This is a genomic window from Bacillus cereus group sp. MG16, from assembly GCF_040459875.1.
GTDB classification, from domain to species: domain Bacteria; phylum Bacillota; class Bacilli; order Bacillales; family Bacillaceae_G; genus Bacillus_A; species Bacillus_A paranthracis.
In genome coordinates this window covers 288358-346028 of record NZ_JARVHE010000002.1, presented here as the reverse complement: position 1 = coordinate 346028, position 57671 = coordinate 288358, and the positions used below count along the sequence as shown (strand labels likewise).

Sequence of the window (57671 nt, the reverse complement as noted above, 5' to 3'; positions counted from 1 at the left end):
TACTAATTGAAGTTTAAATTCTGGTGTAAAAGTTCGACGTTGACGTGACATAGTAGCACGCTCCCTTAGGTTAGTATGTTAAGTCTACTAGCCCTTATAGTATCTGTCCAACTTAGTGTAGCCGATTCAAAGTGAAGAATCTGACTATAGTTCTGTAAAAGGTGGCTTTTCAAATAGTTTAAAAAGAGCTGCTGTGCTTTGGGGCGTAGGAAGATACCTTGTGTGAACTGTTCTCGCACAAAAAGTTGTGGAAACACACTATATAAAAGCGAGGGAACTATAAAATGTTCTAACTGCATGTTTGACTATCAAGACTCGGAAGTAAGTCTTGCAAGAACATCGTAAACTCTTGAAAAGGTCTAATACTACGGATAGCAATAATAGAGAACCCTATCATTGTTATGAGCCCGTTGAAGGCGGTGAAAATCGAACCTAAATTCCTCAGGGAACATGGTAAGAAAAGTAATCGGGACGCCATAAAATAGCTATGGATAGAATGAATCATAGATTCTGGCGAATCACTGAATGTACGTGTCGATACTATCCGTTCCTTAGAAATATGGAGGAGGTAAAACCATACCTTTTCAGTTGTGGAAATGATAATAAGGTATATCAAATCTGCGGATAGGGACTATACCCTATTCATCTAATGAATCAAATTACGATTAGTTCATTAGTAACTGACGGCATAAAGGTGAGTCCTAAGGCTATATGTAAGGCTAAAACATGTGGAACAGTTGAAGTTGGTGAGAACGTCATACGATGGTTAATTATCGGTTCGTGGATATAAGGTATTACACATACAATACTGAAGTTCCTTAACACCAATGGCAGTAGGGTCATAGTACCAAAGAAGGTTATGTAATATAACTAGAGGGAAGGGCCCAAGTCTAATAATCATGCAAAGGCAAAATTATTCTAGGAATGTGTAACAGTAACCGACTAAACCTTAGAGCAAAATCTCAGCAAAAGAGGTGATGCAATTTGGTGCGAAAACTAGAAAATACTCTTGAATCAGAAACAGAATTAAAGAGAACATTAGACAAGCTGTACTCAAAAACAAAAGAGCATATGGAAAAAAAGACGAGAATCAAACACACATCTCTCCTTGAAATTGCGATGTCAAAACCTAATATTGTCACTGCGATACACTCGCTAAAAAGCAATAAAGGCTCCATGACTCCAGGGGTAGACGGAAAAACAATCCAAGACTACCTCAGACTATCCGAAGAAAAACTTATCGAGTTAATTCGTGGTAGACTCACAAATTTCAAGGCGCACCTAATAAAACGTGTGTTTATTCCAAAGGCTAATGGCGGACAACGACCTCTCGGTATTCCAACCATAGAAGACCGGATAATTCAACAAATGATGAAGCAAGTCTTAGAGCCTGTACTCGAAGCACAATTCTTCAAATACAGCTTTGGGTTTCGACCAGAAAGAACTACCTATCATGCGTTGGAAAGAGTAAAAGTCCTTGTTCATAACACTGGGTATCACTGGATCGTAGAAGGTGATATTCGTCAATTCTTCGACAAAGTAAACCATAGGATTCTTATAAAAAAACTATGGAGCATGGGAATCAAAGATAGACGAATATTGTGCCTAATAACGGAATTCCTCAAAGCTGGAATCTTCAAAAATATCATTAGAAATGACAATGGTACACCCCAAGGTGGCATATTAAGCCCCCTCTTAGCAAATGTATACTTACATTCCTTCGACAAATGGGTTGCCAAGCAATTTGAAGAATTTACAACCAGACATGAGTATTCGAAACACGATCATAAATTACGAGGTTTAAAATCTTCTAACCTTAAGCCAGGCTATCTAATCAGATATGCTGATGACTGGGTTCTAGTCACTAATAACAAATCCCATGCTTATAGATGGAAGACTGTTATCAAGAATTTTCTTCAGAAAGAACTTAAACTTGAACTATCCGAAGAGAAAACAAGAATAACCAACATCAGGCATAAGCCAATAGAATTTCTTGGCTTCAAATACAAGGTAGTCTTAAAAGGTGTAAAAGGAAAAAAGAAGAAGGATAAAAAGACAAGATATATCAGCCAAATAACTCCTTCTGATAAGAAGATTAAAAGAAAAGTAAAAGAACTCAGAGCCACACTCACTTCTCTCGGCAAAAGATTAAGCCACGATAAACTGAGTAATGCACAGCTAATCTTAGCCTATAACTCAAAGGTTAGAGGATTAATAAATTATTATTCATATGCCACCGAATCTCCCATAATGGATAGAGAAGGTTATAAGTTAAGAAAAAAGACTTTTAATCTTCTATCTAGGCGTGGTGGGGTCTTACATCCTATCAACAAGTGTATTAACCTTGCGGACAAATACCCTAAACGGACACAAAAGACTTTAGCTATTAAAACCGAAGTTGGCTACATTGGCATTATGCATTTAAACCTAACCAAGATGAACGAAAACCTATATAAACAAAAGGTTCAAAATGAAACTCCATACTCTCCTTCGGGACGTAAATTAATCGAGCGAAGAAAGGGAACAAAGGAGTTCAGTGTCAGACTAGATGAAATTACAAGCCTCTCTCTCCTTGAGAAAGTCAGGAAAAAACTTGTGAATTCACCCCGATACAATTTTGAGTACTTTATGAATAGAGGATATGCGTTCAACAGAGATAGAGGAAAATGTAGAATTACAGGAGTCCCACTTGGGAAGCACAACCTGCATGTTCATCACATTAATCCTAATCTCCCGTTAGAAGAAGTCAATAAGCTGCCAAATCTAGCCTGTGTAGATAAGGAAATTCACAAGGCAATACACAATGAAGTTGATATGAGCAGCATCTTGAATAATAAGGAAATTAATAAACTGAAACGATTCAGGAACAAAATTCATGCTATTTGATTATTAGATGGAGCGCCGTATGAGGTGAAAGTCTCACGTACGGTGTGGACCGGGGGAAAAGCCACTCTTAACAGGTAATGCTGAAGAATTGGCTTACCTATCGGTATTATAATGTAAAACCTACTAAAGTAGAACTTTCTACATGTAGTAATGGCCCAAATAGTATCTATATTTCTTATCAAAAGAAAGGATATTATTTTATACCACCTACTATGTTACAGCAAAAACATAAACAAGGAAGTTCAATGAAGGAACCATCGAATGGCCAAGTAAGTCTAGGTGTACTAATTCAAAACATACAAGAGCTTGCAAAACCATTAAGTATTACATCCAAGGAAATTCTACTTGCCTATAATCACAATTATAATGCGCAAGCGAGAACATTTGAGGATACGACGATTGGTGGTTTAGAAGGAATTCTAACTAGTTTACAGTTGATTCACGAAGCGAAGAATATTCGTCCTGGAAATGAGAAACAGCTTAACCGGTGGTTATCAGCTCTTATTCCTGGTGATGTTACGTCCTTTAGAGAATGGTTACTTCATGATCATACAGAAGCCATTCATCAACTTATAGAACAGTTAAAAAAACAACAAAGCGCGTAAACCTTTGTTTTATAGCAGGAAAACGAATGAACAGGATATGAGGTCTGTTCTTTTTTTATTACTTTTTGGAGGGATTTATTATGCAATTTACTATTAACCGTACATTATTTATCGAAAAATTAGAGAAAGCTAGTGCTACTGTAGACGTTAAAAACCCAATGCCGGCATTACAAGGTGTTTTATTGGATTGTAATTCAAAGGGAATGATTCTAATGGGTTCAGACGGTACAGAAACTGTAACATTAGTAACTCGCTTTAATGTAAACAGTGGGGATTGTACTGAACCGGGGAAGGTGCTTTTTGCAGCTGCTCCGGTACTTAAAACGATTAAGAAATTCAAAAGTGAATTCATCGGTCTTGAACATAAAAACAATGAGCTAAAAATTGTAGAAAGTAAGAAGAAACAATTTAGCTTTTGTACCATGGATCACGAAGAATATCCTGAAATTAAAATTGAAGCAGGGGAAGATTGGATTTCACTTTCACAAGACCAATTTGTATCAATGGCCAACGGAACATTACATGCTATTCCTGCAATGGATACACGTAAGATCCTAACAGGTGTGAACTTAAAATCAGTTGATAATAAGTTCTTTAGTATAGCAACTGATGCTCACCGTTTAGCCCGTTTACATTTTGATTGTACAAAGATCACTATCGCAAAAGATGGTGAAGTCGTGTTACCAATTAAGTCTCTTAAAACAGCTCTTAAGCTCTTTAATCGTGAAACAAATTTACAATTAAAGCTCATTAGTGATACACAGCTGTTGATCCGTGGCGAAAGTATTATCTATCAGTCTAGATTACTAGCTGGTACATATCCCGATACGGCACGTATGGTACCCGACGAATTTAAAAGTGAAATACAACTATCACGTGAAGAATTTAAAAATACGTTGGAGCAGCTTTCAGCATTTTCTTCCTTAATCGTACTTACGTCAGAAGGAAAAGAAAGCATCCATCTTAAACCACAAAATTCTCAAGTAGGTACTGCAAGTGTAGAAATTCCATGTAATCAAGTAGAAGCATTTACATTGGCTTGTAATGTGGAATATCTGCTACAAGCACTACAAACGATAACTTCTGAAACAATCGCGATAAAAATGATTAGTAATCAGAGACCTATCGTGGTAGTGGGAGCAGAGGATACAACTCACTCTAATCTGCAGTTAATTCTACCGGTTCGCGTGTAAGGGGGCATCCAAATGAGTATGAATCACAGTGACTTCTTTGACTTTTTACAGTCAAAAGAAGTCCTTCCTAATAATCAAGAACTTCGTCAATCCTTTGAATTGATTATAAATGGATTTATTGCGAACGAAATGCCTGATTTAGAAAACATACCATTAGAACATATAGATGAATTTGAAAAGCAATTTGAGCAGCTACGACATTATGTCACGTTTTATAGTGATAATTCATTTCGTATATATGGTCCAGATTGTGAATTAAAAGAAATGCTACATTTACATCTTTTCACTGAACAACTAGAAGATGTAGAAAAGCAGGGGCTAGAAGATGAGATATTTATTTAATCAAGGAAATGAGATGAAAGTATACATACGGATACTACGCATACAAAAATTAATTCGTAAATATAACATCCCATTCTTAATCAATATCAATGATTTTCACAGGGACAAGTTGCATATCACAAGTGAACTATTATTCGAGTCGCTTGCGCGTTTTAACGAGCAAACAAGTATATTTTGTCACTTTGCCTTTGGAACTGAAGAAGACCTGTTAGATGGGACGTTATTTAGCTCAGAAGACATGTATTCGAATTTCGCTTCGGATATTAGTTCTATGGCTGCGGAAGGATGTTACTTCGATACAGCTGGTTACTATTTATGTATAGGCTCGGAACATATAACACAATCTGATTTTCAATTCGTGTTACATGAATTTTCGTTTAACACCTATCAAAGTGAAGCGTATCCCAGTCATATTTTGATTGAATTTCTAGAGGATGGTTTTGAACAGTACTCATTTGATGAATGGGTACTTTCTTATTATGAAATTATAATCCGTCTTGCGGCAATGATTCGAGAAAAGACGAAGGGGAACCAGGTATGAAATTATTATTTACATACAATCACCAGAAAGTAAGAAAGTATCTACTTTCGTTAAAAATGCAAAAGAATGCTCACTTACTTCATGAATTACTTGAAGATAAGAAACATGAAGAAGAAATCTACATATTAGATTGTTTGGAGCACTCAAGAGAAATAGACTTCAGTAAGATTTCAGAACGATCCATTCAACAAGTAATGGCTTCTGTTTCTTATTTAGAGGAAGACTCCAATTTCCCAATTGGTTTAATTGATTCGAAAACTTTACTTGAAATAATCATGATTGCGGAAAAATCTTTAGATACTGATCTTTCCTGCTTCTATACATCGCAATTGTATCTTATGGAGATATTTATGCGTATGTATAGATTAGGTATTCCGGTAAAAGATTATTACCCAACTTATTTAGAACAAGATAATTTCGAAGAATACGATTGTGAGGAGTCATTTAAAAGCTGGGGTGATGACTTAATTCAAGATATGAAATTACATCACGAAGAGGTAGATAGCGACGATCAAGATACTCTAATCAAATATTCGGATCTATTTCATATATCCATGGATGAGATAAACCGCATTATTGAGAATGCATGGAGTCCAATTGGTGAAATGCTCTCTAATATCAAGATAGAGGATCAAAGTTTCTTTCATTCAATCCAGAATCAGTTTGATATACGTATGCTTTACCAAGCTGAAGAGGAAAAACTTTACCTTTTCTATGATGATGATACATATTTTCCAGCAATTAAACGAATTGAGATGTTACTTCGTATCTTTGAAGAGATACAGTTAACAAAAAATATAGCAAGTTAGTACAGAGGGACTAAAAATGAAAAAATTATTTGGATATTCATCTAATATAGCGATGTCAAACTATTTACTATCACTTAAGTTAAACAAAACTTATAGCATCGTAAATTGGGAGCAAATTAAACAAAGATATCAGGAGGAAATATATATATTAGAAAGCCTTTCTAAAGATATAGAGATAGATTTTAGTAAAATCTCTCATGGAGCAATTGGTAAAATCCTAACTTGTGTGGATTTTCTAGATGAAAACCAATCACTAAGGTGGGAGGACATAGAAACAACAGATACGATTGTCATCTTCTTACTTTCCATGAACCTATTAAACATAAATCTATCTAAATTTTATTCATGTCAATTTCATTTCTTACATTACTTTAAAAGGCTGCATGCGCTTTCGATTGATGTAACACAGTATTCTCCGTCGTATTTAGAGCGAGAGAATATCTATGAATTAGACCATGAAGAAGGATTTAAAGAATTGGGTACGGACATGATCGAAGATATGGGCTTAGAAGCTTTTTCAATTGATGAAGAAGAGCATGAAAAGCTCTCCACATTATTCGACATACCATTAAAAGAAATACAGGAAGCAGCAGAGGACATATGGGGTGCTATAGCTGAAACGATAGATGGCATATCACCAAAGCATAAAGAAAAAATTTCAATATTACTAGATTGTTATCCAGTAAGGTATTCTTACCAAATTAATGAAGAATCTCTTTATCTCTATTATGGCGAGGAACCATTATACGGGCCATATAAATTTGAAATGTTACTAGATTTATTGGAAGCAATCTATACGCAGGGGGAAACAACAAATGAAGACAGTAGCAATATTTGATGCTTTAGAGCCAAAAGGAATTGTAACCATACAGCAATTTAACAACAAAATATCTCGTGGAGAAACTGCCGTTACTTTTAAGGACTTTTATTTAGCTTTAAAAGAAGTTATGGAGCAGGGTACACAAGATAATACTCATTACTCTAGTGGCGTACTCCCAAAAGGTTGTATAAAACACGAGGTGTTATCTAAGAGTGGAGATAAACAAGCTGTTTGGATTGAAGTACCAAAGGCTCAGTGGGATATTCATTTTTTTGAACGACCGTTTCAACAAGTAGGCTTTCCACGTCTATTATTTCGTTATACGGTGTACCAAAAACGAGTTACGAATATCTCTGTCTTTGCTGTAAAAGAAGATATGGAGTTAGAAGAAGGAATGAAATTATATCAATTTCCATATTCTAATGTTCATCCTAGTGGCTCTGTATGTACAGGTAGAGTTGTGATACCTGAATTCCGGACTTTAAAAGATTTAGAAACATTTCATGTTTTATTCTTTGCAAGTTCTTTTAATCACGACCTTACACATACTCATATGGAACCAGTTGGAGAGCTATTTAAACGATTTGAAAACCAAAGTTTTGATGATTCTATTTTAATGGAATCGGAAATGACTTTTTAATACACGCTCTTTAGAGTGATTGTTTATTAGAAGCAGGGGAGTATTTATTAAGAATAATAATTTTGTTGGAGTTTAGATTATAAACATTGGATCCAACATGCTTAGGAGGAAATACGGTGTATTTAGATTATGAAACACGAATGAGAATTGAGAGAGAAAGACAACGAATTATTAAGTTTTTAAACGAGAAGGGTATTACACAAAATTCAGATGGCAAAAGAGTCAATGATTTACCACTTTGGCCATTAACTTTAATGGAAAATAAGTTAATGGCAGACAGTAATTAGGTACATCGAATTTTTGAAAATAGCAGGACTATATAAAAGCAAACATACTAGGAGGATTTTTATAATGACTAACTTATTCGGATTATTTGACATGGAAAAACAAGTAGAGGAAACAACGGTACCAGTAACAAAACCTGCTTCAGAGCAAGCTGCTGCTAAAAAAGAAGAAAAAAAGGAAAAAGCAAAGAATAAGACAAAGGCTAGTAAGAAAGCTACTGGTTCAAAATCTACAGATTGTCTAGATAAAATCAATACAACAACGGTTGTTCGTCATGTAGTATTTGGAGATATACCGTTAGTAGATTGGTTTACAGAAGAAGAAATTACACATGGAATTGCTGTTCAAAATGGAGATTCCACAGATGTAAGAAAAATAGAAGCAGAGGACATTCGCGTAAAATTAGAGCAACGCTATCCCTCATTTGTAAAAGGCTTAACTGTCATTAAATTTGATGAGGATACAAATGCACTACTTCCGATTTTAACTGTCGGCGCAAAAGGAGCAAGTATTGTAGAAGGACAATCCATTTCAGATTGTCCTTTTTCTTTTCTTAGTACTTGGCTGAATCACTTTTTACCTGGGGATTTTATTCCAAGAACTTTATTAATGGACTTTATTATTATTGCACAGGCCATTTCTCGTAAATGTGATTGCGAAGTGCATGCCGATGTCTATTTCAATAAAGAGCGTGGTTATTTTATGGACTTTCCACGCCAGCAGATAGCAACTGAAATTGTAATCCCAGAAACGAATATAGAGATGCAGTCTATCGCTATGAAAGTTATGGAGATACACAGTCATCATCGTTTCTCTGCTGAACCAAGTGATTTAGATGATCAAAGTGAACGGGCTCCTATTCTTTATGCAATTGTTGGCAGAATAGAGGATGTTTTCCCTGAACTACGAGTACGCACTTGTATAGATGGAAAATTTCATTCTATTAATCCTAACTTTATATTTGCAGGAGAATATGCAACAAAAGGGATAAGCCAAGATTACGATTTAAGTAGGATCACACTTTTAAAATAAATACACAAGGGGGCGTAAAAGAGACATATTTTTATGTCTCTTTCTTTATTATGACAACATTAAAAACAATTCACGTTTCAATGTTTACAAAGATAAAGCAATACATGTTAGTTCTTACAAAGAATAAACAAGCAATAGAGGAATCGCATGATGACTATAAGCTATTTCAATTTATGTGCAAGTTAGAGATGAATCACATATATGAAGCATTAGAAGGACAGAGGAAGAATACTCATATTGATTTAGACACACATCAAGAATATGTAGACACGCTTGTTGTGCAGTTGAATTTACTTCAATATGTTGTAGGCATTGTGCAAGAGGTAGGAGTCATTTATGCTGCATCGATACTAGTGATGCATTCATTTGACTTGTATACCGTGCATAGGCTTACAAATTTATCGATTCCATTTCTACGAAATTTAGAGAATACACTATCAAAAGAAAAATAGGGGGCTATAAAAATGAGTATTGTTATTGATATTGCAGAAGGAAAGAAGATTGTACCACATATTGTATTAGTAGGTGCTGGAGGAAACGGAGGATTAATTTTACAACATATTGCTCAAATGATGAGTATTTTTCAATTGGATGGTGAAATTGTAGTTGCAGATCCAGACACGGTTGAAGAAAAAGTGCGCCCATAAGGGCCTTGTAAACTCTGATTTAGTAAATCAGCGGGTGAAGTGAAACAAGATAACAACCCGACACCGGTAGCCTTATCCGTAATCGAAAGTGAACGGGGAGTGTAGCATGGCTGCAACGGGATAAGTCACTCTAATGTCATGAGTGCGACTGAATTTCTAGGTGTACCGTGGTAAACAAGGTTGAATGCTAAACTGCGTGAAGGATAAATCAAGGGGTCTTATCGACGACCATATCGAAATAGACATTGAAACGATATGTCTCTAGTTCAGCTCATCTATTTTTTGTGGAGAGAGGTGTGTTTCACACTAGAGAACCAACTAAAGTACATTAGTAAAGATTGAAAGTCCCAACCGACATTACTACAAACTATTTACAAGGTACTAAATGGGGATTACCTAAGTGGAAGCGCCATTTATGGCTATAGAGGATGATTTCAAGGTAAAAACCAAGAAATGTGGCTCTTGAATATTCCATATGGTAACGGAGCCTTCGTAGTAGTCAGAGATAGGGAAAGCCTATCACACTAACGTATGACAAATTACGTTAGGTCATGGTTGTGAAATCAGGATGGCGAAGGAAGGTAGTCAATTAGTTCATGATGATAATAAACAGGAAGGAAGCGAGATGCTGATGAGAAATCCAGTTTATGTATTGAACACCTTGTCGAAGAATACTATTAAAGAAAACTATAAGTTCAAAAGATTATATAGAAATCTTTATAATCCAGAATTCTACTATAAAGGTTATCAAGAAATATATGCCAATCCAGGTAATATGACCAGAGGAACCATAAATAACACTGTTGATGGCTTCTCAAAAAATAGAGTATCTAAAATCATCAACAACATTAAAAATGGTAACTATAAACCTACTCCTGTTAAGCGAGTATATATTGATAAAAAAGGGAGTAAGAAAAAACGTCCTCTTGGGGTACCGACATTTGACGATAAACTTGTCCAATTAGTAATAAAGTATATCTTAGAAGCAATTTATGAACCAAACTTCTCTGAGAACTCACATGGATTCAGGAAAAATAGGGGTTGTCATACAGCTTTGAAACAAATTAAAAAGAGTGGTAATGGAACTAAATGGTTTATTGAAGGTGATATTCAAGGTTTCTTTGACAATATCGACCACCATATCCTAATTGACCTACTAAGAAAACGTATCAATGACGAAACACTCATCGGATTAATATGGAAGTTCCTAAGAGCTGGGTACATGGAGGATTGGCAATTCCACAAAACATTCAGTGGAACACCACAAGGAGGGATTCTCAGTCCTCTTCTTGCCAACATATATCTAAACGAACTAGATATATACATGGAAAAATACGCTGAAAAGTTCGGAAAAGGTCAACCAAAAGACAGAGAAGTTGATAAAAGATATCAATACTTACACCTCAAAATAAAAAGAGGGCGTAAGAAAGCAGACTTACTAAGAGAACAAGGTAAACACAATGAAGCTCAGGAATTAATCGAGCAAGTCAACGAATGGGTTAAGGAAAGGGGACAACGTCCCTACTACAATCCAATGTCGGATAAATTTAAGTCACTAAAATATGTTAGATATGCTGATGACTTTATTGTAATGATAATCGGCAGTAAAGATGATGCCAAAGCCATTAAATCTGATATAGCTCAATTTCTCAATGAAGAATTAAAATTAACTTTATCAGAAGAAAAAACACTTATCACCCACTCTAGCAAGAAAGCAACATTTCTTGGATACAACGTCAATATCACTAGAAACGAGTTATTTACCAAATACTCGGTGAAAGGTGCAAAAAGAAGACATCACAATCTAAAAGTAAGACTTGAAATCCCCCATGAAGCATGGCGAAATAAATTACTTGCCCTGAATGTTTTAGAAATGAAGTATGTGAATGGGAAAGAAACTTGGAAACCAAAGCATAGACCGGAAATGGCACACCTAGATGATTTGGAAATACTACATAATTATGTATTACAGATCAGAGGGATGTACAACTACTACCAATATGCAGTTAATTCAACGGTACTCCAAAAATTCAGTTACGTTCTAGAATACAGCATGTATAAAACATTCGCCAATAAATATAAAAGCTCAATCGGAAAAATTAAGGGGAAATATTGCAAAAACGGTGTATTCATAGTCAATTACAAAGATAAAAAAGGCAAACAACACTCTCATTCTTTCTACAGGGAAGGATTTAGAACGGTTGATATAACTAAGATGAAAACACAAGAAAATAACATCGACAACTTGTTAGCCTCAAGAGTTCATATGTCAACAACTAGTCTTATGGATAGGTTGTCAGCCAACAAATGTGAACATTGTGGTAAAACCGATTCTAACTTAGTAATGCACCATGTCCGAAAAATGAAAGATGTTGAGAAAGGCAAAGCCAAATGGCAAAAATTAATGATTGCCCGTAGACGCAAAACATTAGCCGTATGTGAGGATTGCCATAATGAAATTCACTATGATATGAGAGTAGAACTTATAGCGAAAAACAGAAAAAAATAACTTTGACAAGCAATTGATGGAGAGCCGTATACTCTGAGAGGAGTACGTACGGTTCGGTGAGGGGTTTTGAGAAACCTATCATAGCAATATGACAAGGCGCTCGCTTCCTACTCTACAACCTTGGAAATCAACTCTTTATTCGACCTGATGTTGGTAAATACAAAGCAGAAGTACTGGCTCGTCGATATAAAGCTGGCTATAACGTTCCTATCACTTCCTTTACGTCACAGTACATAGAAGACATAGAAACAATGCAGCAGTTGTTTGGTAATAAATATGATTTATTAAAAAAACAACATAAAGACGACTACTTGTATCTGCCAATTGTAATTGGGGCAGTAGATAATATGTTTTCTCGTGAAGTCTTTCATCAATTCTTCCATCAATCGGATAATCTTCTTTACATCGATGTAGGGAATACAGCTGTAACCGTTCCTGATAATTGGAGAGAAGTAAATAAAAGACATTGGACACCTCAACAAATAGCTGATTATAAAAACAGTGGTTATAACGGACAAGCAGTATGTGGAGTTAAATTGAATGGCGAGGTCATTCTTTCACCACTTGGTGATTTATTTCCGGATGCTTTTACGAAAAAAGAAACGGCTCCAAGTCAATTAAGTTGTTCCGAATTAGCTGCTTCAGAACCACAGCGCGTTATTACTAATAAGTTCGCTGCCATGACTGTTGCTCAATTCGTTAACGAACTCTTTGATGAAGGTACCGTATCGAATCACTATATCATTTTCCAGGCTCAAAAGGCTTTTATGAAAGCTGCACCAATTGAGGGGTAATGATATAGGAGGGGACAAGATGAGAGTGTATCAATTAGATTCCACTCAATTGCAACACAGTTTAACACCAACAAACATGTGTAATGGTATTCTACAATACTACCAATATAAACAGTATACCGTTGTATCTGTACTTGATTTATCAAAGCAAGATTCCGAAATGATACCATTGCTTCTGGCTTGTTTAGCAGAGGCTTTGATTCATTTCAATCCGGATTCTTTTTTAGCGAAGGATGAATCTAGCATTTTATATTGGTGTAGAAAGAACTTTAAAGGATTTCATAGTATCTCTGACGATGGATTTTTACAAGATTTCAAGCAGATATACGAATGTTATCAATCATTGCAGAACGTTGGGAAACAAGAGAAAAATATAAAAATAAATATGTAATAGCAGGGAGAAGTGAAATGTATGTATAATATAATCAAACGTCAATATAATTCAATTATCCAAGAGGTGATTCGGATTAACGAAGAAGTACAAAGGGAATTAAACCTATTAGTACAAAAAATTTGTGAAACCGTGTCTTCTGTCCAAAAAATAATCCTTTTTGGCTCTCATGCTTATGGCACACCAAATGAAGATAGCGATTTTGATCTTTGTATTGTTGTGGATGGTGTAGGAGCAAGAAAAAGGGAAGTCATTAACCGTATTAATTGGGGTATTTACGATATAATGGAAACACCAGTTGATATTTTAGTGTATGGACCAGAAGAGTTTCAAGAACGTGCTAATCGCAATGTAACCATGGAGCACAAAATTGCACTAGAAGGGAAGGTCCTATATGAGAAATACTGAGGATCTAAAAGAGTGGGTATTTATTGCAAAATCTGATTTAGATTCTGCTGGTTACTTAACTCACATGAAACCTTTCCCTACTGCAATTATTTGTTATCATAGTCAACAATGTGTGGAAAAACTTCTAAAAGGGTTTCTTGCACTAAACGGTAGACCAGTCCCTAAAACTCATAACCTTTTAATGCTGCACAAATTGTGTCGGAAATTAGATGAGGAGTTCTCATTGATTTTAGAACAGTGCGTGCAGCTAAATGGTTATGCTACAGACATTCGTTATCCGTATTTTGAAGCACTTACTGTTCAAGATGGATTAATCGCTATACAACATGCTCAAAAAGTAATGAGCTTTTATATGGAAAAGTTAAACAAGTTGAATATACATGAAATCACAGTTGATTAAAAATAGAGGATATACACAAAAGAGAGTGCCTATTAAATAGGGACTCTCTTTTTCTATCTAAAAACAGAGGAGGCATGCTCCATAGTAGTATGAAATGATACTTTGCTATGGGGATAACAATATAATGATGGATATATATAAAGAAATTAAAGAGGAAATGAAAAAAGTCTATTTATCTCGCGATTGTTGTTTTGTAGGTTACAGTGGGGGGAAAGATAGTTCTGCCATGTTGACGTTACTATGGGATGCAATTGCTGAGCTACCACTAGAGCAACGTACAAATCCAATTCATATCTTAACTTCCGAAGTTGGAGTAGAAACACCTGCTATGACGGCTTATATCTCAAGGACATTACAAAAGATCCAGGAGAATGCAAATGAGCAAAACCTACCATTTGTCGTTCATGGTGTGAAACCACTTATGAAAGAATCATATTGGTATAAGGTAATAGGCAGAGGCGTTTTACCACCGAGCGGAAACAGTAGATTGAGATGGTGTACTGACTCTCTCAAGGTCAAACCGATGCAGCGAAAGATGAAAGAAATCTTAATAGCTTCTCAAACTACTACTGCAGTAGAATGCTTTGATGAATATGATGGTGTACTTATGCTGGCCGTTCGTAATGAAGAGAGCGCTCGAAGAAGACATAGTATTCAAAAGCATGAGATAAGTAATGATTCCTTATTTTCACGTCATAATGATATGAAGAATATCCTCTGCTTTAATCCAGTTAAATTTTTAACCGGTGATGAAGTATGGATGTTACTTTTAGATAGAGGGATACTGCCTTTTGGTGTGGATGTGGAAGAAATGAGCATACAGTATGGACAAGCTATGTTTGAATATGGCATAAAAACAGGTGGGAAGCAGCAGGGAAATGCTTGTGGAGCTGCAAACTCACGTAGTGGATGTTGGACTTGCCTAATGATGAATGGTGAGGATAAAATGTTGACCCAGCTAATAAGTGAGGGGTATACGGACTATGCTTATCTACAATCCTGGAAAAGCTTCTTACGTTCGATTAGAAACGATATTCGGTATCGGAATGTAATGAATAGACGAAGCCTGCAAACGCTCCTTAGAAACGAAAATAAAAGGGATTCAGACTTGTTTTCCATATGTAATCATGTTGAATATGATTATATTATGTTTGATCGTACAGAAAAGGGAGACTATGCACCAGGAGGACTAACAGTAGAAGGTAGAAGAATGCTTTTAGAGTATCTACTTTATATTCAACAAGAAATGAATACGAGTCTTATATCTGAAGAAGAAATTGAGGCAGTACTACAAGGCTGGTATGACACAGATGGTATTCGCGTATATCGAGATGAATTGGAGCCAATACATCACGCATGTCTTGGTGAATTGGTGTTCAAACCTGATTGTACAATAAATGAAGAAAAAACGACGTCTCCATTCCCTGTGTTTTTCGTGGAAATTGATGTTCATTTAGGGAAGCAGGAGATATTTCGTTGGATGAAGGAACGACAGAAAGTTACGCAGCAGAGTTTTTTCTTTTTCCCTTCAAATTATTCTAATGATTCTACAAAGCTTACATGGAACAAACTAACCTTTGTTGTATCTAGATTTGATATAACAGAAGCAAGAGATGCTGAACGCATTATACGTCAATGGTTAGGTATGACGATGTACCATGAAAAGGCAGAAGCACAACATAAAAAGATGCTTGTACAGCTGTTCATTCATTCTATGAAGAATTAGCAATTATTTAATCCGGATGAATTAGAAAATACGAAGATCCTATATACTACAGAGTTTATAAGTAGGCTCTCTCGATTGCTAGAAACAGAGGAGTTGCTATCCGAGGAGACTAATCACCTCTTTGCAAAAATACTTAAAGAAATGGCTAACGAAACATTTCTTATAGCGTGATATATAAATAATAGATATATTTAGAGAGTACCTATTCAATAGGTGCTTTCTATATTACAAAGGCAAGAGGAGATTTTAATGGAATTTAAAAAACTTATGAAGTATATAGAAGAGAATAAGGAAGAACACTTTGATGAATTAATTAAAGAAAATGAAAACGCAATTAAAGAAATCGATAAAAAAAATGAGAAGAAAGCAGATTTTTAAAAATAGTTATGATATTTACCGAAGAACTATTAGAAACGTATAAATATAGGATTCAAGGAGGATACTTATGACTGAAATTAGTTTAAAAGACAGATGTATTCAAATTCTAGCCACAATTCCAACAATAGTATTTTTTATTTGGAGCATGTACTACTGCTTTCAGCTATTTGTAGGAAATGAAATACCTGGAGTAAATCCTATTACAAAGTTTATACTTGGGTTGATTACACTGTTTATGGGAATAGGCGGACTTATTAATTTAACTAAGCCTAATGTAGATGCTGTCGAGTTCTCCCTAAAGACACTTTGCGGGTTACTTGCAATTGGCTTTATATTAGGGTCAGGACAATTTATAGATATCGTAAAAGTAGTCATTAATTCATTGTAAAGAAATCATATATTTTTTAGTACCTTTTAAAAGCCCAATTATATTTTATATATAATTGGGCTTTTATTTTTCTGTAATAAATTGAAACTATAATTCGAACTTGTAGAAAGGAAGGCAGAATACCACTTCTAAGATACAAAATTAGAGTATTACACCAAATAATTAGTTATATAAATAATATAAATATTTCTCATTTTTTTACAAAATTTTCAGTTTTTTCTTACGAAACCGCATCACTATAGCATTCTATAGAAGTTTAATGTTAATTCAATTCTTTATATTCGGAATTTTCGGCAAAACGCGTATAGACCTGTTGTTATTTTTTCCCTATAATCAATCTGTAGTTTCAATATTCAATTTTCTGTAAATTCGCGCGAACCAGGAATTGTTTTAAAATATCTTTTACTAGGTAAAATAAAAACTACAAAAATCAATTATCATTTTATGGAAATAAGGTGATCTTTTGTTTGTTTGCAAAGAACATGTATTAAAAGTGATTCAAAATCTAAATGTACCGCATATTTGTGAAACAGACAAAAATATAAAATGTAGGTATTGTGACCATGCTTCTCAATATGAATTGTATATATTTGATTTCAGGAATATCTCAAAAAGATTAAGAATAATCAGTTGCCAATAATCTATATATTATTGGTCTATGTAAATAATCTTCCGATTTTTATTCTGAAAATAATACATAATCAGATGATTCGGTCACTTGTATTGCGATTTAGTAATGTTCACATTATAATTAAAGGGGAGAATAGTGAATATGGCATCTTATATCATTGGTAAATTAAACTTAAACGAGGAATTATTAAAGAAAGATTTAGCTACAATCGCGAGTTTTCCAGTTATTCCAGAAGAGTATGATGAATTTAGTTCAGGTTATTGGATGAACAACTCTTTATGGAATGCTTCAAATGATAAAAATGATACAATGTATCGTGATTTTGATCATGCAGCACAACAAACAGAGTATGGTAAGCAGTTACCTTACATTAACTCACTTCTTGAAGAATACTTCACTTTTGATAATTTAAAAATGGTTCGTACACGTAATTTAGTGGATGCAATGGTTATCCCACATAGAGATTTCGTTGAATTCTCTCATAGTACAAAGCAACGTTTCCGTGTCTTCTTAGCTTTAGAAGATAATAAAATGGCTTTCCATTCAGATGAGGAAGCAGTATTCCGTATCAGAAAAGGAGAAATTTGGTTCTTAGATGCAGCAATTGGACATGCAGCTGCTAATTTCTCTAAGGATAGCCGCGTTTTCCTTTGCCTGGACTATGTATTTGATAGTGATTTTGATCCATCTGATATCTTCAAAGATAAAAAGACATATAATCGTGATTTAGAAAGATTTATTGTCAAACGCGATAAATTAGATGAAACATTTGAAGAAGAGTTAATTACTTCACTATCTAAAGTAATTTCAAGAATTAATTTTAGAGATGTTGTATTCTTCTTATCGAAAATTCATTTTGAAAAAGATATCCCTGTTGCAAAATGCTATGATTGGCTAGATCAAATTGCAGAAAGAAGCGGTGATCAGGCAATTATTCAGAAAGCAAAACATTTACGTGAGTATATTATTGAACATCGTAATTTAGGTGAGCGCTTCAGTATGGATAACTGGAAAGAAGAAGTTACTGTTTGATTTTAGAACAAGTAAAGTAAGTTCTTTACATAAACAACCGATTTTATTTTAATAAAATCGGTTGTTTTACTATTTGTAATGTAGGAAAGGAAAATGGTTCATATGGAGATTTTAATCGGTATATTGTTTAGTATTTTATGGGCATCAGGTGCTATCGCCACAAAAATTGGTCTTTTATCTTCATCCCCTTTAATGTTTGCAACAACAAGGTTAATTAGTGCCGGTCTTATCATGTTTATCTTTACATATTTTATCAAATCTAACAGATGGCCTAAAGGAGTAGAGTGGAAACAGTTAGTTGTACTAGGTATATTGAATACCACTTTGTATGTAGGTTGCTGTTTCTTGTCACTAAAGTTGGTATCATCTAGTTTATTTAACTTATTTATCACAGTAAACCCATTTGTTGTTGCTTTGTTATCTTCTATGTTCTTAAGTAGAAAAGTAACAAAACAAGAATGGGCTGGTATGTGTATTGCCGCATTTGGCTTATTTATTGCCGTATATCCGTATTTAAAGGATACGCAAGCCACTGTATCAGGCATCATTATTCTTGCAATTGGCATGTTGTCTATGGGAATTGGGAGTGTATGTTTCACAAAATACGATATGAAGATTGATCGTCTAGTCATTAATACTTGGCAAATCATCTTTGGTAGTTTATTTGCAGTTCCTTTAAGTTTCTTATTAGATACAAATCCATATATTAATTTAGACATGAATTTTGCTATTGGTCTATTTTGGCAGGTTGTTATGACTTCGATAGTATCCATGTTACTATGGTTTTATTTATTAAAAAAAGATCCAATAAAAGCAAACAACTATCTATTCTTAACACCGATTTTTGGTTATTTACTAGCATGGTTAATACTTAAAGAAAGTATTACAATATACCATCTGTTTGGTGCAATTTTAGTAATTGGTGGTTTGTTAATCTCAGGAACCATGAATATTAAAGACTTACTACGGTCAAAAACAAGAAGTGAAAAACATAATTCTATTTAAAGTTGAAATATTTGACCGCTCAATTCAACTAAATATGTAGTGAATGCTCTTGGTAATTTCGACTGAAGTTATCTTGGGCATTTTTTTGAGTTTTCTTCCATTCTTTTTCAGAATGTATGTAAAAAAGCTACATACGTTATAAAAAAGGAGGGAACGGAATGAAAAGACTTTGGTTTGTCATTTTGTTTTTTATCACCATGCTTACAGGTTGTTCTGTAAAAGATGTAAATTGGTACCCGATATCACAAGAGGTCATGGCCACTACACCAAAAGAACTCCCATTTCCAATATCCTATCCTACTAAATTACCTTTCGAAGTAGATTCAATAACAGTTACAAATGAGAATGCAGAACATGTTACCGTTGTTTATTCAAGTAAAGACAATCAAAACTTAATTGTTGAAATAACAAGAGGAAAGGATGTTTTCCCACAAAAATCTTTACAAAAGATCAATGCATTTGATAAAACTCGTCAAGCATTTAATCATCAAAAAAATGAATCACATTATATATACTGGAATGAAAATGACGTACATTATCAAATTTATTCATCTAACGAAAATAAGAAACAATTAACAAATGATGAACTTTGTACAGTTCAAAAGTCTTTTTCGGTGAAATAGGAGTTACGTTTTTTTCATCGAGTTTTTTTAGATAACGTCAAGTATTGATAGTATCTTTTTAAAGATATTTTTGTTTTAAAACCTATTTTATTTACCAATTCATCTTCATTTATTCCTTGCTTAATTAGACGAAGAATAAACGTATTCCTCATCTGTTGTGCAGAAATACGTCTACCTAATTCTGCTCGTTTCACTTCCAGTCGAATCATCTTTTGTATAGCAACCTCAGACAAAGCCTTTGGTGCATCATTTTCGTAAACCCATCGATATGTACCTCGATTAAAATCAAATGCCACAAATAGGGGATTATCTGTGTGCTGTCGAGGTCTTACAGGTTCAGGGATAGTCGAATAATATTTGTAAAGCTGTTGTGTATCTTCAGCTGTTAAGAAGATGGATCTAGTAACTCCGTTTTCTCCTGGAACAATTAAAGTGTTCCTAGCAAACTGTATATGGTTCATATTAAGCGATACAAGCTCTTGTAAAGACAAACCATAGTTTACTATTAAATTAATTATACAAGCGTTTCTATCCATGATTAGAGGACGGTATTTAGCTTGTCTCTCTGTTAATCCCTTAGTTGATAGAACGGTTTGTTTTAAAAGTACTTCTTCCGATTCGGTAATAAAATCATTGTCATTTAGTGATTGATCCGGAATTAAAGAGAGATGAATATCATCTAATGGACTAACTATACCTAAAAACATGTGTAATTTCTTTAAAACCACCCATATCCTGTGCCTTGTTTTAAGCGAATATTCTCGTTTATTTTCTAACACTGAGAAATACGCTTGATAATCATCTACGGATATTTCATTCCATGATTTGATATGTAAAAGTAACTCATTTTCATTCAACCATCTATAAAAATCTTTAATATCGTATGCATAGCGTTGGATTGTAGAATGTTTTCGGCCTTTTTTACTTAAATATGTAGAGAAATCTTCTAAAGTTTTCTCTAAGCTAATTGTCTTGTTCAATATAATCACCTAATTTCTTTGGATATATTATAACAGAAAACAAGTGAAAGACCTGCTACCGCCCTTTGCTACGCACGGTTGCTGGCATATCCAAAAAGCAAACGGACAAACAACCCTTTGCTTTTTGGATATGTTGTTTATTAGTTATAAAGCCAGATAAATAGAGTTATCATAATACTCCAAAAAGGCACTACAAAAACTAATCCCCAAACAATCCCTTTAAAAAATCCAATCTCGTTATAGGTATTCATTTCTATGTAAGTTGTTTCTTTTAGTGTAGCCATGTGTAATCCTCCAATATAAATTGTTTATTAAAATGAAAAAAGGACAAACCTAGTCCTGGTAGGGATACGTAGGTTTGTCCTTTTGTATGAGGGTAATGATCTGTTTAATTACCATTATTATAACGCAATTTACAAATATTTTCAATTAGGTCGGACATCTTATTAATAATCATACTAGCTATATTAAAAATCTATTATAAATATATACCTTATATAAAAAAAGAAATAAAGATAAAACTATTATAGGTTATCAAAAACAGGGGAAATATCTACTCCCACAAGGGAAAATTTCATGTTAGAACCTAAAAAATCATAAATAGCAGAAAATGTATTCGTAAATTCAATGATTATTAGACGTTTAATTCTACAAAAAAACAGAAAGGAATTACTATATTTCTACATGAAATCAGAAAGAATTTGATACCAATCGCATTATATATATTCAACCCCGTAAATAAGAACTTTTTTACTTATTTTAGTAATCAGGTTAATTCTAACCGTCTAATTATCCACATTTTATTCAGATTAGGCTGCTATTTTTGAACATAACTCACTATTTACACATAACTCACATTTTTGTTGATGATTTTTATTAGATAAATACAACAACATTAGTAATAACAATGATTTTAGAAGGATTATATCCACATTGGATCATATTTGTCCTCATATCCACTATTTTTATAATTTTCCTTTTGATTTTTTGTAGGTATTATGGGATAGGTTTTAATACAGTAGAGGAATACACTCTAGTATTATGTGGAGAGTTATGCATTGATAGAATCAAAATTGTATAGAAGTGCATAAAAAAAGACTCCATTTTACATGAAGTTCTTTCGATTTAGTATTTATAAATAGAGTAGTAGGAAGGTGTTACTACTCAAATAAACACGAATAGCCCTCTACTTTTGTTTTTTTCAAAAATAGAGAGCTAGTTGCTATTATTTTATTTTCATTGCGGTTAGCACCTGATCAGGAGTGGTTATTGTTACACCAGCACGTACTAAACGTTCAAAGGTACGCATAAACTCTAGTAAATTAAACTGTTTTGGTAGCTCAATCACACGCAGCTGCTCTTGCGGTAGCTTATCAATTTCTTCAATAAACCATTCACGTACATCACTTGGAATTGTGCGTTCTTTATGGCCGCGTACTTTTAATTTTTCGCGCATTTCAATTTCTAAAGCAATATATGCATGGAGATTCACACCTTGATCATATGCATATTTTCTAAATAACGTTTCTTCCTGATATTTTAAATAATTACGGTGATAAGATTCTTCCGTCACAGGTACCGCAAATTTCTGCTTCAGTAGTGTATGCACATTCTTAAACATCTTCTTAATGTTGTGAAGAGAGTACATAGAATAATGTAAACCGAAATTAAAGACAGCTTGCTCACGGTCACTATTTCTCTCTTTTGGTATATGTTGCGCAATAAGAGGGTAGATACCTTCTTTCGCTGCAGCATCAAGGATTTGATATTGAGATGTTTGATGCAATAGTTTTTTCAATGTATATACAATTTTCGTTGGATATCCTTCTTTTCGATCAATCATGTCACGGAGTCCGCGAATTACACTGCGGATTTGACGATGACAAGTATGCTTTAATACATGAATGAACTTATTCATGTCTGCAGACAGTTCACCGATATTCATCTCCTGTAGAACTGCTTCTATAAACTTCGCCTTGCGAGCATAGGTAGTTTTTGGTGTAAATGGATCCCTGTGTTGCTCTTCTCCAGATTCTTTTGTACATAAAAAGTCCGAATGAATAGATAAATATAAGGTTGTATATCGTTTTGTATGCTTTACCCCTTTTTGCATTTTGCAAATTTTGAATAGGGGATTCCCCGTACATGGTAATGCCGTTGTTAATTCATCGATAACGGCACGGATTTGATGCGGATATTTTTTATGTAAGAAACGATACATCCCACCGAAGTGAGTTTTGTTGCCTCTTTCGTCCTGCTTGTCCAATGAACGCTTTAATGTTGTTTCCGTATGTTGTTGCATGGCAATGTCTAAGAATAGTTTCTTAGACGCTACAGATAGCTTAAAGAAAGCCTTTGTAAATACAACAGGACTAATATATACGTATGGATTTGCTTTTTCTGTTTCCTCATTCATAAAATGAGTCAGCTTGATTGTATATCGGCCATCTACTCCGTTTTCAATGGAGATAATGTTATGTAAGTTTAATTTCTTTAATGCAATATAGAATTGAGAGTGTTGGATATAAGCAAATTCTTCTTTATATTGCTTGTAATCTTCCCACATCATATGTATTGTTACATTTGGAATGACGCCGTTTGTATAGCATTTTTTATGTAGGTATAAGAACACTTCAAGATCTGCATTGGTAATACCGTATAATTTATGTTTTCTTCCTGTTTTTTCTGCAAGTGTAGACATTACGCGACGTGAAAAAGATGGCTTGGCTTTTTCGACAAAACCTTCTACATCCGCAATACGCTCTTCGTATGTCATGTGCTGCAGAATATCTTCTAAATATGTATCTTTGTAGCTGTAGTACTTCTCCTCAAATGTTTCCACAAACTTTTGCCAAGATTTTAGTGTTACTAAAACTGCGTTTGTTATTTTTCCATTTAGGCTACGTTGATTACGTATCACAAATGATTTCCCCATCTTTTTCACCTCCGTTCTACAAATTCAGAAATATATGTCAAAATACTATAAAATATACCAATTTTGATTATAGCAAAATGAAAAATGCTGAAACGTGCTCCTTTAAGAAGAAAAATAGCAACTTGCAACAGCTTATGAAGCTAGTCGTATCAAGGGTTAAGAGAATTTCTTAATTTTTTTTTGTGTTAAGGATACCGCAAACGTGTTGCAAGTTGATTATATGTATATGAATAAGCAGAAAAAGTATCTAACCCCTTGATATATAAGGGATTAGGGTGAAAATGATAGAGGAGTTAGGGAAAGGATACCGCAAACGTGTTGCAAGTTGATTAGCAGGATCATTAATAATGAATTGCAATGATTACCCTTGATATAGAAGGTTTTTGGGCACTTGTAGATTGAAAGTAGGGAAAGGATACCGCAAACAGTGTTGCATCTTGTGTAAAGAATAAGGGCATGAATACCGCAAACGTGTTGCAAGTTGGATGATATGTATATAAGTAAGTGGAAAAGTACCTAACCCCTTGGTATATAAGGGATTAGAGTGAAAATGGTAGGGGATTTAGGGAAAGGATACCGCAAACATGTTGCATTTTATGTATGTAACTTACTCAAAATATACGAAAAATAGCTTAAAAATTTTAAAATTACTAGGTTGAAAAATAAATTATACCGTTGCAAGTTGAAAGAAATAGGGAAAGGATACTGCAAACGTGTTGCAAGTTGATGAGTTAAGGAAAGCAAAGCGCAAAAGAAATGCAAGTAATGAAGAATAGGTAAAAGAAAGAGCAACCATGTTGCAAATTGAGGACTAAGGGAAAGCAAAGCGCAAAAGGAATGCAAGTAGAGAAGAAATAGGAAGAGAAAGAGCAACCATGTTGCAAATTGAGGACTAAAGGAAAGCAAAGCGCAAAAAAATGTAAGTAAAGAAGAATAGGTAAAAGAAAGAGCAACCATGTTGCAAATTGAGGACTAAGGGAAAGCAAAGCGCAAAAGGAATGCAAGTAGAGAAGAAATAGGAAGAGAAAGAGCAAATATGTTGCAAGATGACGAGTTAGGGGAAGAAAGACGCAAAATCTTGTAAATATCTGTTACAATAAATTAAATATAATAGTAGTAAGGAATTTTATGATGAAAACTACTTTGTTATGATCCATGGTTTAGGGAGGAATATAAAGTGGATAATTTATTACAAATGTTTCGAGATGCATTGTTAATCTCTGAGCCAATTTATAAAACAAATGAGCTAGTATGGAATAAGTGGAATGCATATTTTAAAGATGTTGAAAACAATAATAATAAAGTATTAACCTCATCTCATGCATCTCCATCATTTACTGCATTAGTGTCTTGGTTAGAAAAAAAGCAAGAATCCGGTATTACATTAGTACAAATTTATGCGAAAATTGATTCCTATAAGGAAGAAATATATAAAGAAATTGAAGGATTTATAGAAAAAGAATTTCAAGATATAGCACTTTCAAGTTCCATAGTAGTAGAAAATAATCAAAATATAGATAAGACAAATATAGTAAATCATGAGGATTATTATGAGGTAAATAACTCTGCTGTTTATTATAAGCTAAGAGATGGGATTGCAAAAAATCAATTTGAAGAAGATGAGTTAAGTAAGGTTTTACAATATCCTATTGAAACTAAATCTTCTAATGGTGTAGCTCAGCTTTCTTCACACAAAGATGAAGATTTAAGACTTACAAATATAGAAGAAGCTGCTCGGTGGAATACCCTTGTCGATGATGTAATGAGTAATATGGATGATTTAACGGCAGATTGTTTAGATGCAATTACAATACAATGGATAAACGAAGCAAAATCTCCAGACGAATTCATTGATTTTTCTTATGAGCAAGTTTTAGAAATGTGTAACATTCCAAAAACAGTAGTCAAAAATAAAGAATACTATAGAGCGGAAGATAAAATTAAAATAGCAAAGAGAATTGCGGCTTTAGCAAGCATTTTTATCTATTTAAATGATGATAATGAGGTAGTAGTATTAAATGACCGTGATGATGATGGAGAACGTTTAGAATTAAAACGTGAAGTAATCAAAAGGTTATTTGTATTAGATTCAGTTGTATTGTGGAGACATAGTGTTACTAATGAATACATGGGCATTGAGTCTTGTCGTATTAAGCCAGGCAGCTTTTTAACCAATTACTTATACGGATCAAATAATACAACAGCGTTATTATCTAAAAAAGCACTTGAATATAATAGTTATAGACACAAATATCATAAAAGGTTAATTCGATACTTAACATGGCAATGGAGAATTAGACAAATGTATTCATCATTGAAAAAGCCATATTCTATAGGTGGGGACAAAGGGCTGCTAGCAGTAATGGATATCCCAAAAGATTGGAAGCCGAATCGCATTAGAGAACAGTTGGAAAATGTTCTAATGGATTTAGAAAATGAAAAAGTAATCTCTCATTGGGAGTATAGTGATCCACTTGATGAACAACAAATTGGGAAACGTAATTGGTTTAAAAACTATTACGCTAATTTAGGAATAACGATTTTACCGCCTGAGGAAATGCTGCAATCAATGGATAGGGTAATCGGAAAGAAATGTATAGAAGAACTTCAAGAACAATTACCTGAAGTAACAGTTGTTAAAGAAGTAAAGAAGACTGTAGAATCAGTCGAACAAATAGAGAAGAAAATCCGTGAACAAATACTGAAAGTACACAATGAAAAAAAAGTAAGCATTCGTGAAATAGCAGATGAAATTAGTATTTCTCCGTCTACATTATCTAGATTTTGCAATTATAAAACAAAACGTTTATCTAAAAAAGCATTAGAAAAGCTAACGAAATGGTGCGAAAGACAAGAAATATTAGAAAAGATGTAACATAGACTAAACATTTCTTTTAATAATAGTCCAATTAAAAATACACATACATTATGTATGTGTATTTTACTTATTATCAATTGCAAGAGGCAAAATTTCTTTTATTAAAAGTAATTTTGGAGGGCGAAGGTCCTACTGAAAAATCAAAATAGTTATACTGTTTAATCCACTACAATTAAACTTCTTGTCTTATCGATATGGTTCAGTAACATACGATACTCTTCTTCATACATAGTTAAACGTTGTAGAAGGGATTGATTCTCAGCTTCTAAATCTTCAATTTGATTTTGTAAAATTGTCAATTCATTTATATCTTTATAATTTTGTAGAAAGAGAATAATGTCATCTAATGTAATAGACAAAGAGTTTGTTTCTTTTTCTGGTTGGGAGAGAGGAATGCTGTTTCCCACTTTTCGGTGTTGTTTGGCTTGTTGGATTTCGTCTTGGTATTGTTTTCTCACATATGAATTCCAACGAAATCCACAAGCTGCGGGTGTTCTAGCTAGTAGTTTTGCTACTTCTTTGAATGCAGCTAACTGTGTTCCACCGTTACGAATATACTGAAGTACTGTTGATGCGAGAAGTAAATCGTTATCATTAGTCCAAGAATCTTGTCTTGAAATTACCACGTTTTAACCCCCCATATATGTTTTATATTACATATATGCAGTTACTTAAAATGATAGAAGCTCAATCTCTCTTACAATAATTAAGGGTAAGTTTATAGAAGTATCTATGATTTTCAATGCAAAATTACATATAGGGTTGACTATTCACCAAATCTGTAACTATAATGGTTACAGGTTTGCAACTGAATTAATAGGATTGACATGAGTTAGTTCTATGAATGATGTATAAACAAATATTTAAGAATGAATGGAGTTGAAAATACAGACCTAAATATAAAATATATTTCTAGAAAGAAATTAGGTAATATACATTTTTTTATAATTATATATTAATAAAAAGAGGTGCGCGTTTTGAAAATTTTTAAGGGAATTCTAGTTTCTTCAATTGCATTAACAGCATTTAATGGAGTAGGTGGTATACTTCCAAGTGAAAAATCAGAAGTTGCCTACGCAGCTACTTACAATTATTCAAATAAGCAATTAAATTCTACTGTACATAAGCAAGCTACTAAACAATTAATTTTAAAATTTAAAAATGAAGCGAATTTACCATATCAGGATGGAATAGAAAAATTCATTAAAGAAGAAAAACAAGATCCTGAATTCATTGGAATTTTAGCTGAATATCCAAATGTAACTATAAATCGACTTTTTAATTCTTTAAATCCTAAAGAAATTAAAAATCTAGGTAAAGAAATAAAAGATTCTGATCATATTTCTTCTAATTTGCTAAACTACTATATTGTAGAAACTCAAGATGGTATTGATGTACAAGTGTTACTTACAAAAATTGAGAAATCATCTCTTGTTGAAACGGCGTATTTACAGGAAGAAGAGGCTTCACCAGCAGAGCGTTTACCAAATTTATCTGTTAACCCATATGATGAGCCTAGACTTACAAGACAAGGTTATCTTGAACCAGCACCATTAGGAATTAATGCACCTTATGCCTGGAGCATAAAAGGTGGGGATGGAAAAGGGACTACATTCGTAGATATGGAGTATGGATGGTTATTTAGTCATGAGGATTTAGTGAATCAAAAGATTGAATTGATATCTGGACAGAATAAAAGCGAGCACCATGATCATGGTACTTCAGTCTTAGGAATTGTTTCGGCAGAGGATAATAACATAGGCGGAATTGGAATCGCGCCCAAAGCTAAGGTAAAGGTTGTATCTCAAATTAGGGATAACGGAAATTATAATACAGCTGATGCTATTTTAAGTGCGGTTAACAATATGCAAGCTGGAGATATTCTTTTACTAGAGGCACAAGCAACTTACGATGGATATGGAGATAAGAACTATCTTCCTGTAGAAGTAAAACCGGATATATTTGATGCAATTCGTCTGGGAGCAAATAAAGGAATTATTATTATTGAAGCAGGTGCAAACGGCGGAAACGATTTAGATCAATTCAGAGACCGTAATGGTAAACAAGTTTTAAATCGTAATAGTCCTGATTTTAAAGATTCAGGGGCAATTATGGTTGGAGCAGCTTCTGCAAGGGTTCCTCATAAACGTTCATATTTCTCTAATTACGGTAGTAGAGTGGATGTGTATGGATGGGGGAATGCAGTTGATACTACAGATGCTAAACCAAGTGAATTTACAACAAATCTATATACTTCTAGCTTTAGTGGAACATCTAGCGCATCACCTATTATTGCTGGTGCTGCTGCATCAATTCAAGGAATTGCAAAAAATAATAAGGGAAAAGTATATACACCAAGCCAGCTTAGGAATATTTTAAGCGACCCTAGTACTGGAACGAAATCTAACGATCCAATCTCTGATAAAATTGGTGTTTTACCTGACTTAAAAGCCATTTTATCTAAACTGGGTTTTTTACCAAACTTAAGTAATGATTCTTCCATTGTATTTCCTGAGGAACAAGAGATAAATAAAGGGAATAAGGGAAATGAAGGATCAACTATTACATTCCCAAAAGAAGATTCCGCTAATAGTGAAGGGGACTCTAGCTTTATTTTCCCAGAATAATTGGTTAATTAGGAAGAGTTAAATAGATTTTTAAATGAATATATTGTTGTGTTCTTAGTGTAGTGAAGTATTTTACATCGAAAATCAAACAAGTATAACCCCTTCCTAAATTTAGGAAGGGGTTATACTTGTTTGAGCTTTTAAATTTAATCACTTTATTGTCGATTTATATTTAGTAGAAAAGATTCATAAACTAATTGCTTTTTAGTAAAACTTGGAGTAAAAGCTTCCCAGTTTCACGGCAAAAGTAATCTTTCGTCTTCCTGAGTCTTACTTCAAAGTAAGATGTTCAGTATGGCTATTCCGTTAATACTGTTGATATTTTAAACAGGAAACGAATGGATCAATTTTCCCAATCTATTTTCTTCCCCAACCTTATTATCAAGCTATCAAAAGTTTATGGCTCTACACCTACCGTGGCTATCGCTTTTCATACGCTTAAAAAGTAAAAAGCTAAGGAATAAAAATATATTTAATTATATAAAGGGAGGAAATGTCTTTGGGATAGTGTTTTATATTGAAAATTCCGTCTTTTATTTATAAAGTTATAAATTGTAAAATTATGGTAGAATTAGTTTTATATGGTTATATATTACATTTTTTACAGGGGGAAATTATGATTGAACATGTTGATGTACTTATCGTTGGTGCAGGACCAGCTGGATTATTTCTAGCAAAAGAATTACTAGGGATTTCTAATCAGACAGTAGCTTTAGTTGATAGTGGAAGATCTATTAAAAAGAGATATTGCCCTTTGGTTAATAAAGGGAATTGTACACAATGTAATATTTGTCATGTTGTTGAGGGGGTTGGTGGTGCTGGAATGTATTCAGATGGAAAATTATCATCTTTTCCAGCAGGTAGTGGTTTAGTTAAGCTTCTTGGAAGCGAAGAAAAAGTAATTGAATTAAATAATTATGTTTTAGACCCATTTATTTCTAAAATGAATAATGATGGAATTAAGCAAACAAAAGCAGATGAATCGCAAGATTCATGTATGATACAACAGGCTACAGATAATAAATTAGACTGGAAATGTTATGATGTCTATCATATTGGTACAGAAGGTATTATTGAATATTGTATTGAGCTAGAAGAGGATTTAGTCAATGGTGGACTAAATCTACTAACCCAAACAAAATTAAAAAGCGTAGAAAAGAAAGAAGATATTTTTATCTCTACTTTAATAAATAGAAGGGGAGAAGAGTATCAAATTTCTTCAAGTAATTTAGTCATGGCAACTGGAAAAGCTTCTGGTCATGTTTTAAGAAATATAATGGATAAATTAAATGTAAATTATTCTTTTAATGAAATTGAATTAGGTGTTCGAGTGGAAACTGAAAGAGAAGGTATAGTTGCATTGTCGGAAACTCATTTAGACGCTAAAATAAAAACGAAGATGGATGATGGAGCTGAAGTAAGAACGTTTTGTATGTGTAATGGAGGATATCTAGTTAATTGTTACTATGATTCTTATGTTCCTAACGAAAAAATTTGTACAATCAGTGGATTTTCTTTTAGAGATAAAAAATCTGATAATGCGAATTTTGGTGTGTTAGTAAGACAAAGTTTCCCAGATTATGTTGATCCAATGGGAATGCAATTGGGAATTATACAAGCAATTAATAGGGCCTCGGGTTATGGGGGAACGATTGTACAGAGATACGAAGACTTTATTTCAAATCGTCCTACAAGTAAGGAGGGGCTAGAAAATAATTCAATCCAATCAACGCTTCCAGAAGCTACACCGGTTAACTTAAGATGGGTACTTCCTGATTATGTAACAAATCATATAGAAAGCTTTTTAGGGAAATTATCTGGTTTATCAAATAAGTTAATTACAAAAGATACTTTACTACATGCCCCAGTATGGGAATTATGTTGGGATAAAGTGCATGTAGATGAACATTTACGTACGAATATTTCAGGATTTTATGTAGCTGGAGATGCCATTGGATGGGCAAGAGGGATTATTCAAGCCGCGACTACTGGAGTAGTAATAGCTAGAGATATTCATACCAGAAATAAAGAATTAGTAAAAAGTTAGGAGTGGTTATTTGAATCCAAGAGTTGGAGTAGGAGCATTTATTATTGATGAAAACGAGAAATTACTATTAATATTACGTAATACAAATCCTGAGAGAATGCACTGGAGTATTCCAGGAGGAAAAGTAGAGTGGATGGAAACTGTAGAAGATACAGTTGTTAGAGAAATCAAAGAAGAAACAAACTTAGATATAAAATTAGAATCTTTATTATGCGTAACAGATCATATTATAAAAGAACAAGAAGTGCATTGGGTTTGTCCAACATATATTGCAACGGTAAATGATGGCGTAGTTAAAAGAATGGAACCAGATAAGATACTTGAAATCGGATGGTTTTCTTTAAATGATCTGCCAAAACCATTAACACTTACAACAATTAAGGCTTTAGAAGCGTATAGAAAAGAAAATGTAAGGAAGTGCTAATAGTGAAAGCTATCATAATGGATTTAGATGGCACATTAGTTAACAGTGAATGGTTAGCAAAAGAGGCGTATAATTTTGGTTTTAAAGAGGTATTAGGGAGACCACTAACTGTAGAGGAGAAAGAAGAACTAGTTGGAAAGCCGATAGCTCTATTTTTAAGCCGATTCCCTGATAAATCGGATTTAATTAAATCTCATATTCTTCACTATTATCAAGAAAATATTTATAAAGTGAAGCTATATGATGGGATAGAAAATATGCTTGAGAGTTTGTTAATGAAGGATTATAAATTAGGAATAGTTACATCACAGTTGAAACATTTTGCGAATAGTGAATTGGAAAATAATAAAATTCACTCATACTTTCAGAGTGTTTTAACGGTAGAAGATTGTGTAGAAAGTAAACCGCATCCTTTACCACTTATTCAAGCAGCTAAGGAATTAAATATAGACCCTAAACAATGCATGTATATTGGCGATCAAATTACTGATATACAAGCTGCTCATGCTTCTCAAATGAAGAGTGGAGCAGCATTATGGGGAGAAGGTATGTTTGAAAAACTAGTTATACAGGAGCCAAATTTCGTATTTAATACACCAAGTGAACTATTAGAACTATTAAATCAAAAATTAGAAAATAAATGGTAGTTTATTTTGAGATAGAATTGTAATCAAATAAGATTGAAGAAAAATTTTAGTTTCCATTTTGTCTTTTCAAAATTTATAAAGTGTGAAACTAAATAGAGGATAAGATACAGTGAATTGTCTTATCCTTTTTTATTTATAAGCAATGGTATGTGCATATAGATTTTCATTGAGTAAGATAGCTTGAAATTTACTAATTAAATTGTTACTGAGGGGGAGAAGGTGTGAATAAAATATCTAAAGTTTATAGTGCGATAGAAGATATAAAACATAACTTTCTTGAGGTGAAACCAGATTTAACATTTAAAGAGGTAATAGAAGAGGCAAATCGATGTCTATATTGTTACGATGCTCCATGTATAAAAGCTTGTCCTACAAGCATAGATATTCCTTCTTTCATTAAAAAGATTACTACAGATAACTTAAAAGGGTCTGCTCGCGTAATTTTTGAGGCTAATCCAGTTGGAGCAACTTGTGCAAGAGTGTGTCCAACTGAAGAACTATGTGAAGGGGCATGTGTATTAAATGAAGCATCTCAACCAATAAAGATAGGAGATTTACAGCGCCATGTTACAAATTGGACAATGAAAAATGAAGTCCAGTTGTTTAAGGAAGGAGAAAAAAAAGGGAAAACCATTGCTATTGTTGGGAGTGGCCCAGCAGGCTTATCAGCTGCGCGAGAATTAGCAAGGTTAGGCTATACTGTTACAATTTTTGAAGCAAAAGAAAAAGCTGGGGGATTGGATACTTATGGAATAGTATCTTTTCGATTGCCGCAAGAAGTATCACTGTGGGAAGTTGATCAAGTTAAGAAATTAGGTGTTAAAATTCTTACTAACACAAAAGTGGGTAAGGATATTATAGTATCAGAACTAATGAATAGTTTTGACGTAATTGTTTTAGCGATTGGTATGTCTTCTGTACCAAATCTTAATATAGAAGGGGAAAATTTGAAGGGAGTATATGATGCAATCCAATTTGTTGAAGATACAAAAAGTAAAGAGCCCACTAGTCGGTTCTTAGGTTCGCGTATTGCAGTTATTGGTGCAGGAAATACAGCAATTGATGCAGCAACTTGTTCAGTTCGGTTGGGAGCTGAAAATGTAAAAATGATTTATCGTCGTACCCAGGAAGAAATGCCTGCATATCAATTTGAATATGAGTTTGCTAAACAAGATGGAGTAGAATTTAAGTGGTTAACACAACCAAAACGAATTATTGGTGATGAAAATGGACATGTAAAGCAATTGGAATGTATACGTATGGAATTGGGAGCAGAAGACTCTTCTGGGCGTCGTAGGTCAATTCCTATTGAGGGTTCGGAATTTATTATTGAAGTGGATGCAGTAATTAAGGCGATTGGGCAGACGCGTTATATTAAATTAATTGAAGAATTTGGTCTCCTTCATAATAAAGGTATTGTTAAAATCAATCCAAAAACAAACCAAACATCTAATCCAAAAATTTTTGCTGCAGGGGATGTTGTTTTTGGTGATGGTCAAGGTGAAGCAATGGTGGTTAGTGCGGCAGAGCAAGGTAAACAAACAGCATATGCTATTCATAAATATGTGTTTGGTTACAAATTAGATGGAATGATGAAGGAGGTTTTATAATGGCGGATTTGTCTATTAACCTAGCAGGGATAAAATCTCCTAATCCGTTCTGGCTAGCATCGGCACCACCAACAAATTCAGGATACCAAGTACAAAGGGCTTTTGCGGCAGGATGGGGAGGAGCTGTTTGGAAAACGTTAGGTGCACCAGTTGTAAATGTCTCTTCTCGTTTTTCTGCTACAAATTTTCAAGGGAAAAAAGTTGCTGGATTTAATAATATTGAATTAATTTCAGATCGTCCCCTTGAAGAAAACTTGAGAGAAATTTATGACACAAAGAAGAAGTTTCCGAATCATACAATTATAGCTTCACTTATGGTAGAACCGAAGCAACATCAATGGCACGAGATTGTTAAAAGGGTACAAGATGTAGGAGTTGATGGATTTGAACTGAATTTTGGTTGTCCTCATGGAATGGCTGAGCGTGGAATGGGATCTGCATCCGGGCAAGTACCTGATCTTGTAGAAAAGCAGACATATTGGGTAAAAGAAGTAGCAGAAGTACCAGTGATTGTAAAGTTAACACCTAATATTACAGATATTACAGAAACCGCATATGCAGCCGTAAAGGGGGGAGCAGATGCAGTTAGTATGATTAATACAATTAACAGTCTAATGGGAGTTAATATTGATACATGGAATCCCATTCCACATGTAGATGGAAAAGGAGCACATGGTGGATATTGTGGCCCAGCTGTGAAGCCAATTGCATTAAATATGGTTGCAGAGTGTGCACGTCATCCCGAAATCAATGTACCAATTTCAGGTATGGGGGGGATTTCTAATTGGCGTGACACGGTAGAGTTTATATTAATGGGATCAACAAGCGTACAAGTTTGTACAGCTGCTATGCATCATGGTTTTAGTATTATAGAAGATATGTTAGACGGTTTAAATAATTATTTAGATGAAAAGGGAATTTCTTCTGTGATGGATATAGTAGGGAAATCTGTACCAAGATACTCTAATTGGGGGGATCTTAATCTAAGTTATCATGTGGTAGCAAGAATCAATGATGATGTTTGTATAAAATGTAATAAATGTTATATTTCTTGTGAAGATACATCACATCAGTGTATTGAGATACTTACTAACGATAATGGAAGTAAATTTCTTAAGGTTCGTGAAGAGGATTGTGTAGGGTGTAATTTATGTTCTATTGTTTGTCCTGTTGATGGAGCAATTGATATGATTGAAACTACAAGTAAAGCACCAGTGACTTGGAATGAGCTTCAAGCTTCAATAAAATAGCTAATAAAAATTAAACATCCAAAGAAGAATACACAAGGTTATCATAAATAAATGCTGCCCTGATTCAATTTTTGAATCAGGGCAGCATTTATTTATGATATAGACCAATAGCTTCAGTAATATTAGTGAGTCCATCTTTTTCTAGTAAAGTTAAGATTTCTTGATTAATATGCTTTGCAACAGAGGGACCACGATAAATCATACTAGTATAGATTTGAATAAGTGAAGCGCCAGACTTAATTTTTTCATATGCATCTTCTCCAGTAAATACTCCACCGGATCCTATAATGGGTAAATTTCCTTGAGTCTGTCGATAGATTTTAGAAATAATTTCTGTAGAACGATGATTTAATGGTTTACCGCTTAAACCACCATTTTGTTTTTGAAATTTTGAATTTAGATTAGTGCGACTTATAGTTGTGTTCGCTGCGATAACTGCATCAATTTTTACCTCTTGAATTATTGAAATAACTCCTTCTAGTTGTTCTGGAGTTAAATCAGGAGCAATTTTTAAAATAATAGGACGATATTGATTATGTTTTTTACACAGCTCATTACGTTTATCTAATATAGAAGTTAATAATGGTTTTAAAGTATCGACATATTGTAAGTCTCTTAATCCTTCAGTGTTTGGAGAACTAATATTAATGACAAAATAGTCACCATAGGAATATAGTGTTTCCAATCCCTTTTGATAGTCTAAAGTGGCATCTGAGTTTGGAGTATCTTTATTTTTCCCTAAATTTATCCCTAGAGGAATATTGGGACGTGGTAAAGTCATAAAGTTTTGCTTTGCTCTATTCAAGCCCTCACTATTAAAACCCATACGGTTAATAAGTGCCGTATCCTCAGGTAAACGATATAAGCGTGGTTTAGGATTTCCAGATTGAGGTTTAGGTGTGATAGAACCTACTTCAACTGATCCAAAACCAAGTGATGCAAGACCTGGGTATACATCAGCAAATTTGTCAAACCCTGCCGCCAAACCAATAGGATTAGGAAATTTAATATCTAGTAATTTACATTCCAATCTAGAATCATTTAATCTCATATTTTTATTGTACATATTTCTAGCAAATGAAAATGATTGCATCATTTTTAAAGCATGAATAGTTCTCGTATGAGCTTTTTCTGGGTCCATCTTAAATAATAAATTGCGGATATTTGCATACATCGTTAGAATCTTCCCTTCAAATAAAATAAAAAGAACGATAAAAACTCTTTATCTAAAATGAACAATGTAAAGTGTATTCTAGATGATTGATAATTAAAATTTTTGGATAAGTACAACGCCTATAATAACTAAAATAGCACCAAGAATACGGGGTAAGGACAATAGATGTATAGGCACATTAATTAGACCAAAATGATCTATTAATACAGATGCAACAATCTGCCCGGCAAGCACTAACGCAACGGTGGTTCCTGCTCCAATTCTTGGAATAAGAATAATGGTAGCCAGTACATAAAAAGCTCCCAAAACGCCACCAGTCCATACCCACCATGGTGCAGAAGCAATCCCTTTATTAAAACTAAAACCAGCTTTAAATAATGAAATGGTAAATAAAGTAATCGCCCCAACTATAAAGGAAATAGTCGCAGCTACAAGGGGGGATCCTACAAAAGTACGTAATTGAGCATTAATACTAAATTGAATAGGTAAAGCAAGTCCAGCCAGGAAGGCAAATATTAAGAATAAAATCCACATAATAAAATATCTCCTTACTTATATGAAATTGTTAAATATAGAATAAGTATGTAATATTATTTTTTAAAATTAATAGTATTTTATGAATAATCCGAGGGTGCCTCACCCATTATATTCCATAGATAGGTGTTATTCAAATGTTTTTTAGGCTGATTTTTCAGATGTAAAATTTATTTTTTAATATTTTTATGCAGAATAATTTAGAAAATAATAAAATTTATTTGTTATGATTATTAGTGTTAGCGATAATAATAGAGAAATATATTTTTAGAAATGAGGGGTTAAAATTATGAACTCAATATGTGTATTTTGCGGATCAAATTATGGGGAAAGTGAAGAGTATAAACATGCAGCAGAAAAGTTAGGTAAATATTTAGGTGAAAAAAATATCACATTAATTTATGGTGGAGGAAAAGTGGGATTAATGGGGAGTGTAGCAAATTCTGCCCTACAAGTTGGCGGGAATGTGGTAGGGATTATCCCAGAATTTTTACGAGATAAAGAAATTGCGCATCAAGGTATTACGGATTTAATAGTTGTAGACTCTATGCATTCACGTAAACAAAAGATGAATGATATGGCTGATGGATTTATTGTATTGCCTGGTGGATATGGAACTTATGAGGAAATGTTTGAAGTTTTATCTTGGGGACAAATTGGTATACATAAAAAGCCGGTAGGCCTACTTAACGTTGATGGGTTTTTTGATCCTTTAATTGATATGTTACAACATACAGTTGAAAAAGGATTTGCAAGACCTGAAAATCTTAGTTTAATTCTTTCTTCAACAAATGTAGAAGATCTTTTAAAGAAAATGAAAAATTATAATCATATTATAGTGAATAAATGGGTTAAATGAAGAGGATTAATATAATTTTTAATAAGGAAAGAGGGGGACTTACAATAGTTCCCTCTTTTTTTGTTTGAAAAATAAAATTTGATATAACAAACGTTTATATCAATTAATAATAAAAAAATTCTAACAAAATTTTATCAAGTTTTTTTCTGATGATATTAGTTTACAAATATAAAAACTAAGTATATTACCAAGTAGATTTTATTACACTGTAATCTGTACTTTTAATTGAGAGAAGCTTTAAATTTATGATAATACTAGTAGTTTTAGAGGAAGAATGAAAAATGAAATGTATGAAATCTGAGGAGTGATGTCAGACAATTACTTTTTTGTAAAAAAATAATAAATTTTCTGATATATTATTGAATCTGCATTTTTTGTTTGATATATTATTAATCATTGGAAGTTTGGGAATTATTAGACTATTGATATCTGTTTAACCTCATGAATTAATGGATTGAAATAGAATGCATTGAATATGCGTAACGAATTTATTGCTTTTACTAGCAAGATATTTAAGAAACTAGGGAGGGAAATCTGTGTTATCTGCATTAAAGGTAGTGCCAATCGAACAAATATTTTTACATGAAGAATATGAGGTAGAGAGGTTAAAATCAATTTGTAAAAAAATTAAAGATGAACAAAAGCTAAAGAATCCACCTATTGCCTTACAAATAAATAATGGCAAGTATTTAATACTTGATGGTGCACATAGAACATCTTCTCTGCAAGCTCTAAATTGTAAGAGAATGGTTGTTCAAGTAGTGGAATCAGAATTGATATCTATTGATTCATGGGCACACTATATTCCAAATGACAGAAACTTTATTGCAGATTTAAAAGAAAATCCTAATTTATATTGGAGCGATGTTCCTATTCAAAAACAAGATTTTTTAGCGATTATTACAATTGATGGGAATAATTATTATATTTATTCTAAGTTTATGAATCAATTAGATTTGACCTTAATGGTAGATTTGTGGAAACAAATTGTAAATGTATATAGAGATAAATATCATTTTCAACGTATTTCCAATAATGAGTTAAAAGAAGATGGTATTGTTATTCGTTATCCTTCTTTAAGTTTAAAACAAATCGCTCAAGTAGTAGAAGAAGGTATCTTACTTCCTGCTGGTGTTACAAAATTCACAATAAATTGTGGACGTTTTTTAAACTTAAATGTACCTTTAAGTTTTATTATCCGTGAAGATTATGTAGAAGAAGATTGGAAAGAGATGTTAAGTCTCTGGAAAGAATCTATTAGATTGTATACAGATCCAATATATTTATGTGAGATTTAAAAAAGAATTATTTTTCTGAAAAACTAAATATTCATAATTTTGGAGGTATTTTAAATGTTGTATAGAGAAAGAACTAATGATAATCGAAAAGTATATTTAAATGGCGAATTAATTAAGGACGTATCAAAACACTCAGCATTTGAAGGAGCGATTCATTGTGTAGAACAGTATTACAGTTTGCAGAATGAGAAACCAGAAGAGCATAGTTTTATAGATGAAGAGGGACAACAATGCTCAATTAGTTTACTAGTTCCGAAAAATATAGAGGATTTAGAAAGAAAAAGAAAGGCTTATAAAGAAATAGCTGATATATCTTATGGAATGCTTGGTAGAACACCTGATTTTATTAATGCGGCAGTAGCTACAATATCTGCCCATGCTGGTTTTTTCGGAAGCGGGGAATATGCAAATTACACTGAAAATGCAAAGCAATATTATAAGCATGTAAAGAAAAATAATTTATTTATAGCACATGGATCAATTAATCCACAGATTGATCGTTCAAAAGCTTTAGGTGCACAAGAGCATGATTTTGCAGGAGTACATGTGGTGCGTTATGATGCATCCGGAATTGTGGTTAAGGGTGCAAAAATGATTGTTACTTTAGCACCAATTGCAGATGAACTACTAATCTTTAATATGCCGGGGCTTAAAGCTGGTGATGAGAATTATGCAGTAGCATTTACTATACCTGTAAATTCTCCAGGATTAAAAGTAATTTGCAGGAAACCATTAGTGAAAGAGGGATATGATAAGTTTGATCATCCATTGACAAATCAATTTGATGAAATAGATGCTTACTTATTATTAGATGAAGTGTTTGTTCCTTGGGATAGAGTTCTTATATTTAGGGATGTAGAAAAATCTAATCAATTTTATGATAAGACTTTTGCAAGGCACCATACAGGACATCAAGGAATTGTAAGGGGACTTGCAAAGGCCGAACTATTGACTGGTATTGCAATTAAACTAGCTGAAATGCTAAAACTTAATCAATTTATAAATGTGCAAGAAAAATTAGGAGAGTTAACATCTTATGTAGAGTTATTAAAAGCAAGTATCGTATTAAGTGAGCAGGACGCATATATGAGTCCTGAAGGAGTAATTACACCAAGTATTAATGCAATTCAAGCTATTAGATATAATTTCCCAAAAATGTATGAAAAAATGGTGAAATGTATTCAATCTCTAGCTGCTGGTTCTATGCTTGCGACACCTCATCATGAAGATTTCTTTAATGAAAATGGAGATTACTTAATGATGGCTCTTTCAACTGGTGAATTTGATGCAAAAGAAAGAACGATGCTACTTAATTTAGCATGGGATGCTTCGGGAGACGCTTTTGGTCAGCGTCAATTAGTATATGAGTACTACCATGCTGGTGATCCAATGCGTATAGCAGCTGGACATTATCTTTCATATGAAAAAGGTCAAATGTATAGCATGGTGGAAAGGATTTTGAAGAGTGAAACGAATAAAGTGTGCATGTCTCGTTAAAAAAGAAAACAGTAAATTGTTATTGGTAAGGGTACGAGATAATCAGCATTGGTATTTACCAGGTGGGAAGATTGAACAAGGCGAGATAGCTAGTGAAGCTTTAAAAAGAGAGATACGTGAGGAATTAAATATAAAACTAATACCGAAGAGTATTCAATATTTATATACAGTTACTGGACCAGCATATAATGAAGAAGCGTTAGTTGATCTGGTTTGTTTTTCTGCAGATTGGGAAGGGGAAATTCAACCTAAGGCAGAGATTAGTGAAGTGGATTGGATTGAATGTAAGGAAGCGAATTTATTAGCTCCAGCAGTGTTGGAATTAATAAAAAGCTGGGATTAATTATTAATATTGGGGTGAACAACTACATTGATTTATAATATAGAACGTTTAGTTAATAAGATGAAACAAAATAATTTAGATGTCATTATTGCTGCTACGAAAGAAAATATTCGTTATTTTACTGGGTTTCAGCCAGTCGTAAAGACATTAAATCCATACTTTGGACAATGTTATGCAATTGTTACAATTGATAGTCCTGAAGTTGTGCATCTTGTACATTCTATTGGAGAAATTGATCAAGTATTAGATGCACGAGTGCAAGTAGGAAAAGTATATACTTATGGAGTTTTTTTTAGGGAATATTCAAATAACGTTCCTCTGACTGAAGAAGAAGAGCAACTAAAACTATTATCTAATGTTGATGCGAGCTATTCTAATGGAATTGAAGCATTGATTGCTCTTTTAAAAGATATAGATGTTGAACATTGCAACATAGGTATAGATGAAGACGGAATGCAACCAAATCATATTAATACGATTAGTAATTATTTTAAGAAAAGTAGTATAAATCCTGTTTCAAATATTTTAAGACATGTTAGATCTATAAAAACAAATCATGAAATTCAGGCACTGACTTATTCGGCAAATTGTATTGAAAATGCAATTGAAGATGTAACAAATAATTTATTTGAAGGCATAAGTGAATATGAAATAGCAGACATTTTTAATTGTTCTATCGCCAAAAAAGGAGCATTGCCTGTTTTACCGATGATTAAGGTAGGAAGACATGCTGTGGGAGGTCAGCGGAGACAAAGTAAAGACATTAAATTAATGCCAGGTGACCTAATTTGGTTCGACTGCGATATTGTATGTGATGGATACTGGGCTGATATTGCTCGAGTCTTATCATATAAGTATATGAAACCGGAATATGATAAATTTAATGCTCTTTATCAAGGCCAATGTATAGCTATGCAAGAGATTCAGCCTGGCATGAAGGGGGCAGATGTTTTTGACTTAACGATGAATGCAGTTTATAAATCTGGTTTCACGGAATATAGAAGACATCATGTGGGACATGGGATAGGATTGGAGCCTTATGAGTTGCCTATACTTGCTCCAAATAATGAGGATGTAATTGAAGAAGGAATGGTCTTATCTGTAGAAACACCATATTATGAGTTTGGTTTAGGAGCCTTACATGTAGAGGATCCAGTTTTGATTTCTTCTAGTGGTAATAAAGTGTTAACTCGCACAAAAGGGCATATCAAAATCGTGGAGTGATAAATGTATGATATATGATAATATTACAGAATGCATTGGAAATACACCCGTAGTAGATTTCAAAAGTGATTTAGTACCTTATGGTAAAAAATTATATTTAAAACTGGATTATTTTAATCCGAATTTCAGCGTAAAAGATAGAACAGCCCTTGGATTAGTAAAAGCTACTATAAAAAGTGGGAAAATTCAAAAAGGTGATATGTTAATAGAATCAACTTCAGGAAATTTGGGTAAATCTCTAGCAATGTTAGGCGCTGTGTATGGATTTCAGGTAATTATTGTTGTGGACCCAAAGATTAGTTCTAACTTATTAAAATGGTATAACGCATATGGTGCTCGAGTTGAGATGGTAAAAAATCCAGATGAAAATGGTGGGTTCCAAAAAGCGAGAATTCAACGTGTGAAAGAACTCATATCACAATATCCTAATGCATATTGGACAAATCAATATGATAATCCCGATAACCCTAATTTTCATGCTGAAACTACTGGTAAAGAAATTGTCGATTTACCTATTGATTCTGTTGTAGGGGCAGTAAGCACAGGTGGACATTTGTGCGGAATTGGAAAATTTATCAAACGATTTAACCCTGAGATAAATGTAATTGCTTGTGATGTTAAAGGTTCTGCTGTATTCCAAAATCAATTTAATCCGTACTTAATTAATGGGGTCGGGCTGAGCTGGAGAGGTCAAAATACGAATTTAGAAGTGATAGATCAAGTTTGTATAGCAAGTGATCAAGAAGCAATTTCAACTTGTCGCATATTAGCTAAAGAGTATGGCATTATGATAGGTGGTGTTGACAGTAATCAAAAAATAATATAAAATAGTATAAAATCATATAAAAGCGAGTCTAAAATAGACGCGTTTTTATTTTTGGAAGTGATATGATGGAAAAATTTCTTACTCAAAAACAAGCGATGGATTTTTTAAATGTTTCTCGCATGACAATTCTTAGTTATGAAGAAAAAGGTTTATTATCTCCTGTTAGAACCGCTGGTTCGCATAGAAGGTATTTACAATCAGAATTAGAAAAATTAATGGGCATTGACACACAAACTTCTTCAAAGAAAAATACCCAAAGAGCTTTTATTTATGCGAGAGTTTCTACAAAAAAACAAGCGGATGCAGGTAATTTAGAACGACAAGTGCAACGTTTGCAGAACTATTGTAATGAACAACGGTTCGAAATCGTTCAAACCTATACAGAAGTAGCTTCTGGAATAAATGAAAATAGACAACAATTACATCGTATGTTAAAACAAATCGAAAAAAAAGAAGTTCAATATGTAATTGTTGAATACAAAGACCGTCTTGCTAGGTTTGGTTATTCTTATCTTGAAAGTTTTTGCACCTCTCATGGCGTTACAATTATTGCAATAGAAACAAAAATGGAAAAAAGTTTAAATGAAGAAATGGTAGAAGACATGATTTCAATTATTACTTCCTTTTCTGCTAGATTGTACGGTCAAAGAGGGTCAAGAAAAATTAAAAACGAATTAAAGAAAATGGATATAAAACAAAATTAGAAAGAGGTGAATCTCTCATGGCGAAAAAGAAAAATAGTTTACAGTTAACGTATGTTGGTGTGTTTGTACAACCAAATGTGATATTTACACGCATTTTGGATGAATTAATGCGTAAATTTTTATCATCAAAGCGTTATTCTCGTGAACGGATTTTCGAAGGTGGAACCCGTAAACAAGTTGTCGAACAAACGAAACAATTGTTTATTCCGAATTCTCGTTATATGAGAGATTCGTTTTTAGAAGCAGAAGCTTCTATTTCTTCACAAGAAGAACTTTTGCCTATGTATGTCTTACAAAATAATAAAAAAATTGAACAATCACAACAAAAATTAGAGAAATTGCATTCTCGTAAACCGAAAAATGTCAAACAAGCCTATAAAATTGAACAAAGTGTGTTTTACACACAATATAAAATCAAAAAACTAACAAAACAACGAGATTATTACCAACATCATATTGATAATGGGACTGTTCCTAAAATGGTAGATGGTACAAAAAAACGAATGGAGCTTTTGAAAAAAGGAAAAATAACAAAAGAAGAATGGCGTGAATCACGAAGTGATTCCCTTTATTCTCGTGGCGAAAAATCAAAAGGCGGAAACGAAAACATGAAGTTAACGTACTTAGAAGGCAATCTCTTCGAGATTGCGATTTTAAATCCTTTAAGCGCAAAACGAAATGATCGACTACGTTTTACTGTTCGTTTTCCTGAAAAGTTTGTACATACAATTGCTTCCTATTTAGAAACAGGCGAATCCTATTCGATTCGTTTAAAACGAAGAAATGGTACATATCAAGTCCACCTTGCATTAGAGGGAGAAATCACTGCACAACCTAATTTTTCGAAGGGTGTAGGGGGAATGGATATTAATCCCGATAATTTATCTGTGACGATTGTTCATGCGAATGGAAATTTTCGTACTTCGAAAGTGTTTTGGATACATGACGTCAATACCGTTTCAGCGAATAAACGAGACTTTATTATTCAAGAAACGTTGTACGAAGTTATGCGATGGATACAATCGTTTGATATAGATACATTAGTAATCGAAAACTTGAAATTTTTACAAACGAATGGGGGCAAATCGTTCAATCGAATGGCGAGTAATTTTTCATACAGTAGTATGATCAAGTCATTAGTGTCTATTTCTTTTAAAGAAAACATCGCGTTAGTAGAAGTTGGTGCGTATTATTCCAGTTTCATTGGTCGAGTGAAGTACCAACAACAATATGGTTTATCCATTCATCAATCGGCTGCGTTTGTATTAGCCCGTAGAGGAATGGGATTCGAGGAAAAAGTTCCGAAGGAACTTCTGTCAGTCCTTTTTACAAAGGAAGTAAAAAAGGGACAGAAAGTATCGGACTTATTCAAACACTGGAAAAAAGCAAAACAATGGTTCGAAGATACAAAAAAAGATTTAATGGAACTCGGAGTGTATGATAATAGCATGTATTTTAAAGAAATACTTCACTATCAAACAATAACCGTTCCATTTTAATAGAAACCTTTAAGTTTATATCTCTGCATGGACATTTCTCATATGAGAAATGTGAAAATTCCGAAGGAAGGATTGCTGTGTGGGAATATAAATAGCTCTGGTAACCCCAGCCCTGTGATGTGCTTCTTGGAAGACCGAAAGACACAGGTGATGTGCTAGACCCTAGTCCAGCGAAGGGTCGGATCAATGATTCTTTACCTCAAGAAACCTACGATTGACAAATATAAGGTGGTTTTATACGATTTTATATTGTTTTTTATGGTTTAGAGGGAGCTGGAGAATTATCTGCATTTTTGGTTGCTCTTGATAGAGAAGAAATAGCATTAGATTCTCAACTTTCAGCCTTAGAAGAGGCATCAAAAAAATATGGTGTAGAAATATATGCAGTAGCTAAAATCTCTGATGTAATGAATTATATGGAAAAAGAGTACGGGAAAACTTATATCCATCTATCTGCAATCCAAGAATATTTAAAATTATATGGATCAGAAAGCTTAGGAGTTTATTGAAATATAATATCTATTAAAAGGTGAGTAAACAGAGAATAAATTTTTTGGCCACTGATAAATGTAAAATATGAAATCCCAGTCTATAAGTTGATAGGAAAGCCAAAAAATACTGAAGGAAAGTATGTAGAGGGAACAACAGAAGTAATTTATGAATATGAAAAAGTAGAAGAGCTGAATGTCCCAATGGATCCGAAAGGTTCAAATAATCCAAAGGAATCATTAAAAGGTGAATTTTTGAAAAAAAGCTTATGTTACAAAACACAGGCGAGAAAGAGGAATCATTATTCTGGGCGATTTTATGTATCATGTCAGGATTATTATTGATTTCTAATAGAGCTAAAAAGAATTTCTCACATCTGCAAGTTGGAAATGGTACTTTAGAACTGCTTCTATAATACGACAAAATAGTTTATTCAGTAAGAACAAAGGATATGAATTCAATAGTAAGTTGAATTCATATCCTTTTTATTTTATAGTGATTTGTTATATTTAAAGGAATACGAACAAACAGAAATTATAACTGTACAAAGTTGTCTGTTATAGAAAGAATTGAAGAAACGTTTCTAAAAGCTTTAAAATGTATTTTATAAAGCAGCAAGATGTTAATTTAGGAATTTTTTGTCTTGCTGAAGAGGATAACATGGTAGAAATGGCTATGATATAATAAAATTCAAGTATACTAAGGGGGATTAATGAGATGATTTTTCAAGGTATGATAACAGCTATTATAGAAAAATTACAAGAGACAGTGAATCCCTATTGGATAATTGTGTTTGGATCAACGGCTGAGAACAGGGAACGAGAAGATAGTGATATTGATATAGCTTATTTAAGTGACACAACTTTAGGGAACTATGAACGTTTTTTATTAGCACAGGAGTTGGCTAACATTGTTCATAGAGATGTTGATTTAGTTGATTTATCCGAAGCTTCTACAGTTTTTCAAGCTCAGATTATACATACAGGAAAGACAATATTTTGTTCGGATGAAAAACGTAAGGTCATTTTTGAAATGAAAACCTTAAAAATGTATTCAAAATTGAACGAAGAAAGACAGATAGTATTTGATGATATAAAGAAAAGAGGTTCTATATATGAAGAATGAGGTTATTTTAAATAAAATTTCTACAATAGAGCGTTGTATAAAAAGAATCCAAGATGTATATGGAAATAACCCTGAAAATTTAGAGGACTTTACAAAACAAGATTCAATAATATTGAACATACAAAGAGCTTGTGAAGCGAGTATTGATTTAGCAATGCATATTGTTGCAGGGAAAAAATTAGGACTACCCCAATCTAGCCGAGAGGCTTTTGATTTATTGGTTACAGCAGGATTACTTAGCGCTGATCTAGCAAATAAGTTAAAAGCAATGGTTGGATTTCGTAATATTGCTGTTCATGATTATCAAAGTGTAAATTTAGATATTGTTCGTCAAATTATTGAAAAACATTTAACTGATTTTAAACTATTTACGAAAGAAGTAATGGGGATATTGGAATTTTAGGCAAAAGAACAGATTAATAGGACTGAGAAAAAAAGTAATTCTATGATTCCCAAACCAGCTATTGAAACAATTACTTAATTTCGTAAGAAGGAACGTGGTCATAAGATGTATTTGTTTATGTTGTAGCGAGGTTTTGCATGAGATGTGTGTAGTTAATAGTACGAACAATATCCACATACAATTTTATCAACAAATAAGTAAATATTTTCAAAACTAATTTTTATACATATAATGTATATTAAAAACAAAAAAGTTTCCTTATGGAAACTTTTTTGTTTTCGGTAAATTTATAGTGGTAAATTAATATGCAGTTTTTGAAAAAAATGATGAATCATGTCAAATCATCTTCATTTACACGAACATGAACGTGGTATAAAAATGAAGCATATCTAAAATAATTAAAGGGGCTGAAAAAATGATTAAAAAACTTATTATTGGTTCTATTGCTTTAGGCACAACAATAGGAGTGAGCAGACCTACATTTGCTGCTACAATACATTCTCCATCACAGTTTAAAGAAATTCAAAATGTTCATGTGCAATCCCTACACTCCCCATGGCAGTATTTAGGGCAAACTTCAAGGGAACTTCAAATTAAAAGTAAGGATCCAAAAGTACTAGCTTTTGAACTAGCAAAAGAAGCGCCATTTTACGAAGAAGAATTAGTAGACATATGTTCGGTAATTTTAGATGCAAATGTAGACGTTATATATTGGACAAGTAAGGAATGGGTTAGATTTGAAGAAGGAAATTATGAATTTAAACATGAAATTAAAATTTTTAGAGATAAAGAACGTCAGCAATTAATTACTGCACTAGAATCTTAGAACTTCTACAAAAAAGAAGCTATTTTTAGTATGCTATTCTCTCCTCATAGTAGATAGGAAAAAGAAAACACATTAACCTATTTATTATAGAGGGGATTTTTCTATGGGTTAAATTAGAATTACTTGCTATACAAAATGCATCGTTGGTATCTGTCTCGCATTTTATTTCAAAGAGTATGTATACGTATTTGCTAACGAGGTGTACTCCTGCGTTTTCTTTTTTTATGTCCCAAGTATATAACCGTTTAAAGAATAAAAAATTTAATTACATTACAAAAAGCTTACGATTTTGTAATCTTACAGGGTCCTTTTAACGGAAACATATATTAAATGTCGTTCTTGGAACTTTGTTAATGTATGTAAAATCCAGTTTTTTAACTTAAAAATTTCTTAGCGTACGAAATTCACGTTTTGTTTGGTGTTACCCCATCGCTATCAAGCTAAGCCCATACAGCGTCAAGTTGAGTAGCGTTTGTTTCTTTTTTCTAAAATCTAGGTGTAGAGAATTTAAACTTGATAGCGATGTGACGCTACCCCATACCCATCAACTTAAGAATTCAGAATTACCCCAAAATGAAAAAAAGAACTTTTTGTTACAAATTAATAAAAAGTTCTTTCTCAAGGTACTAAAAAATTTCAATATAACAATTTTTTTCAACAAAAAAACCAAAACAGCTTAACCCCATTGTAATTATAGGTCAGAAAACAACTGGCAGATTAACAAGAGAACGAATTTTACTATGATTATAATTTAATTGATCCGGTTTGATTGCTAGGCAAAGGTTAGGAAGCCGCTGTAGCAAAGTGCCTAATGCAATTTGTCCTTCTAGTCGCGCTAATGGAGCTCCCAAACAGTGATGTATACCAGCTCCAAAGGCTAAATGATTATTCTCTTCCCGTGAAATATTCAATTCTTCTGGATAGGAAAATTTCTGTGGATCAATATTTGCAGCAGTTAGAGAGAGTAGAACTAAATCACCTTTGCGAATCCTCTTTCCATGTATTGTCATATCTTCACTAGCAAGACGGCTAATAAACATAACCGGGCCGGAATAGCGTAATAGTTCATCAACAGCGGAAGGAATCAGGGAAGGATTTTCCCTTAGTAAATTCATTTGTTCAGGATGTTGAAGTAATGAGAGTACACCATTACTGATTAGATTAACTGTCGTTTCATGTCCAGCGATAATGAGCAGCCAAATTGTCGAGAGAAGCTCGTTATTACTCAACCTGTCTTCTTGCTCTTTTGTTTGAACGAGCTCGCTTATCAAATCAGCAGCAGGATTTAGACGCTTTTCGTTAAGCAATACCTCGATGTATTGAATAAACTTTTCAAGTGTTGTTGTAACTGCATTTCCTTGACTAGGATTCACAGAGACGTTCATGAGTATTTGTGTCCATTCACGGAACTGGTTTCGATCAGTGGCGGGAATCCCGAGCATCTCTGAAATAACAATAATGGGTAGTGGGTAAGCAAAATCTGAAATAATGTCCATCTTTCCGTGTTCCTGTACAGCAACCAACAATTCGTCGGCAATTTGCTGAATACGGGGACGAAGATCTTCTATCATACGTGGTGTAAAGGCTTTAGAGACTAGACGGCGTAGGCGAGTATGATCAGGTGGATCTACCGTAAGCATATTCGGCATATTCATCAACCAGTCAAACATTTTACTCGCAGCTGTATTTCCCGAATTTGGGTGTTGCTTATCATGGGGTGATGTGAATTTCCGTAAATCTTTGATAAAACGAGAATCTTTCAGAATAGTAATCACGTCATCATAGTGTAATGCGACCCATGTCCCTCCCATGCCATAAAAGTCATCAATTTGAAAAAAACGCTCTTGTTGCTTGATGAGATTTTCATAAAACATAATGGGATTACGCATGGTTTCCGGCGAATTCAAATCCTTAAAAGTAAGTTTTTTCACTAATATCCTCCTTATCATTATAACTATTGAATGATCTGAAATTACATGTCTCTTTACCATACTATTCTATAATCCTTCATAATACAAAATGACACATCCGATTCCTAAACACAAGAAACACTAATACGTTTTCCTGTATATTTCTTCCGGAATATACAAATATAGATTCTATAACAACCTAAGTGGGTCACCATACATGTTAAGAAAACAGATTTACCCAAAAAGAAAAAATGAGCTTTTTTATTACAAGTTAGCACAAAATTTCATTTTTAGGGTAGTTGTCTTCTCTTAGTTTGGTGGCAATGGGGTAGCATCACATCGGCATCAAGCTAAAAAATTGTATCCATAAAACTAAAAAAACGCTATTCTTTTTGTAGAAATATACAGAAAGGATGGCGTTTCTTTATGAATCTTTCGATTTTTGACGAATTTCAACTGATTGCTGAAGAATTATAACGACATATGTCTCTTCATGTTCTAGAACACCTAGCCAAAGAAAAAGGATTCGTTCAGCGAAAGGGTGCTTATCTGGAGCAAGGGTAAGCGGTCGTTTTCAATTTTAGAGTCATATTTTGGAATGATTTTCTCTATTCGGAATGGATATTTAAGTAACGGTTGAATGAGATTTTGATGAAATGTATAAAAGTAACGAGGCAGAATAATTTAACAAAAAGCACTAAATAGTAGTGATGTTATGGTAGTGAAAAGGGGGAATTTAAATGCGTAATGAAAATGAGATGATGTCTCTTTTTGAAAATATTGCTATGAATGATGATAGGATCAGATTATCAGTTCTTGAGGGTTCCAGGACTAACAAAAACATTCCTAAAGATGATTTTCAAGATTATGATATTTCCTTTTTTGTATCGGATATAGAGTCCTATAAGAAAGATGATTATTGGCTCGAAATATTTGGTGACCTAATTTTTATGCAAAAACCAGAAGATATGGAGTTATTTCCAGCAGAGCTAGGAAATTGGTTCAGCTATATTATGTATTTTAATGATGGCATAAAGATTGATTTAACTTTAATTCCTCTAAATGAAATAGATCAGTATTTATCTGACGCAGATGGTTTAGTGGAAATTTTGATTGACAAAGATAAACACATTAATGAAAAAATTGTTCCAAATGACAAGAAATATTGGATTAAAAAACCATCTGAGCGAGAGTTTGATGATTGCTGTAATGAGTTTTGGTGTGTATCAGCTTATATAGCAAAAGGCTTTTATAGGAAAGAGCTTTTTTATGCGCTAGACCATTTTAATCAAATTCTTCGTCCTGAACTCTTACGAATGATGTCATGGGAAGTTGGTATAAGAGAAGGATTTAATTTTAGTGTTGGCAAGAACCATAAATTTATTGGTAATTATCTTCCTGAAGAAGAGTTAGAAAAACTAATAAAAACTTTTAGTCAATCTGGTTATAAAGAATCCTGGGGATCCTTTAAGTTATGTTGTGATATGTTTAGAGCCTATTCTAAAAAAGTTGCATCTTTATTAGATTTTAATTACCCTGATTATGATGAAAAAATGACGGATTTCATTCAACATAATTACACTAAACTAAGTCAAGAGTAAAACTTTGTGAACCACACTTGTTATTAAGCAAACGGGCGCAATTGTTGAATAACACTTTATTTTACCCCCGTCCAAAAAAGGACGGGGGTATGTGTGTTGGAAGTATTTAACTTAAACAACTTATTATGACCTTCACAATTTCTTATTGTAAAGTGAAAATAAAAGATAAAAAAATATTAAACCTATAAAACCCAGTGATATCAGAATGTATGAGATCATTGGGTTTTATTTGGATATTTAATAGTTTTTTTTATTATTACATGTTTAAAGGTGTAGGAATTATTTGATGCGTCTATAAAAGTGTACCTTTACAGATATACATAAACCTTTAGGGAAATACATCTGTAAAAGTTGATTTTAAATTTTACGGATGTCTGTATATCCCATAAACATTTACAGATGTTTTTGTTATAATTATTTATGAGGTGTATGAAATGAAACACAAAACATTTGGATATGTACGAGTTTCCAGTAAAGATCAAAATGAGGAACGACAAATTCGAAATATGAAAGATTTAGGAATAGAAGATCGAGATATTTTTATCGATAAACAATCTAGTAGAAATATGCAACGCGAAAATTATCAAATGTTAAAACGTCTTGCTCGTACAGGTGATACCATTGTATTCGATTCTTTAACTAGACTAGGAAGAAGCATGAATGATGTCCTCGAGGAATTCAGATACTATGAAAAGCATGAGATTAATTTACAATTTATAAAAGAACCATTCATTAATGTAAATTACACAGGTAAGAGTACAAATGATGTTATTCAAAGTGCTATTCAGAAAGCAACGCTTACCATTTTATCTGCTTTTGCAGAAAAAGAACGGCATGATATTAAACAGCGACAAGCGGAGGGTATTGCTCTAGCTAAAAGGCAAGGTAAACGGTTAGGACGTCCTCCAGTAGAAATTACAGCCGAATTTATTGAAGCCTATAAAGAATGGAAGTCTGGTGGTATTACAGCAGTAGGAGTCATGAAGAAATATGGTATCAAACGTTCTTCGTTTTATAAACTTGCTAAGCAGTATGAAGAAACAAAACATAAAAATCTACTGAATGATTAATGATAATTTAGGAGGTTATTATATGAAACATACAGCAAAAGTAAAAATTGGTGATTGCGTTCAATTTTCTTATCGTAAGAATCCTTCCTTGCAATTAACTGGATATGTGGTAAGAGTTTTAACGAATACCATTGTTGTAGAGGTTTCAGATATGATGGAAGAGGAGTTAATTGATGCTAGACAGGTAGTAAAGCATGGGCGTTATCATAAGATAGCCCGTAAACAAGTAAAAAGTAAAGTTTCATGAAAAACGCTCTTAAAGAAATCTAGAAGCAACTTTTCAAATGTCATATACTGTCTTGAATACATTTATGTATTGGCATTTTTGTTCGTATTTTTTATACTAAACGTGAGTTTTCCTTACTGGGGAAGGCTATATACATCCCAACTACAAAAGGGAATGCCATATAGTTCTTTTCACAAAACCATTACGATTAATTTATTAAACTTTGTAATGTTTCCAGAATATGAAGCATTTCATACAACAAGAATCTTATGGAATCAGCAACAACAAAAGAAGTTAAGTGATGATATTGAAGTTCATATTGTGGAGATTCCAAAACTCATGCAACAGTGGCGGAATGAACAAGTTAATCCCTGGGAAGATTCTTTTGTTCGTTGGTTGTTATTACTTCCAGCGAATGAGGATGAACAATTAACTCAAACATTGGAGGATATTGCGATGAACCAAGACCCTATTTTACAAAAAGCGATGAATAAATGGGAACGTATGAGTCAAGATTCTTCTTTCCGACAAGCGTATGAAGCAAGGGAGAAAGCGTTGATGGATGAAGCCGCAAAGTTTGCTTATGCAGAACAAAAAGGGATTGAAAAAGGGAAAATGCAACTTATTCGTGGTATGCATAAAAACGGAATGCCAATAGAAGATATTGCAAAGTTTACAAATTTACGTATAGAAGAAATACGAAATATTTTACAAGCCTAAATAATTAAAAGTAACAACTACAAATACTTGTAGGTATTATTTTTTAGTGACCGCCACCAGGAAGTATAGTTAATGTTTGAAAAGATTTGAACTACTCCTACTTTCACTTCGTTTTACAAAAAAGAAGGGCCAAGGTTGAAAATAGATAAATCATAATAAAAAACTACAGGTCTGTAATTGATTAAGAACCTGTAGTTTTTTTATGTTTATCCTATTTTATTTTCCATTTTTTTGCGTTTCAATAATAAATTTTGAAACTAATTCTGATAATGCTTCTACTTTTTCTTTTATGTTGTTAGATTGATTTGATACTTCCTCAATTGATGCCGCTTGTGATTGGATTGACTGTACAGTTTGAGTGGTTTCTTTAGCTATTTGTGTTGCAGTTTCAGAAACACTTGATATAGAAGCATTAACTTCTTCTGTACCAGCAGACATTTCTTCTGTTGCTGCAGATACCTCTTGAATTTGGCTAGTGATTTTATTAATAGCCACCATAATAGATGAGAATGCTTGATCTGCTTGATAAGCAGCTTCTTTTCCTTCTGTAGCCTTTTGTTGACCTTTTTGCATGACATTCACCGTATCTTTTGTATCTGTTTGAATCAATTGTATTAAATGATTAATTTCATTTGCGGACTCTTTCGACTTCTCTGCTAAATTCCTTACTTCGGCTGCAACTACTGCAAACCCTTTTCCATTTTCTCCAGCACGCGCAGCTTCAATAGCAGCGTTTAATGCGAGAAGATTGGTTTGTTCGGCAATGTTAGTGATAGGTTCTTCCAGTTAATTTTTCATTAGAGAAGATTTGAATAATTGTACCTACTTTTATTGTATTTCCCACAAATTTCTCCTCCGCACTTAAATATGATACTTACTATTTTGTTGATTATTATAATCATTTGATTTTTTGTCCTAATAGCACCTCTATAAGGGTATTTATTCTTTTATCTTGCACACTATAATAAGTTTCGTATCCCTTTCTATTGCTAGCTAGTATTTTTTGTGATTTCATTACGGCTAGATGTTGAGATGTGGTAGACTGTGGCCTTTCTAAAAAGTCTGCTATTTGATTTACATTGCATGGACCTCTTTTAGTAAGTTCTATTATTATTTTGATTCTTATTGAATGTGATATTGCCTTTAAAAGGTTAGCGTTTTCTTTGTAAATAGACATTTAAATTTTTCTCCCTAACGTGTATTTCTATTGCTGTTTAAATAAAAAATATAAAACTATATATAATGATTAATAACTTTATAAAAATATATTATAGAATGTTAACATTTTTATAAGTGAAATTGTGCTTGCCCTTTATCAAGTAGAGGATGAAAAAGCGTTGGTATTGTAAAGTAAGAGCGAATTTTAATAATTACTTCAAGGTATTTACTGATTCCTTTTCTATAAATAAAGAGAGGTCTTAAACCTTAAAGAACTTTTAATTTAACACCTATAAAATATGGTTATAAAACAAAATCCAACTATAAGGATAATGGATATTGTAATAAATTGATTGTAGTATCTTTGCAATTATTGTATTTATTTGAGGGGAATAGTCTTTTTTGTTTTCTTATGTAAATTACGTGAATCACCAACGGTTTATTTGGTAAACATGGGATGAAATATAGCTGTTTGATTGCAATTTCATCCTGGAATTGAAGTTTCTTAATGGATTAGACGATTGCTTTCAAAGATGAAAAGCCCATGTCAATGAAGGGATTGAAGAAATATATTTCTTATCATCTTGAGGAGAATGTTGCAGAAACATTTTATAAATTTGCTCTCATTGAATTTTAAACATACAGGTAGAAAAACAAATAAAAGGGTTACTTTATAAAGGTGCTCAACAAAAATAAACGTTTATAAAATTATTTATATCACCTTTATAAATTTGATATTTCAATGTTTCATGAATATGGACCCATCGTTTGTAAAGGTATACCTTTACAAACAACGGATTACTATCTTGTTGTTAGAATAAATTTATTGTTTTAACTATTTTTTAAAAATAAGGTTAGTGTAAACTCAAAAAAATAGATTAGGTTCCAATATTGGATAAAGGAAGATATTTTTAAATTGAAACCCATAACCATTTTGATTTCTTTTTTGAGAGAAGAATAAATAAATCTATAATTTGTTATATAATGTAATAAAGAAATTAATAAGGAGAATATTTTATGTTTAGAAAAAAAACTAATTGGAAGGCAACAGTTTTAAAATTAATAATTTTTTCTGTAGTATTTGGTTTTGTATCAATATTGCTATATTTTAGTTTATTTGCTGGCTTAGAAGGAATAAGTTCGTTGATTGCTAAAAGATTTAATATGGATACGAATACCGAAATAATAAAATCTACAAATTCTACCTTTGGTGCTATGCTGGTGGCGATGGCTACTGTTTATTGGAATTTCGCAAGTAATGAAGATAAAGATAAAAATAAGCTTATAAAAAAGAAAGTTGTAATGCTTCATATGTTGAAAAGAAGGTTTGATAAAATACAAAGAAATATTGAAGATATTAATCGTTTCTTGTTAAATCATAATTTAAATGTTGAATTAAAACAAACGTTTAAAAATAACTTGATTGAAATCAGAAAGATAGAAGATGAAGTTATTGAAATGATTGTTGAAATAGAGGATTTTAATTTGTATGAAAAAAGCAATTTATTTTTTGAAACGATTTATACTGAGGGAGTTTTTGAAACAAAAAACGAGTTGAAAAATTATTTGTTAAAATTAGATGGGAACATAAGAGAATTGAATGAAATAGTATCTCTTGAATTGACATCGCATTTAAATAAATAAGATTATAAAGAATGCGTATTATATAATTTATATAATACATATTTACTTATTAAATGAAATATATTTTCTGATTCCTATGCATTTATGCCTTTAAATTTAAAAAGTTACCTGCGGAATTAAGGGCATAGATTTCTCAAAATAAAAGAAAAGATACCTGGTTGTTTTTTCTAGGTATATAAAAAATATAATAAACGTGAAGTCAAATAAGAGGAAGAGGACTATGATGTAATCCAATTGTTAAACTGATGAAAACCAGTGATAGTATACACACATATGGATATCACTGGTTTTTGGAGTCTAACGATTTATATTTTATTATAAAATTAATTTTGCTGTAACCAATTTCTAAAACGGACATATTGCTTTTGGGAACTATGTATCCAAATTTCTTCCTGTGTTGAATTTATTATCGTCCCTTTAGCAACATATGGATATAATCCTAGATATTCTTGGCCGTTGTAACTATCATCATAGCTGCTTTTTAAAACTGGTAAAATGGCTACTTTTTGTTTAATACCATCAAAGTATCCCAATTCCCAAGGCATCCATAAAGAATGATCTGAGTTTTCTGATATAGCAAAGAACAATGACTTACAACTTTGCATACGTTCTCTTAAAATACCAGCAGTTTCTTTTGAAACTTTTGAGCGATCTAATTGTTTATCTTCAATCCAATCAACATATACAGAATAACCCAAACCTTCAATATAGTTTTTTAATCCTAAAATTTTTCGAGCATCCAAAAAACTGTGAGATAGAAATATATCGTAAATTTTATTTTTATCGTAATTTTTGTATGCTTGTTCTAGTATATTTTTTGCAGCTTGATTTTCGCTAAAATGATAACTTTTTTGAATTGATTTATAAGAATTATTAAGTAAATCGTTTTCGGTGAATAGTGTCAATTTCAGTTCTCCCTTCTCTTTAACAGTATTATTATACTTTATCGTATATATGGATTATTTTATATTTATATGAAAGTTATATATTTTTTATAGATGAGTTTATAATGGAGTCTATTGTAATGATAATCGTTAAAATAAGCTTAATTTTATGCT

The 57671-nt window shown here is 32.9% G+C and carries 54 protein-coding genes and 5 pseudogenes (1 of these 59 running past the window's edge); 48 read left to right on the top strand and 11 right to left on the bottom strand.

The annotated features are described in order from the left end of the window. Positions 1 to 51 (bottom strand): IS3 family transposase gene (locus tag QCI73_RS29425; protein ID WP_085964333.1); it reaches 1073 nt to the left of the window's first position. Within the gene, positions 1 to 51 belong to an annotated coding region that runs on past the window's edge; the region does not span the whole gene. 79 nt (positions 52 to 130) lie between these two features. Here QCI73_RS29425 and QCI73_RS29420 point away from each other — a divergent pair. The 24 genes and pseudogenes from QCI73_RS29420 to QCI73_RS29305 all read left to right on the top strand — a co-directional run. Then, positions 131 to 220, top strand: a pseudogene (locus QCI73_RS29420) (Rad52/Rad22 family DNA repair protein); the annotation flags it as partial. A gap of 767 nt (positions 221 to 987) precedes the next feature. Next, a complete protein-coding gene (gene ltrA / locus QCI73_RS29415; protein WP_002019929.1) occupies positions 988 to 2886 on the top strand; it encodes a group II intron reverse transcriptase/maturase in 1899 nt (632 codons plus the stop codon). Between the two features lie 245 nt (positions 2887 to 3131). Continuing rightward, the gene (locus tag QCI73_RS29410; RefSeq protein ID WP_261729359.1) at positions 3132 to 3491 is read left to right on the top strand and encodes a hypothetical protein; all 360 of its coding nucleotides are present in this window, start codon (positions 3132 to 3134) and stop codon (positions 3489 to 3491) included. 80 nt (positions 3492 to 3571) lie between these two features. Beyond that, a complete protein-coding gene (gene dnaN, locus QCI73_RS29405) occupies positions 3572 to 4684 on the top strand; it encodes a DNA polymerase III subunit beta (protein WP_071741296.1) in 1113 nt (370 codons plus the stop codon). Between the two features lie 12 nt (positions 4685 to 4696). After that, a complete protein-coding gene (locus QCI73_RS29400; protein WP_071741295.1) occupies positions 4697 to 5026 on the top strand; it encodes a hypothetical protein in 330 nt (109 codons plus the stop codon). Continuing rightward, positions 5010 to 5567, top strand: coding sequence for a hypothetical protein (locus QCI73_RS29395; protein ID WP_071741294.1), 558 nt, complete (start codon positions 5010 to 5012; stop codon positions 5565 to 5567). Before QCI73_RS29400 ends, QCI73_RS29395 begins: the two co-directional genes overlap by 17 nt. Next, positions 5564 to 6376 carry a hypothetical protein gene (locus QCI73_RS29390; protein WP_071741293.1) on the top strand — a complete coding sequence of 271 codons (813 nt, stop codon included), beginning with the start codon at positions 5564 to 5566 and terminating at the stop codon, positions 6374 to 6376. The genes QCI73_RS29395 and QCI73_RS29390 overlap by 4 nt, the downstream gene beginning before the upstream one ends. Positions 6377 to 6392: 16 nt before the next feature. Continuing rightward, positions 6393 to 7214, top strand: coding sequence for a hypothetical protein (locus QCI73_RS29385; protein WP_328006393.1), 822 nt, complete (start codon positions 6393 to 6395; stop codon positions 7212 to 7214). Next, positions 7192 to 7836: a hypothetical protein gene (locus tag QCI73_RS29380; RefSeq protein ID WP_353824155.1), complete on the top strand. Its 645-nt coding sequence runs from the start codon at positions 7192 to 7194 to the stop codon at positions 7834 to 7836. Before QCI73_RS29385 ends, QCI73_RS29380 begins: the two co-directional genes overlap by 23 nt. A 116-nt stretch (positions 7837 to 7952) precedes the next feature. After that, positions 7953 to 8123 carry a hypothetical protein gene (locus tag QCI73_RS29375; RefSeq protein WP_353824154.1) on the top strand — a complete coding sequence of 57 codons (171 nt, stop codon included), beginning with the start codon at positions 7953 to 7955 and terminating at the stop codon, positions 8121 to 8123. A 64-nt stretch (positions 8124 to 8187) separates the two neighbouring features. Then, on the top strand, positions 8188 to 9153 hold the full coding sequence (locus tag QCI73_RS29370; protein ID WP_353824153.1) for a hypothetical protein: 966 nt from the start codon (positions 8188 to 8190) through the stop codon (positions 9151 to 9153). Positions 9154 to 9203: 50 nt separating this feature from the next. Continuing rightward, on the top strand, positions 9204 to 9605 hold the full coding sequence (locus QCI73_RS29365; RefSeq protein WP_061531289.1) for a hypothetical protein: 402 nt from the start codon (positions 9204 to 9206) through the stop codon (positions 9603 to 9605). A 12-nt stretch (positions 9606 to 9617) separates the two neighbouring features. After that, positions 9618 to 9800, top strand: a complete 183-nt coding sequence (locus QCI73_RS29360; RefSeq protein ID WP_000029266.1) for a ubiquitin-activating E1 family protein — start codon at positions 9618 to 9620, stop codon at positions 9798 to 9800. 631 nt (positions 9801 to 10431) lie between these two features. After that, a complete protein-coding gene (locus QCI73_RS29355; RefSeq protein WP_353824157.1) occupies positions 10432 to 12309 on the top strand; it encodes a reverse transcriptase domain-containing protein in 1878 nt (625 codons plus the stop codon). Positions 12310 to 12425: 116 nt separating this feature from the next. Further along, a pseudogene (locus tag QCI73_RS29350) lies at positions 12426 to 13103 on the top strand (ubiquitin-activating E1 family protein); the annotation flags it as partial. 19 nt (positions 13104 to 13122) lie between these two features. Continuing rightward, a complete protein-coding gene (locus QCI73_RS29345) occupies positions 13123 to 13494 on the top strand; it encodes a hypothetical protein (RefSeq protein WP_353824152.1) in 372 nt (123 codons plus the stop codon). A gap of 21 nt (positions 13495 to 13515) precedes the next feature. After that, the gene (locus tag QCI73_RS29340; RefSeq protein ID WP_000282335.1) at positions 13516 to 13902 is read left to right on the top strand and encodes a nucleotidyltransferase domain-containing protein; all 387 of its coding nucleotides are present in this window, start codon (positions 13516 to 13518) and stop codon (positions 13900 to 13902) included. Next, complete coding sequence (locus tag QCI73_RS29335) at positions 13889 to 14302, top strand: HEPN domain-containing protein (protein ID WP_200730789.1); 414 nt, start codon at positions 13889 to 13891, stop codon at positions 14300 to 14302. The genes QCI73_RS29340 and QCI73_RS29335 overlap by 14 nt, the downstream gene beginning before the upstream one ends. A 124-nt stretch (positions 14303 to 14426) precedes the next feature. Further along, a pseudogene (locus QCI73_RS29330) lies at positions 14427 to 16199 on the top strand (phosphoadenosine phosphosulfate reductase domain-containing protein). A gap of 78 nt (positions 16200 to 16277) precedes the next feature. Next, the gene (locus tag QCI73_RS29325) at positions 16278 to 16406 is read left to right on the top strand and encodes a hypothetical protein (protein ID WP_256943800.1); all 129 of its coding nucleotides are present in this window, start codon (positions 16278 to 16280) and stop codon (positions 16404 to 16406) included. A gap of 67 nt (positions 16407 to 16473) precedes the next feature. Beyond that, positions 16474 to 16794, top strand: a complete 321-nt coding sequence (locus tag QCI73_RS29320) for a hypothetical protein (RefSeq protein WP_061531286.1) — start codon at positions 16474 to 16476, stop codon at positions 16792 to 16794. Positions 16795 to 17566: 772 nt separating this feature from the next. Beyond that, positions 17567 to 18457: an aspartyl/asparaginyl beta-hydroxylase domain-containing protein gene (locus QCI73_RS29315; RefSeq protein ID WP_000179385.1), complete on the top strand. Its 891-nt coding sequence runs from the start codon at positions 17567 to 17569 to the stop codon at positions 18455 to 18457. Positions 18458 to 18550: 93 nt separating this feature from the next. Continuing rightward, positions 18551 to 19462: a DMT family transporter gene (locus tag QCI73_RS29310; RefSeq protein WP_000233488.1), complete on the top strand. Its 912-nt coding sequence runs from the start codon at positions 18551 to 18553 to the stop codon at positions 19460 to 19462. 158 nt (positions 19463 to 19620) lie between these two features. After that, positions 19621 to 20085: a hypothetical protein gene (locus tag QCI73_RS29305; protein WP_000827039.1), complete on the top strand. Its 465-nt coding sequence runs from the start codon at positions 19621 to 19623 to the stop codon at positions 20083 to 20085. Positions 20086 to 20099: 14 nt separating this feature from the next. Here the strand turns inward: QCI73_RS29305 and QCI73_RS29300 are convergent, their stop codons facing one another. The 3 genes from QCI73_RS29300 to QCI73_RS29290 all read right to left on the bottom strand — a co-directional run bounded on the left by QCI73_RS29300 (position 20100) and on the right by QCI73_RS29290 (position 24000). Next, positions 20100 to 21074, bottom strand: a complete 975-nt coding sequence (locus tag QCI73_RS29300; RefSeq protein ID WP_002074054.1) for a tyrosine-type recombinase/integrase — start codon at positions 21072 to 21074, stop codon at positions 20100 to 20102. Positions 21075 to 21205: 131 nt separating this feature from the next. Beyond that, positions 21206 to 21349, bottom strand: a complete 144-nt coding sequence (locus QCI73_RS29295) for a hypothetical protein (protein ID WP_000212568.1) — start codon at positions 21347 to 21349, stop codon at positions 21206 to 21208. Positions 21350 to 22290: 941 nt separating this feature from the next. After that, the gene (locus QCI73_RS29290; protein ID WP_000520275.1) at positions 22291 to 24000 is read right to left on the bottom strand and encodes a hypothetical protein; all 1710 of its coding nucleotides are present in this window, start codon (positions 23998 to 24000) and stop codon (positions 22291 to 22293) included. A gap of 1177 nt (positions 24001 to 25177) precedes the next feature. Here QCI73_RS29290 and QCI73_RS29285 point away from each other — a divergent pair. Next, the gene (locus QCI73_RS29285) at positions 25178 to 26875 is read left to right on the top strand and encodes a helix-turn-helix domain-containing protein (RefSeq protein WP_000369387.1); all 1698 of its coding nucleotides are present in this window, start codon (positions 25178 to 25180) and stop codon (positions 26873 to 26875) included. A 161-nt stretch (positions 26876 to 27036) separates the two neighbouring features. On the opposite strand, the gene QCI73_RS29280 is transcribed toward QCI73_RS29285, so the two are convergent. Further along, on the bottom strand, positions 27037 to 27504 hold the full coding sequence (locus tag QCI73_RS29280; RefSeq protein ID WP_000237083.1) for an RsfA family transcriptional regulator: 468 nt from the start codon (positions 27502 to 27504) through the stop codon (positions 27037 to 27039). Between the two features lie 351 nt (positions 27505 to 27855). Between QCI73_RS29280 and QCI73_RS29275 the strand changes: the two genes are divergently transcribed. The 6 genes from QCI73_RS29275 to preA all read left to right on the top strand — a co-directional run bounded on the left by QCI73_RS29275 (position 27856) and on the right by preA (position 35483). After that, entirely contained in the window at positions 27856 to 29505 is a 1650-nt protein-coding gene (locus tag QCI73_RS29275; protein ID WP_000688769.1) for a S8 family peptidase, read from the top strand. 616 nt (positions 29506 to 30121) lie between these two features. Then, entirely contained in the window at positions 30122 to 31552 is a 1431-nt protein-coding gene (locus tag QCI73_RS29270) for an NAD(P)/FAD-dependent oxidoreductase (protein WP_000569549.1), read from the top strand. A gap of 10 nt (positions 31553 to 31562) precedes the next feature. Further along, positions 31563 to 31976 carry an NUDIX hydrolase gene (locus QCI73_RS29265; protein WP_001069631.1) on the top strand — a complete coding sequence of 138 codons (414 nt, stop codon included), beginning with the start codon at positions 31563 to 31565 and terminating at the stop codon, positions 31974 to 31976. 2 nt (positions 31977 to 31978) lie between these two features. Then, on the top strand, positions 31979 to 32623 hold the full coding sequence (locus tag QCI73_RS29260; protein WP_000644049.1) for an HAD family hydrolase: 645 nt from the start codon (positions 31979 to 31981) through the stop codon (positions 32621 to 32623). Between the two features lie 221 nt (positions 32624 to 32844). After that, positions 32845 to 34233 carry an NAD(P)-dependent oxidoreductase gene (locus QCI73_RS29255; RefSeq protein WP_061531285.1) on the top strand — a complete coding sequence of 463 codons (1389 nt, stop codon included), beginning with the start codon at positions 32845 to 32847 and terminating at the stop codon, positions 34231 to 34233. Further along, positions 34233 to 35483, top strand: a complete 1251-nt coding sequence (gene preA, locus QCI73_RS29250) for an NAD-dependent dihydropyrimidine dehydrogenase subunit PreA (protein WP_353824151.1) — start codon at positions 34233 to 34235, stop codon at positions 35481 to 35483. Before QCI73_RS29255 ends, preA begins: the two co-directional genes overlap by 1 nt. Before the next feature lie 88 nt (positions 35484 to 35571). Here the strand turns inward: preA and QCI73_RS29245 are convergent, their stop codons facing one another. Together QCI73_RS29245 and QCI73_RS29240 are read right to left on the bottom strand one after the other, a co-directional pair. Then, positions 35572 to 36657, bottom strand: a complete 1086-nt coding sequence (locus tag QCI73_RS29245; protein ID WP_062821618.1) for a quinone-dependent dihydroorotate dehydrogenase — start codon at positions 36655 to 36657, stop codon at positions 35572 to 35574. 93 nt (positions 36658 to 36750) lie between these two features. Continuing rightward, a complete protein-coding gene (locus QCI73_RS29240; protein ID WP_000264901.1) occupies positions 36751 to 37191 on the bottom strand; it encodes a DMT family transporter in 441 nt (146 codons plus the stop codon). Between the two features lie 289 nt (positions 37192 to 37480). Between QCI73_RS29240 and QCI73_RS29235 the strand changes: the two genes are divergently transcribed. From QCI73_RS29235 to QCI73_RS29180, 12 genes are all read left to right on the top strand, one after another. After that, positions 37481 to 38050, top strand: coding sequence for an LOG family protein (locus QCI73_RS29235; RefSeq protein WP_001084317.1), 570 nt, complete (start codon positions 37481 to 37483; stop codon positions 38048 to 38050). A gap of 536 nt (positions 38051 to 38586) precedes the next feature. Next, positions 38587 to 39348 carry a ParB N-terminal domain-containing protein gene (locus tag QCI73_RS29230; RefSeq protein WP_062821619.1) on the top strand — a complete coding sequence of 254 codons (762 nt, stop codon included), beginning with the start codon at positions 38587 to 38589 and terminating at the stop codon, positions 39346 to 39348. A gap of 54 nt (positions 39349 to 39402) precedes the next feature. Then, entirely contained in the window at positions 39403 to 40845 is a 1443-nt protein-coding gene (locus tag QCI73_RS29225; protein ID WP_000966858.1) for a 4-hydroxyphenylacetate 3-hydroxylase family protein, read from the top strand. After that, a complete protein-coding gene (locus QCI73_RS29220; RefSeq protein WP_046199359.1) occupies positions 40814 to 41188 on the top strand; it encodes an NUDIX hydrolase in 375 nt (124 codons plus the stop codon). Before QCI73_RS29225 ends, QCI73_RS29220 begins: the two co-directional genes overlap by 32 nt. A gap of 27 nt (positions 41189 to 41215) precedes the next feature. Next, entirely contained in the window at positions 41216 to 42412 is a 1197-nt protein-coding gene (locus tag QCI73_RS29215) for a M24 family metallopeptidase (protein ID WP_000639936.1), read from the top strand. A 7-nt stretch (positions 42413 to 42419) separates the two neighbouring features. Next, positions 42420 to 43238, top strand: coding sequence for a PLP-dependent cysteine synthase family protein (locus QCI73_RS29210; RefSeq protein WP_353824150.1), 819 nt, complete (start codon positions 42420 to 42422; stop codon positions 43236 to 43238). Positions 43239 to 43303: 65 nt separating this feature from the next. Then, positions 43304 to 43942: an IS607 family transposase gene (locus QCI73_RS29205; protein WP_076856003.1), complete on the top strand. Its 639-nt coding sequence runs from the start codon at positions 43304 to 43306 to the stop codon at positions 43940 to 43942. A 17-nt stretch (positions 43943 to 43959) separates the two neighbouring features. After that, on the top strand, positions 43960 to 45441 hold the full coding sequence (locus QCI73_RS29200) for a hypothetical protein (protein ID WP_353824149.1): 1482 nt from the start codon (positions 43960 to 43962) through the stop codon (positions 45439 to 45441). Between the two features lie 293 nt (positions 45442 to 45734). Further along, positions 45735 to 45950: a hypothetical protein gene (locus tag QCI73_RS29195; protein WP_076856005.1), complete on the top strand. Its 216-nt coding sequence runs from the start codon at positions 45735 to 45737 to the stop codon at positions 45948 to 45950. Positions 45951 to 46647: 697 nt separating this feature from the next. Continuing rightward, the gene (gene mntA / locus QCI73_RS29190) at positions 46648 to 47055 is read left to right on the top strand and encodes a type VII toxin-antitoxin system MntA family adenylyltransferase antitoxin (RefSeq protein WP_000577173.1); all 408 of its coding nucleotides are present in this window, start codon (positions 46648 to 46650) and stop codon (positions 47053 to 47055) included. Then, positions 47045 to 47458 carry a type VII toxin-antitoxin system HepT family RNase toxin gene (gene hepT / locus QCI73_RS29185; protein WP_000787549.1) on the top strand — a complete coding sequence of 138 codons (414 nt, stop codon included), beginning with the start codon at positions 47045 to 47047 and terminating at the stop codon, positions 47456 to 47458. The genes mntA and hepT overlap by 11 nt, the downstream gene beginning before the upstream one ends. 415 nt (positions 47459 to 47873) lie before the next feature. Continuing rightward, positions 47874 to 48284 (top strand): hypothetical protein, encoded by a 411-nt coding sequence (locus tag QCI73_RS29180; RefSeq protein ID WP_000592184.1) that lies wholly within the window; start codon positions 47874 to 47876, stop codon positions 48282 to 48284. A 698-nt stretch (positions 48285 to 48982) separates the two neighbouring features. Here the strand turns inward: QCI73_RS29180 and QCI73_RS29175 are convergent. Continuing rightward, positions 48983 to 50215, bottom strand: a complete 1233-nt coding sequence (locus QCI73_RS29175; protein ID WP_000736941.1) for a cytochrome P450 family protein — start codon at positions 50213 to 50215, stop codon at positions 48983 to 48985. Between the two features lie 719 nt (positions 50216 to 50934). Here QCI73_RS29175 and ant(6) point away from each other — a divergent pair. From ant(6) to QCI73_RS29155, 4 genes and pseudogenes are all read left to right on the top strand, one after another. Continuing rightward, positions 50935 to 51795, top strand: a complete 861-nt coding sequence (gene ant(6) / locus QCI73_RS29170; protein ID WP_001243406.1) for an aminoglycoside 6-adenylyltransferase — start codon at positions 50935 to 50937, stop codon at positions 51793 to 51795. A 434-nt stretch (positions 51796 to 52229) separates the two neighbouring features. Then, complete coding sequence (locus tag QCI73_RS29165; RefSeq protein WP_000681164.1) at positions 52230 to 52865, top strand: recombinase family protein; 636 nt, start codon at positions 52230 to 52232, stop codon at positions 52863 to 52865. A 22-nt stretch (positions 52866 to 52887) separates the two neighbouring features. Next, entirely contained in the window at positions 52888 to 53112 is a 225-nt protein-coding gene (locus tag QCI73_RS29160) for a DUF2187 family protein (protein WP_000683046.1), read from the top strand. Between the two features lie 105 nt (positions 53113 to 53217). Then, positions 53218 to 53811 (top strand): annotated as a pseudogene (locus tag QCI73_RS29155) (Rpn family recombination-promoting nuclease/putative transposase); the annotation flags it as partial. A 216-nt stretch (positions 53812 to 54027) separates the two neighbouring features. Here the strand turns inward: QCI73_RS29155 and QCI73_RS29150 are convergent. Continuing rightward, positions 54028 to 54585 (bottom strand): annotated as a pseudogene (locus QCI73_RS29150) (methyl-accepting chemotaxis protein); the annotation flags it as partial. 124 nt (positions 54586 to 54709) lie between these two features. Then, the gene (locus QCI73_RS29145; protein ID WP_000029763.1) at positions 54710 to 54988 is read right to left on the bottom strand and encodes an ArsR/SmtB family transcription factor; all 279 of its coding nucleotides are present in this window, start codon (positions 54986 to 54988) and stop codon (positions 54710 to 54712) included. 998 nt (positions 54989 to 55986) lie between these two features. On the opposite strand from QCI73_RS29145, the gene QCI73_RS29140 reads away from it, so the two are divergent. Continuing rightward, a complete protein-coding gene (locus QCI73_RS29140) occupies positions 55987 to 56613 on the top strand; it encodes a hypothetical protein (RefSeq protein ID WP_000488710.1) in 627 nt (208 codons plus the stop codon). Between the two features lie 323 nt (positions 56614 to 56936). Here the strand turns inward: QCI73_RS29140 and QCI73_RS29135 are convergent, their stop codons facing one another. Then, on the bottom strand, positions 56937 to 57518 hold the full coding sequence (locus QCI73_RS29135; protein ID WP_000171970.1) for a toll/interleukin-1 receptor domain-containing protein: 582 nt from the start codon (positions 57516 to 57518) through the stop codon (positions 56937 to 56939). Between the last annotated feature and the right edge of the window lie 153 nt (positions 57519 to 57671).

Coding starts and splice junctions, on each gene's coding strand:
- preA (WP_353824151.1), top strand. CDS start 34,233: ATGGCGGATTTGTCTATTAACCTAGCAGGGATAAAATCTCCTAATCCG.
- QCI73_RS29210 (WP_353824150.1), top strand. CDS start 42,420: ATGATATATGATAATATTACAGAATGCATTGGAAATACACCCGTAGTA.
- QCI73_RS29320 (WP_061531286.1), top strand. CDS start 16,474: ATGACTGAAATTAGTTTAAAAGACAGATGTATTCAAATTCTAGCCACA.
- QCI73_RS29390 (WP_071741293.1), top strand. CDS start 5,564: ATGAAATTATTATTTACATACAATCACCAGAAAGTAAGAAAGTATCTA.
- QCI73_RS29145 (WP_000029763.1), bottom strand. CDS start 54,988: ATGTCTATTTACAAAGAAAACGCTAACCTTTTAAAGGCAATATCACAT.
- QCI73_RS29400 (WP_071741295.1), top strand. CDS start 4,697: ATGAGTATGAATCACAGTGACTTCTTTGACTTTTTACAGTCAAAAGAA.
- QCI73_RS29180 (WP_000592184.1), top strand. CDS start 47,874: ATGATTAAAAAACTTATTATTGGTTCTATTGCTTTAGGCACAACAATA.
- QCI73_RS29235 (WP_001084317.1), top strand. CDS start 37,481: ATGAACTCAATATGTGTATTTTGCGGATCAAATTATGGGGAAAGTGAA.
- QCI73_RS29310 (WP_000233488.1), top strand. CDS start 18,551: ATGGTTCATATGGAGATTTTAATCGGTATATTGTTTAGTATTTTATGG.
- QCI73_RS29380 (WP_353824155.1), top strand. CDS start 7,192: ATGAAGACAGTAGCAATATTTGATGCTTTAGAGCCAAAAGGAATTGTA.
- QCI73_RS29370 (WP_353824153.1), top strand. CDS start 8,188: ATGACTAACTTATTCGGATTATTTGACATGGAAAAACAAGTAGAGGAA.
- QCI73_RS29200 (WP_353824149.1), top strand. CDS start 43,960: ATGGCGAAAAAGAAAAATAGTTTACAGTTAACGTATGTTGGTGTGTTT.
- QCI73_RS29160 (WP_000683046.1), top strand. CDS start 52,888: ATGAAACATACAGCAAAAGTAAAAATTGGTGATTGCGTTCAATTTTCT.
- hepT (WP_000787549.1), top strand. CDS start 47,045: ATGAAGAATGAGGTTATTTTAAATAAAATTTCTACAATAGAGCGTTGT.
- QCI73_RS29325 (WP_256943800.1), top strand. CDS start 16,278: ATGGAATTTAAAAAACTTATGAAGTATATAGAAGAGAATAAGGAAGAA.
- QCI73_RS29385 (WP_328006393.1), top strand. CDS start 6,393: ATGAAAAAATTATTTGGATATTCATCTAATATAGCGATGTCAAACTAT.
- dnaN (WP_071741296.1), top strand. CDS start 3,572: ATGCAATTTACTATTAACCGTACATTATTTATCGAAAAATTAGAGAAA.
- QCI73_RS29360 (WP_000029266.1), top strand. CDS start 9,618: ATGAGTATTGTTATTGATATTGCAGAAGGAAAGAAGATTGTACCACAT.
- QCI73_RS29270 (WP_000569549.1), top strand. CDS start 30,122: ATGATTGAACATGTTGATGTACTTATCGTTGGTGCAGGACCAGCTGGA.
- QCI73_RS29340 (WP_000282335.1), top strand. CDS start 13,516: ATGTATAATATAATCAAACGTCAATATAATTCAATTATCCAAGAGGTG.
- QCI73_RS29295 (WP_000212568.1), bottom strand. CDS start 21,349: ATGGCTACACTAAAAGAAACAACTTACATAGAAATGAATACCTATAAC.
- QCI73_RS29315 (WP_000179385.1), top strand. CDS start 17,567: ATGGCATCTTATATCATTGGTAAATTAAACTTAAACGAGGAATTATTA.
- QCI73_RS29345 (WP_353824152.1), top strand. CDS start 13,123: ATGAGAGTGTATCAATTAGATTCCACTCAATTGCAACACAGTTTAACA.
- QCI73_RS29355 (WP_353824157.1), top strand. CDS start 10,432: ATGAGAAATCCAGTTTATGTATTGAACACCTTGTCGAAGAATACTATT.
- mntA (WP_000577173.1), top strand. CDS start 46,648: ATGATTTTTCAAGGTATGATAACAGCTATTATAGAAAAATTACAAGAG.
- QCI73_RS29165 (WP_000681164.1), top strand. CDS start 52,230: ATGAAACACAAAACATTTGGATATGTACGAGTTTCCAGTAAAGATCAA.
- QCI73_RS29410 (WP_261729359.1), top strand. CDS start 3,132: ATGAAGGAACCATCGAATGGCCAAGTAAGTCTAGGTGTACTAATTCAA.
- QCI73_RS29240 (WP_000264901.1), bottom strand. CDS start 37,191: ATGTGGATTTTATTCTTAATATTTGCCTTCCTGGCTGGACTTGCTTTA.
- QCI73_RS29305 (WP_000827039.1), top strand. CDS start 19,621: ATGAAAAGACTTTGGTTTGTCATTTTGTTTTTTATCACCATGCTTACA.
- QCI73_RS29140 (WP_000488710.1), top strand. CDS start 55,987: ATGTTTAGAAAAAAAACTAATTGGAAGGCAACAGTTTTAAAATTAATA.
- QCI73_RS29245 (WP_062821618.1), bottom strand. CDS start 36,657: ATGTATGCAAATATCCGCAATTTATTATTTAAGATGGACCCAGAAAAA.
- QCI73_RS29290 (WP_000520275.1), bottom strand. CDS start 24,000: ATGGGGAAATCATTTGTGATACGTAATCAACGTAGCCTAAATGGAAAA.
- QCI73_RS29205 (WP_076856003.1), top strand. CDS start 43,304: ATGGAAAAATTTCTTACTCAAAAACAAGCGATGGATTTTTTAAATGTT.
- QCI73_RS29365 (WP_061531289.1), top strand. CDS start 9,204: ATGACAACATTAAAAACAATTCACGTTTCAATGTTTACAAAGATAAAG.
- QCI73_RS29395 (WP_071741294.1), top strand. CDS start 5,010: ATGAGATATTTATTTAATCAAGGAAATGAGATGAAAGTATACATACGG.
- QCI73_RS29225 (WP_000966858.1), top strand. CDS start 39,403: ATGTTGTATAGAGAAAGAACTAATGATAATCGAAAAGTATATTTAAAT.
- QCI73_RS29335 (WP_200730789.1), top strand. CDS start 13,889: ATGAGAAATACTGAGGATCTAAAAGAGTGGGTATTTATTGCAAAATCT.